This is a genomic window from Metapseudomonas otitidis (assembly GCF_011397855.1).
Lineage (GTDB): Bacteria > Pseudomonadota > Gammaproteobacteria > Pseudomonadales > Pseudomonadaceae > Metapseudomonas > Metapseudomonas otitidis.
Map to the genome: position 1 here is coordinate 1,282,494 of NZ_AP022642.1, position 54,394 is coordinate 1,336,887.

A 54,394-nucleotide genomic window follows, 5' to 3' on the forward strand; every position below is an offset into this window, starting at 1 on the left:
CGGTTTGAGGGCGCGCCCGATGCGCTCGGCGAGGTACACGGAGCGGTGGTGACCGCCGGTGCAGCCGATGGCAATGGTGACGTAGGCGCGGTTACTGGCGGCGAACCGGGGCAGCCATTTGTTCAGATAGCCGACGATGTCCTGGTACATCTCCTCGACATCGGGCTGGGCGGCCAGGTAGTCGGCCACGACGCTGTCGAGCCCGGAAAAGTCCCGCAGGTCGGGCTTCCAGTAGGGATTGGGCAGGCAGCGCACGTCGAATACCAGGTCGGCGTCCACCGGCATGCCGCGCTTGAAGCCGAAGGACTCCACCAGGAAGGCGGTGCCGGGTTCGGGCTTGTTGAGCAGGCGCAGCTTGATGGTGTCACGCAGCTGGTAGAGGTTCAGGTGCGTGGTGTCGATCTTGAGGTCGGCGAGGTCGGCAATCGGCGCGAGCAATTTGCTCTCGTCGTGGATGGCCTCGGCCAGGGATCGGTTCTCGGTGGTCAGCGGGTGGCGCCGGCGGGTCTCGGAGAAGCGCTTGAGCAGCGTCTCCTCGTCCGCGTCCAGATACAGCAGGTCGCAGAGGATGTGCTTGGCGCGGGCCTCGGCGAGCAGCTCCGGGAAGCGCTGGAGCTGGCTCGGCAGGTTGCGGGCGTCGATGGACACCGCAACCTGGGGGTGAAGCAGTTCGGTGTGCAGCAGGGCGCGCTCGGCAAGCTCGGGAAGAAGCCCGGCAGGGAGGTTGTCGATGCAGTAGAAGCCGTTGTCTTCGAGTACGTCGAGTGCCGTGCTCTTGCCGGATCCGGAACGACCACTGACGATGACCAGGCGCATGCCGGTGCCTTACTGTGCGTTCTGCACGTCGACTACCACCTGGTACAGGTTCTCGCTGTCCTGCGCGTGACGCAGTCGATCCCGTACGTCGCTGCGGTCGAGCATGCTGGCGATCTGGCGCAGCAGCTCCAGGTGCTCATCGGTCGCCGCTTCGGGGACCAGCAGCACGAACAGCAGGTCCACGGGTGCGCCGTCGATGGCGTCGAAATCAACGGCCGCATCCAGGCGCAGCACGGCACTCACCGGCGCAGCGCAGCCCTGAAGGCGACAGTGGGGAATGGCGATGCCGTTGCCGAAGCCGGTCGAGCCAAGCTTTTCGCGGGCAACGAGGCTTTCGAAGATGTCTTGCGAGTCGAGATCCACCAGGTCGCGTGCGACGAGGTTGGCGATCTGTTCCAGCACGCGTTTCTTGCTGCCGCCCGGCACGTTCACGAGTGAACGGCCGGGGGTCAGGATTTGCTCAAGTCGGATCATAGGGAAGGGGAGAGGTCAGCGGACGGTCGCGCCCTGCTGGCGGTTGAGCTGCTTTTCCTTGTGCTTGATCAGTTGGCGGTCGAGTTTGTCGGTCAGCAGGTCGATGGCGGCGTACATGTCTTCATGCTCGGCGTTGGCAACGACCTCGCCGCCTGCGATGTGCAGGGTGGCTTCGATCTTCTGCTTCAGCTTCTCGACCTGCATGATCACTTGCACGTTGGTTATCTTGTCGAAGTGGCGCTCCAGACGTTCGAACTTTTCGATCACGTAGTCGCGCAGGGCGTCGGTCACATCCAGTTGATGTCCACTGATGTTGACTTGCATACCGCTTTCTCCTTATTGCCCGTGTGTAAGAGACAGGCTAACGGGCCTGCCACCGGAACACTTTGGCGTGGATCAATCCGCTCACATCAGTCGCTTGCGTTCGCTGGAAGGTGCGATGCCAAGCGATTCCCTGTACTTGGCGACTGTGCGGCGGGCCACTTGGATACCCTGTGCTTCCAGTAAACCAGCGATCTTGCTGTCGCTCAACGGCTTTTTGGCATTTTCGGCGGCCACCAGTTTCTTGATGATCGCGCGGATCGCGGTGGACGAGCATTCGCCACCTTCGGAGGTGCTGACGTGGCTGGAGAAGAAGTATTTCAGCTCGTAAATGCCACGTGGGGTGTGCATGAATTTCTGGGTGGTGACGCGGGAAATCGTGGACTCGTGCATCCCGACCGCCTCGGCGATGTCGTGCAGGACCAGCGGCTTCATGGCTTCGTCGCCGTATTCGAGGAAGCCTCGCTGATGCTCCACGATCTGGGTCGCCACCTTCATGAGGGTTTCGTTGCGGCTTTGCAGGCTCTTGATGAACCAGCGTGCCTCTTGCAACTGGTTGCGCATGAAGGTGTTGTCCGCGCTGGAGTCGGCACGGCGCACGAAACCTGCGTAGTGCGGGTTGACGCGCAGGCGGGGCACGGCCTCCTGGTTCAACTCGACCAGCCAACGGTCGTTGTGCTTGCGAACGATGACGTCGGGCACGACGTATTCCGGTTCGCTGGCTTCGATCTGCGAGCCCGGGCGGGGATTGAGCGCCTGAATCAGTTCGATGACCTGGCGTAGCTCGTCTTCCTTGAGCTTCATGCGGCGCATGAGCTGGCTATAGTCGCGGCTGCCGAGCAGGTCGAGGTAGTCGCCTGTGAGGCGCTGGGCTTCACCCAGCCAGGGGGTATTGGTAGGCAGTTGGCGAAGTTGCAGCAGCAGGCATTCGCGCAGGTCGCGTGCGCCGACGCCGGCGGGCTCGAACTGCTGGACCCGATTGAGCACGACCTTGACCTCATCCACCTCGATACCCAGTTCGGGATCGAAGGACTCGGTGATCTCCTCGAGGGTTTCTTCGAGGTAGCCGTCGTTGTTGATGCAATCGATGATGGTGACGCCGATCAGGCGGTCGGTGTCCGACATCGGTGCGAGGTTCAGTTGCCACAGCAGGTGGCTTTGCAGGCTCTCCCCGGCGGAGGTGCGGGAGGTGAAGTCCCATTCGTCATCATCGGAGCTGGGCAGGCTGCTGGCGCTGGTCTGGTACACGTCTTCCCAGGCGGTATCGACGGGAAGTTCATTGGGTATGCGTTCGTGCCACTCGCCCTCGTCGATGCCCTCGCTGTCGCTGGTGGGCACGGTGGTTTCCTGGAAGCTTGCTTCCTGGCTACCGGAGTTGGGCTGCTGCTCGCTCTCCGCCATGGGGTCGGAGTTGTCGAAATCCTCCCCTTCCTCCTGGCGTTCGAGCATGGGGTTGGACTCCAGCGCTTCCTGGATCTCCTGCTGCAGGTCCAGGGTGGAGAGTTGGAGTAGGCGGATGGCCTGTTGCAGCTGCGGGGTCATCGTCAGCTGCTGGCCCATCTTCAGGACAAGCGATGGTTTCATGGCAGGGGGCTTTGCACCTTATTCGCCGGCGCGTGTGCGCCATCCACTACAGGACGCCGAGGCGCCACCAGGAAGCAAATTATATGCCTGACCTTGAATGATTTTTCCAGCAGGCGCAACGCCCTTGTGCGGCGCTGGGTGGCTCAGAGGCGGAATTCGTGCCCCAGGTAGACTTCCTTGACCAGCTGGTTGGCCAGGATTTCCTCGGCGGTGCCTTCTGCGATCAGTTGGCCGTCGTTGACGATGTAGGCCGTCTCACAGATATCCAGCGTCTCGCGAACGTTGTGGTCGGTGATGAGTACGCCGATGCCCTTGTTCTTGAGGTGGTGGATGATCTGCTTGATATCGCCCACGGAGATGGGGTCGACGCCGGCGAAGGGTTCGTCCAGCAGGATGAACTTCGGCGCGGTAGCCAGTGCACGGGCGATCTCGACGCGGCGACGTTCACCGCCGGAGAGGCTCATGCCGAGGCTGTCGCGGATGTGGCTGATGTGGAATTCCTGCAACAGGCTTTCCAGCTCACGATGGCGCCCGGCGCGATCCAGGTCCTTGCGGGTTTCCAGGATCGCCATGATGTTGTCCGCCACGCTCAGTTTGCGGAAGATCGAGGCTTCCTGCGGCAGGTAGCCGATACCTGCGCGCGCCCGGCCGTGCATGGGCTGGTGGGTGACATCCTGCTGGTCGATCAGGACACGACCCTGATCAGCCTTGACCAGGCCCACGATCATGTAGAAGCAGGTGGTCTTGCCTGCACCGTTGGGGCCGAGCAGGCCGACAATCTGGCCGCTCTCGATGGACAGGCTGACGTCACGGACCACCTGGCGGCTCTTGTAGCTCTTGGCCAGGTGCTGGGCTTTGAGGATCGCCATTACTGTGCTTGTCCCGCTTGCTTCTTGGGCTGGATGACCATGTCGATGCGCGGACGCGGCGTGCCGACGTTGGTGCCGGTGGCACGACCTGCGTTGACGATCTGGCGGCGGGTGTCGTAGACGATCTTCTCGCCTTCGAAGGTATTGCCTTCCTGGATCACCTTCGCCTGGTCGATCAGCACGATGCGCTCGTTGGAAGCGAAGTACTGGATGGTGCGTCCGTAGGCCTTGACGATCTGCTTGTCCGGAGCCGGCTTCTGCTCGTAGTACGCCGGCTTGCCCACCGAGGTGAACACATCCAGCTCGCCCTGGGCGTTCTGGGTGATGGTTACGGTGTCGCCGGTGATCTTCAGGGTGCCTTGGGTAATGACCACGTCACCGCGATAGACTGCTACGCCCTGCTTGTCATCGAGCTCGGCGCTGTCCGCCTGGACGCGGATGGGCTGGTCGCGGTCGCTGGGCAGTGCCCAGGCGCTGGCACTTCCGAGTGCGGCACCCAGGCTGAGCAGTAGGGGGAGGGTTTTAACGAACCTCATGCTGGCCTCTTACGTTGGACAGCAGGAGCATCCTGCCGTCATTCAAGTACGCTTTCATTCCTTGTGCCGTGGTGACCCCGTTGGCGGCGTCGATTTTAACGGCTTGCTCGGTCTGCGCATATTCCTGATCCGGGAATACGGTCAGTCGGCTGGTGGTCAGAATGGTCGGCCGTCCCTTGGGGTCGGTGCGGGCCACGCGGACCTGTTCGATCAGTTCGACCTGCTTGCCCTCCGGGCCCACCTCTCCGCGTTCGCTCTGAACATGCCAAGGGTAGTCGGTGCCGCGATAAAGCTGCAGGTCCGGCTTGGTCAGCATCGTCACATCGGTGGCCTTGATGTGCTCGAGCTTGTCCGCCGTCATTTCATAGTGGCGCTTGCCATCTTCCTGGAACTGCACGCTGGTGGCATTGATGACGTAGAAGTCGATGGCGTTTTCGTCCCCGGCGGGCTGGGCCTGGCGGTCCATGAAGCTCTCGGGGCGGATGTTCCAGTAGCCCAGTGCGATCAGCAGGGCGGCAAGGGGCGCAAGGATCAGGGCGAGGCGAACGTTCTTGGGCATGGCTGGACCTACAGGTAGGCGGCTTGCGCGGTGTCCAGGGTGTCCTGGGCGCGCATGATCAGTTCGCAGAACTCGCGTGCTGCACCTTCTCCGCCCTTGGCCACAGTGACGCCATGGGCATGCTGGCGCACGAAGGCGTCGGCGCTGGCAACGGCCATGCCCAGGCCAACGCGGCGGATCACGGGCAGGTCGGGCAGGTCGTCGCCCAGGTAGGCGACCTGGTTGTAGTCCAGCCCCAGTTCGCCCAGCAGTTCATCGAGAACGACCAGTTTGTCCTCGCGGCCCTGGTACAGGTGCTGGATACCGAGGTTGCGTGCACGGCGCTCCACCACCGGGGTGCTGCGCCCGGAGATGATGGCCGTGCGTACGCCGGAGTTGATCAGCATCTTGATGCCGTGGCCGTCCAGGGTATTGAAGGTCTTGAATTCGCTGCCGTCTGCCAGGAAGTAGAGCTTGCCATCGGTGAGCACGCCATCCACGTCGAAGACTGCCAGACGGATTGCCTGGGCACGCTGGTGCAGGTGTTCGCTCATCAGATCACTCCGGCGCGGGTCAGGTCGTGGATGTGCAGGGCGCCGACGGGGGTGTCGTTGTCATCCACCACCACCAGCACGTTGATCTTGTGGTCTTCCATGATCTTCAAGGCTTCGGCCGCCAGCATTTCGCCGCGTGCGGTCTTGCCGTGCACGGTCATGACCTCGTCGATGCTCGCCTGGTGCACATCGACGCCCTTGTCGAGGGTCCGGCGCAGGTCGCCGTCGGTGAAGATGCCGGCGAGACGGCCGTCATTCTCCAGCACGATGGTCATGCCGAGCCCCTTGCGGGTCATTTCCAGCAGGGCGTCGCGCAGCGAGGTGCCACGGGCGACCCGGGGCAGCGCGTCGCCACTGTGCATGACGTTTTCCACTTTCAGCAGCAGGCGACGGCCCAGCGCACCGCCCGGGTGCGAGAAGGCGAAGTCTTCTGCAGAGAAGCCGCGTGCTTCCATCAGGGCAATGGCCAGGGCATCGCCCAGCACCAGTGCCGCCGTGGTGGAGGAGGTGGGTGCCAGGTTGAGCGAGCAGGCTTCCTTGTCCACGCGGGCATCAAGGCGTGCCTCGGCCGCTTTCGCCAGCGCCGATTCCGGGTTGCCGGTCATGCTGATGAGCGGGATTCCCAGGCGCTTGATCAGCGGCAACAGGGTGACGATCTCCGCCGTCGAGCCGGAATTGGAGAGGGCCAGTACCACGTCGTCGCGCGTGATCATGCCCATGTCGCCGTGGCTTGCTTCCGCCGGGTGGACGAAGAAGGAAGGCGTGCCGGTGCTGGCCAGGGTTGCGGCGATCTTGCGGCCGACGTGGCCGGATTTGCCCATGCCGACCACCACGACACGCCCTTTGCAGGCAAGGGCGAGTTCGCAGGCTTTGATGAAATCGCCGTCGATTCGCTGGAGAAGGGCGTCAATGGCGTCGCGTTCCAGTCGGATGGTGCGTTGCGCGGATTGGATCAGATCGCTGGACTGGCTCATGTCTTGAGTGCAGTGGCCGAGGAAAAGGCGCGGATTATACCGGTAAAGCTTGAATCGCTCACGTTCGATCGTCGTCAATGATGCGTCGAACCTGTCACGCTCCTGAACGAAGCTGTCTGCGGCCTTGGGCGGCCCTGGGCGCAATGCTATGATCCGCCGCCTGTTCGGCCACCTCGCCGGGCCGTGTCCCGTCTGCGGGATACGACGTCCATTCAGGGATGGCCGCATCGCAAGGAGTACAGATGAGCGCCGATAACGCTTATGCCGTGGAGCTGAAGGGCCTGACCTTCAAGCGCGGCGAGCGCAGCATTTTTCGCGACGTTGACATACGCATACCCCGTGGCAAGGTCACCGGGATCATGGGGCCGTCCGGCTGCGGCAAGACCACGCTCCTTCGCCTGATCGCTGCTCAACTGAAGCCGGCGGCGGGAGAAGTCTGGGTCAATGGTCAGAACCTGCCCTCGCTTTCCCGTTCCGAACTCTTCGACATGCGCAAGCAGTTCGGCGTGCTGTTCCAGAGTGGCGCGCTGTTCACCGATCTGGATGTGTTCGAGAACGTGGCCTTCCCGCTGCGCGTCCATACCCAGCTCCCTGAGGAGATGATCCGCGACATCGTGCTGATGAAGCTCCAGGCCGTCGGGTTGCGTGGCGCCATCGACCTGATGCCCGATGAGCTCTCCGGCGGTATGAAACGGCGCGTTGCGCTGGCAAGGGCCATCGCCCTGGATCCGCAGATCCTGATGTATGACGAACCCTTCGTGGGCCAGGACCCGATCGCCATGGGCGTTCTGGTGCGCCTGATCCGCCTGTTGAACGACGCGCTGGGCATCACCAGCATCGTCGTCTCCCATGACCTGGCGGAGACCGCGAGCATCGCCGACTACATCTATGTAGTGGGGGATGCGCAGGTGCTTGGCCAGGGCACTCCGGCCGAGCTGATGGACTCGGACAATCCGCGGATCCGCCAATTCATGAAGGGCATCCCCGACGGGCCGGTGCCGTTCCACTTCCCGGCGCCCGATTACCGCAACGACTTGCTGGGAGAGCATTGATGCGCAAGAAGTCCCCGCTCGAGCGCATCCGCCTGCTCGGGCGCGCCGGCCTTGACGTGGTCGAGGCGCTCGGCCGTTCCACCCTGTTCCTGCTGCGCGCCCTGTTCGGCCGCACCGGGACCGGGTCCGGCTTCCAGTTGCTGGTCAAGCAGCTTTATTTCGTTGGCGTGCTGTCGCTGCCGATCATCGTCGTCTCCGGCATCTTCATCGGCATGGTGCTGGCATTGCAGGGCTACAACATCCTCGTTGGCTACGGGTCCGAGCAGGCTGTCGGGCAGATGGTCGCACTGACCCTGCTGCGCGAGCTCGGGCCGGTTGTCACGGCGCTGCTGTTCGCAGGGCGTGCCGGCTCCGCGCTGACCGCCGAGATCGGCAACATGAAATCCACCGAGCAGCTCTCCAGCCTGGAGATGATCGGTGTCGACCCGCTCAAATACATCATCGCGCCTCGCCTGTGGGCTGGCTTCATCTCGATGCCGGTGCTCGCGCTGATCTTCAATGTGGTCGGCATCTGGGGCGGCGCGATGGTGGCCATCGACTGGCTCGGCGTCTATGACGGCTCGTTCTGGTCGAACATGCAGAACAGCGTCGAATTCACAGAAGATGTACTCAATGGCGTGCTGAAAAGCCTGGCTTTCGCCTTCGTCGCCACCTGGATCGCCGTGTTCCAGGGTTACGACTGCGAGCCCACTTCCGAAGGGATCAGCCGCGCAACGACTAAAACCGTGGTCTATGCCTCGTTGGCCGTGCTGGGGCTCGACTTCATCCTGACCGCCCTGATGTTTGGAGATTTCTGATGCAAATCCGCACCCTGGAAATTGGTGTCGGCCTGTTCCTCCTGGCCGGGTTGCTTGCCCTGCTGCTGTTGGCGCTGCGTGTCAGCGGGCTGTCCGTCGGCAGTGCCGGCGAGACGTACAAGGTTTATGCACATTTCGACAATATCGCCGGTCTCACTGTCAGAGCGAAGGTGACCATGGCCGGCGTGACCATCGGCCGGGTCACGGCCATCGACCTCGATCGCGACAGCTACACCGGTCGCGTCACCATGGAGCTGGAGAAGAAGGTCGACAACCTGCCGACCGACTCCACCGCGTCCATCCTGACCGCCGGCCTGCTGGGCGAGAAGTACATCGGGATCAGCGTCGGCGGCGACGACCAGTTGCTGAAGGACGGCAGCACCATCCGCGATACCCAGTCCGCGCTGGTGCTGGAGGACCTGATCGGCAAGTTCCTGCTCAATACGGTCAACAAGGACACCAAGTGAGGACCTTCGAAATGATCAAAGCCCTGCGAAACGGCCTTCTGCTGCTGCTGGCGACGTTGCCCCTACTGGCCAATGCGGCACCGAGCGCCCGCGATGTGGTGCAGCAGACCACCGACAAGCTGCTCAGCGATCTCAAGGCCAACAAGGCCCAGTACCGCAGCAACCCGAGCGCCTTCTACGATGCGCTTAACGGCATCCTCGGCCCGGTTGTGGATGCTGACGGCATTTCCCGCAGCATCATGACCGTCAAGTACTCGCGCCAGGCCACCCCGGAGCAGATGACCCGCTTCCAGGAGAACTTCAAGCGCAGCCTGATCCAGTTCTACGGCAATGCACTGCTGGAGTACGACAACCAGGACATCCGCGTCCTGCCCGCCAAGCAGGAAGACCCTGAGCGCACCAGCGTCGGCATGGAAGTGAAGGACAGCAAGGGCACCGTCTACCCCGTCTCCTACACCATGGTGAACATCGACGGTCAGTGGATGCTGCGCAACGTGATCATCAACGGCATCAACATCGGCAAGCTGTTCCGCGATCAGTTCGCCGACGCCATGCAGAAGAACGGCAACGACCTCAACAAGACCATCGACGGCTGGGCCGAGATCGTGGCGAAGGCCAAGCAGTCCGAGGAAGGCCAGAAGGCTGCCGGTCATGAGTGAGGCGTCTCTGGTTGCGGGTAGCGGCGGGGAGCTCAAGCTCCTCGGCGTCCTCGACTACAGCAGCGGCCCCGCCTTGCGTGAAGCCGGTGCCAGGCTGATCCGCGAGCAGGCCGCCGCTGCCCTGGTGGTCGACTGTTCCGGCGTGGAGAAATCCAGCAGCGTCGGGCTTTCCCTGTTGCTGGCCTTCATGCGTGATGCCCGCAAGGCCGGCAAGACCCTAAGCATCCGCGCGTTGCCCGAGGACATGCGGCAGATTGCCGGTGTATCCGGGCTCGACGCGTTGCTGCCCCTCGAGCACTGATGCCCGAAAGCCCTCCGTCAGGCCCCGCATGCGCGGGGTTCGCAGGCGGGGGGCTTTTTTGTATCATTGCCGACCCGCGCGCACAGGGCGCCGATAGAGGTTGAGCATGCAGGCCGTAGAAGTGAAAAGCCTCCTGGAGGCGAAGTTGCCCGGTACCCAGGTCGAAGTGGAAGGCGAAGGTTGCAACTTCCAGCTGAACCTGATCAGCGACGAACTGGCCGCACTCAGCCCGGTCAAGCGCCAGCAGCAGGTCTATTCGCACCTGAATCCCTGGATCGCCGACGGCAGCATCCACGCTGTCACCATGAAATTCTTCAGCCGCGCCGGCTGGGCCGAGCGTTCCTGACCCCCCCGGCGACGAGACTCCCAATGGACAAACTGATTATCACCGGCGGCCAACGCCTCGATGGCGAAATCCGCGTTTCCGGCGCCAAGAACTCGGCCCTGCCGATCCTGGCTGCCACGCTGCTGGCCGATACCCCGGTCACCGTCTGCAACCTGCCGCACCTGCACGACATCACCACCATGATCGAGCTGTTCGGCCGCATGGGCGTACAGCCGGTCATTGATGAGAAGCTCAGCGTCGAAGTGGACGCCAGCACCATCAAGACCCTGGTCGCGCCCTATGAGCTGGTGAAGACCATGCGCGCCTCGATCCTGGTGCTCGGCCCCATGGTCGCGCGCTTCGGCCAGGCCGAAGTGGCACTGCCCGGTGGCTGCGCCATCGGCTCGCGCCCGGTCGACCTGCACATCCGCGGTCTCGAAGCCATGGGCGCGCTGATCGACGTCGACGGCGGCTACATCAAGGCCCGTGCTCCGGCCGGTGGCCTGCGTGGTGCGCACTTCTTCTTCGATACCGTCAGCGTGACCGGGACCGAGAACATCATGATGGCCGCCACCCTGGCCAACGGCCGTACCGTGCTGGAAAACGCCGCTCGCGAACCGGAAGTGGTCGACCTGGCCAACTGCCTCATCGCCATGGGTGCGCAGATCCAGGGCGCCGGCACCGACACCATCATCATCGACGGCGTGAAGCGCCTCGGTGGTGCGCGCTACAGCGTGATGCCCGACCGTATCGAGACCGGCACCTACCTGGTCGCCGCTGCCTCCACCGGCGGTCGTGTCAAGCTGAAGGACACCGATCCGACCATCCTCGAGTCCGTGCTGCTCAAGCTGGAAGAAGCAGGTGCCCACATCAGCACCGGCAACAACTGGATCGAGCTGGACATGAAGGGCAACCGTCCGAAAGCCGTCAACGTGCGCACCGCGCCGTACCCGGCATTCCCCACCGACATGCAGGCCCAATTCATCTCCATGAACGCCGTGGCCGAAGGCACCGGTGCGGTCATCGAGACGGTGTTCGAGAACCGCTTCATGCACGTCTACGAGATGAACCGCATGGGTGCCCAGATCCTGGTCGAGGGCAACACCGCCATCGTAACCGGCGTGCCGAAGCTCAAGGGCGCCCCGGTGATGGCCACCGACCTGCGTGCATCCGCCAGCCTGGTGATCGCCGGCCTGGTCGCCGAGGGCGACACGCTGATCGACCGCATCTACCACATCGACCGTGGCTACGAATGCATCGAGGAAAAACTCCAGCTGCTCGGCGCCAAGATCCGCCGCGTGCCGGGCTAACAAGGGAACCCCATGCTCACCATCGCGCTGTCCAAGGGCCGCATTCTCGATGACACCCTGCCGCTGCTGGCAGAGGCCGGCATCGTGCCCACCGAGAATCCGGACAAGAGCCGCAAGCTCATCATCCCGACCACCCAGGATGACGTTCGCCTGCTGATCGTCCGCGCCACCGACGTGCCGACCTATGTCGAACACGGCGCTGCCGACCTCGGCGTGGCGGGTAAGGACGTGCTGATGGAGTACGGCGGGCAGGGGCTCTACGAGCCCCTCGACCTGAAGATCGCCAACTGCAAGCTGATGACCGCCGGTGCGGTCGGCGCGCCGGAGCCCAAGGGGCGCCTGCGCGTGGCCACCAAGTTCGTCAACGTCGCCAAGCGCTACTACGCCGAACAGGGTCGCCAGGTCGACGTGATCAAGCTCTACGGCTCCATGGAGCTGGCCCCGCTGGTCGGTCTGGCCGACAAGATCATCGACGTGGTGGACACCGGCAACACCCTGCGTGCCAACGGCCTGGAGCCCCAGGAACTCATCGCCACCGTCAGCTCCCGCCTGGTGGTCAACAAGGCCTCGATGAAGATGCAGCACGCACGCATCCAGGCCCTCATCGACACGCTGCGCGAAGCGGTCGAGAAGCGACACCGTCACTGATACCCGTTGCCCTCCAGGCCTGTTTCCCGCTCGGGAGCCGGTCTGGCGTGCAGCTCCGGCCCTATCCGTGTCATAGCGAATTTTCTCGGGTGCCCGCACGGTGGGCTTGGTAGTCTAGCGGCGCCCGAGTTAACGCCATTCTTACAAGAGGCTCGCTATGACTGCTCCCATTGCTATCCGTCGTCTCAATGCCGCTGATCCGGACTTCGGTCGACACCTGGATCATCTGCTGAGCTGGGAAAGCGTTTCCGACGAGGCGGTCAACCAGCGCGTCCTCGACATCATCCAGGCCGTGCGAGAGCGTGGCGATGCTGCCGTGGTTGAGTTCACCCAGCGCTTCGATGGCGTGCAGGCCTCCACCATGGCGGAGCTGATCCTCCCTCGCGAGCGTCTGGAACTGGCCCTGACCCGCATCACCGCCGAACAGCGCCAGGCGCTGGAGAAGGCCGCCGAGCGGGTGCGCCTGTACCACGAGAAGCAGAAGCAGGACTCCTGGACCTACACCGAGGCCGACGGCACCGTGCTGGGCCAGCAGGTCACCCCGCTGGACCGTGCCGGCCTTTACGTCCCGGGCGGCAAGGCGTCCTACCCGTCTTCCGTGCTGATGAATGCCATCCCGGCCAAGGTCGCCGGCGTGGCCGAAGTGGTGATGGTGGTGCCGACCCCCCGTGGCGAGATCAACGAGATCGTCCTCGCCGCCGCCTGCGTGGCCGGCGTCGACCGCGTCTTTACCATTGGTGGCGCCCAGGCCGTGGCCGCGCTGGCCTACGGCACCGAGAGCGTGCCGCGTGTCGACAAGATCGTCGGCCCCGGCAACATCTACGTGGCCACCGCCAAGCGCCACGTCTTCGGCCAGGTGGGCATCGACATGATCGCCGGCCCCTCGGAGATCCTGGTGGTCTGCGACGGCGACACCGACCCGGACTGGATCGCCATGGACCTGTTCTCCCAGGCCGAGCACGACGAGGATGCCCAGGCCATCCTGGTCAGCCCCGACGCCGCGTTCCTCGACAAGGTGGCTGCCAGCATCGACAAGCTGCTGCCGACCATGGAGCGTGCCGAGATCATCCGCACCTCCCTCAGCAACCGCGGGGCGCTGATCCAGGTTGCCGACCAGGCCCAGGCCTGCGTGGTGGCCAACCGCATCGCCCCGGAACACCTGGAGCTGTCGGTGGCCGAGCCCGAGGCCTGGCTGCCGCACATCCGCCACGCTGGTGCCATCTTCATGGGCCGCTACACCGCCGAGGCCCTGGGCGACTACTGCGCCGGCCCGAACCACGTGCTACCGACGTCCGGCACCGCGCGTTTCTCCTCGCCGCTGGGCGTGTACGACTTCCAGAAACGTTCGTCGATCATCTACTGCTCCGCTGATGGCGCGTCCGAGCTGGGCAAGACGGCGTCCGTACTGGCCCGTGGCGAGTCGCTGACCGCCCACGCCCGCAGTGCCGAATACCGGATCAAGGGGGAGTGAGCATGAGCAAGTTCTGGAGTCCCTTCGTCAAGGAACTGGTGCCCTACGTACCGGGTGAACAGCCGAAGATCGCAAACCTGGTGAAGCTGAACACCAACGAGAACCCCTACGGCCCTTCGCCGAAGGCCATCGCCGCGATGCAGGCGGAGCTGGGCGATAGCCTGCGCCTCTACCCGGACCCGAACAGCGACCGCCTCAAGCAGTCCGTTGCCGACCACTACGGTGTGAGCACGGCCCAGGTGTTCGTCGGCAACGGCTCGGACGAGGTGCTCGCGCACATCTTCCACGGCCTGTTCCAGCACGGTCGCCCGCTGCTGTTCCCCGACGTGACCTACAGCTTCTACCCGGTCTACTGCGGCCTCTATGGCATTCCCTTCGAGGCGGTGCCGCTGGACGAGCAGTTCCAGATCCGTGTGGAGGACTACGCACGTCCCAACGGCGGCATCATCTTCCCCAACCCGAACGCGCCCACCGGCTGCCTGCTGACCCTGGACGCCGTGGAGGCCCTGCTGAACGGCAGCCCGGACTCGGTGGTGGTGGTCGATGAGGCCTACATCGACTTCGGTGGAGAGAGCGCCATCGCCTTGGTCGACCGCTACCCGAACCTGCTGGTGACCCAGACCCTGTCCAAGTCCCGCTCCCTGGCCGGCCTGCGTGTGGGCCTGGCGGTGGGGCACCCGGACCTGATTGAGGCCCTGGAGCGGATCAAGAACAGCTTCAACTCCTACCCGCTGGATCGCATGGCGATTGCCGGTGCGGCGGCGGCCTTCGATGACCGCGCCTGGTTCGATGAAACCCGCCAGCGCGTCATCCACAGCCGCGAGCAACTGGTGGCGGCGCTCGAAGCCCGTGGCTTCGAGGTGCTGCCGTCAGCAGCGAACTTCGTCTTCGCCCGTCACCCGGGCAAGGATGCCGCGGGCATCGCGGCGGGGCTGCGAGAAAAGGGCGTGATCGTGCGCCATTTCAAGCAGGCGCGCATCGCTCAGTTCCTGCGCATCACCATCGGCACGCCGGAGCAGAACCAGGCGCTGCTGGATGTCCTGGACGCGAGCTGATCGCGAAGCGGTAACGAAAAAGCCGAGGCATGTCCTCGGCTTTTTCATGGGTGGTCGCTGGTGGCCTCAGTCGTTCTCCGCCGGTGCCACCTGCTGGGGCGGGCGCAGGCCCACCTCCGCCACCAGTTCCAGCAACTTGCCGTTGCGCATCACCTGGATGCTGACCTTCTCGCCGGGCTTGGTGCGGGCCACCTGGTTCATCGAGCGGCGGCCATCGCCTGCCGGCTCACCGTCGATGGCGAGGATGATGTCCCCCGGCAGCAGGTTGGCGCGCTGGGCCGGGCTGTCTCGGTAGATGCCGGCAACCACGATGCCGGGGCGGCCGGTGAGGCCGAAGGACTCCGCCAGCTCCGGTGTCAGCGGCTGCACCTCGATGCCCAGCCAGCCACGGATCACCTGGCCGTGCTCGATGATGGCCTTCATCACTTCCAGGGCCAGCTTGGTGGGGATGGCGAAACCGATGCCCTGGGAGCCGCCGGTGCGGGAGAAGATCGCGGTGTTGATGCCCACCAGGTTGCCGGCGGCATCCACCAGCGCGCCCCCCGAGTTGCCCGGGTTGATGGCGGCGTCGGTCTGGATGAAGTCCTCGTAGGTGTTCAGGCCCAGCTGGTTGCGGCCCGTGGCGCTGATGATGCCCATGGTCACCGTCTGGCCGACCCCGAACGGGTTGCCGATGGCCAGGGCGACGTCGCCGATGCGGATGGCGTCGGAACGCCCGAGGGTGATGGCCGGCAGGTTGTCGAGGTCGATCTTGAGAACCGCCAGGTCCGTTTCCGGGTCGCTGCCCACCAGGCGGGCCAGGGTTTCGCGGCCATCCTTGAGGGCGACGACGATCTGCTCGGCACCGGCGGTGACGTGGTTGTTGGTCAGCAGATAGCCCTCGGGACTCATGATCACCGCCGAGCCCAGGCTGGACTCCATGCGGCGCTGGCGGGGCAGGTTGTCACCGAAGAAGCGGCGGAACTGCGGGTCGTCGAACAGCGGGTGCGCCGGCTTGCTCACCACTTTGGTGGTGTAGAGGTTGACTACGGCGGGCGATGCGCTGTCCACCGCCTCGGCGTAGGACTCGGGGCCGGGGCGCGAGACGCTGTAGCGGGGTGCTTCCTGAAGGTGGACTTCCTGGCGGGGCAGGCCCACCAGCTCGGGGTACTGCTGGATGATCAACAGGGCGACCAGTACGCCGACAAGCAGGGGCCAGCCGAAGAAACGCAGGGCCTTGGACATCGAGGGGAATCCTGAGGGTTGCGAGGGGGGAGAGGCCCCCTTAAGGTGGCGGCCATTATACGGGGCGGCGACGAAGAAAATAGCCGCGCGAAACAGCTTGTGAGGAGAGGCGGATGGCCATCGCACTGACCACCCTGGTGGAAGAAGCGGATCGTTACCTGGGCGCGTCGCGCATCAGCGACTACTGCCCCAACGGGCTGCAGGTGGAGGGGCGCCCCCAGGTACGGCGCATCGTCAGCGGCGTCACGGCCAGCCAGGCCCTGCTGGATGCGGCGGTGGAGGCCGATGCGGACGTGGTGCTGGTCCACCACGGCTATTTCTGGAAGGGCGAGAGCCCCTGTGTCACCGGCATCAAGCAGCGCCGGTTGAAGACGCTGCTCACCCACGACATCAGCCTGCTGGCCTATCACCTGCCGCTCGATGTCCACCCCGAGGTGGGCAACAACGTGCAACTGGCACGGCAGCTCGACATCACCGTGGAAGGCCCCCTCGACCCGAACGATGCCAAGGTGGTCGGCCTGGTCGGCTCGTTGTCCGAGCCGATGGCGGCGCTCGACTTCGCCCGGCGCGTGCGCGACGTGCTCGGCCGCGAACCGCTGCTGGTGGAGGGATCGCGGTCGATCCAGCGCATCGGCTGGTGCACCGGCGGCGGCCAGGGCTACATCGACACGGCCATCGCGGCAGGCGTCGATCTCTACCTCACCGGCGAGGCATCCGAGCAGACCTTCCACAGCGCACGGGAAAACGATGTCGGTTTCATCGCGGCCGGCCACCACGCCACCGAGCGCTACGGCGTGCAGGCGCTGGGCGAATACCTGGCTCGGCGCTTCGCCATCGAGCACCTGTTCATCGACTGTCCCAACCCGGTTTGAGGCGCTTTCGGCGCCCATTTCCGCGGCTATATAACTAGATCGTTTCGTTCTAACAGGGCGTCTCAATATAAGGAGGCGCTGTGCTAGAGTGCGCGCTCGTCCACGGCCCGAAGGCCGTCGTATAAGACCGAAATCCGTGAGTAGCCATGCTCGATAAACTGACGCACCTGAAACAGCTGGAGGCGGAAAGTATCCACATCATTCGTGAGGTGGCCGCCGAATTCGACAACCCGGTGATGCTCTACTCCATCGGCAAGGACTCTGCCGTGATGCTCCACCTGGCACGCAAGGCCTTCTTCCCGGGCAAGCTGCCGTTCCCGGTGATGCATGTGGACACCCAGTGGAAGTTCCAGGAGATGTACCGGTTCCGCGACAAGATGGTCAGCGAACTGGGGCTTGAGCTGATTACCCACGTGAACCCCGAGGGCAAGGCCCAGGGCGTCAACCCCTTCACCCACGGCAGTGCCAAGCACACCGACATCATGAAGACCGAGGGCCTCAAGCAGGCGCTCGACAAGTACGGCTTCGATGCCGCCTTCGGTGGTGCCCGCCGTGACGAGGAGAAGTCCCGCGCCAAGGAGCGCGTGTATTCCTTCCGCGACAGCAAGCACCGCTGGGACCCGAAGAACCAGCGCCCCGAGCTGTGGAACGTCTACAACGGCAAGGTGAAGAAGGGCGAGTCGATCCGCGTGTTCCCGCTGTCCAACTGGACCGAGCTGGACATCTGGCAATACATCTACCTCGAGCAGATCCCGATCGTCCCGCTGTACTTCGCCGCCGAGCGCGAAGTGATCGAGATGAACGGTGCGCTGATCATGATCGACGACGAGCGCATCCTCGAGCACCTGACGCCCGAGCAAAAGGCCAGCATCCAGAAGAAGATGGTGCGTTTCCGCACCCTGGGCTGCTACCCGCTCACCGGTGCGGTGGAGTCCACCGCCCAGTCGCTGCCGGAAATCATCCAGGAAATGCTCCTGACCCGTACCTCCGAACGCCAGGGCCGTGTCATCGACCATGACCAGGCCGGTTCGATGGAAGAGAAGAAACGTCAGGGCTACTTCTAAGGATTCCGCACCATGAGCCACCAATCCGATCTGATCAGCCAGGACATCCTCGCCTACCTGGCCCAGCACGAGCGCAAGGAACTGCTGCGCTTCCTCACCTGCGGCAACGTCGACGACGGCAAGAGCACCCTGATCGGGCGCCTGCTGCATGACTCCAAGATGATCTACGAGGACCACCTCGAAGCCATCACCCGTGATTCCAAGAAGGTCGGCACCACCGGTGACGACGTCGACCTCGCCCTGCTGGTGGATGGCCTCCAGGCCGAGCGCGAGCAGGGCATCACCATCGACGTGGCCTACCGCTACTTCAGCACCGCCAAGCGCAAGTTCATCATCGCCGACACCCCCGGCCACGAGCAGTACACCCGCAACATGGCCACCGGGGCCTCCACCTGCGACCTGGCGATCATCCTGGTGGATGCCCGCTACGGCGTGCAGACCCAGACCCGCCGCCACAGCTACATCGCGTCCCTGCTGGGCATCCGCCATATCGTCGTGGCGATCAACAAGATGGACCTCAAGGACTTCGACCAGGGTGTGTTCGAGTCGATCAAGGCGGACTACCTGCAGTTCGCCGAGCGCATCGGCCTCAAGCCCAGCTCCCTGCACTTCGTGCCGATGTCGGCGCTGAAGGGCGACAACGTGGTCAACCGCAGCGAACGTTCGCCCTGGTACACCGGCCAGCCGCTGATGGAGATCCTCGAGAGCGTCGAGATCAGCGGTGACCGCAACCTCGACGACATGCGCTTCCCCGTGCAGTACGTGAACCGCCCCAACCTGAACTTCCGTGGCTTCTCCGGCACTCTCGCCAGTGGCGTGGTGCACAAGGGCGACGAAGTGGTGGCGTTGCCGTCGGGCAAGGGCAGCCGCGTCAAGTCCATCGTCACCTTCGAAGGCGAGCTGGAGCAGGCCGGCCCGGGCCAGGCGATCACCCTGACCCTGGAAGACGAGATCGACGTGTCCCGTGGCGACATGCTGGTGCATGCCGACAATCGCCCGCTGGTCAGCGATGCGTTCGACGCGATGCTGGTGTGGATGTCCGAGGAGCCGATGCTCCCGGGCAAGAAGTATGACATCAAGCGCGCCACCAGCTACGTTCCGGGCTCCATCCCCAGCATCACCCACAAGGTGGACGTGAATACCCTGGAGCAGGCCGCTGCCAGTAGCCTGCAACTGAACGAGATCGCCCGGGTCAAGGTCAGCCTCGACGCTCCCATCGCCCTCGATGGCTACGAGCAGAACCGCACCACCGGTGCCTTCATCGTCATCGACCGCCTGACCAACGGCACCGTCGGCGCTGGCATGATCATCGCCGAGCCTCAGTCCGGCGCCGGTCATCGTGATCCCCTTGGTCACGTCAGCAGCGAGGAGCGCGCCGCGCGTTTCGGCCAGCAGCCGGCCACCGTGCTGTTCACCGGCCTTTCCGGCGCGGGCAAGAGCACCCTGGCCTATGCCGTGGAGCGCAAGCTGTTCGATGCGGGACGTGCCGTCTACGTGCTGGATGGCCAGAACCTGCGCCACGACCTGAACAAGGGGTTGCCGCAGGATCGTGCGGGCCGCACCGAGAACTGGCGTCGCGCCGCCCATGTGGCGCGCCAGTTCAACGAAGCCGGCCTGCTCACCCTGGCCGCCTTCGTCGCGCCGGATGCCGAAGGCCGCGAGCAGGCCAAGTCGCTCATCGGTCCCGAGCGGCTGATCACCGTCTACGTGCAGGCCTCGCCGCAGGCGTGCCGTGAGCGTGATCCCCAGGGACTCTACGCGGCCGGCCAGGACAACATCCCGGGCGAGTCCTTCCCCTACGACATCCCGCTGAATGCCGACCTGGTGGTCGACACCCAGAGCCTGTCGGTGGAGGAGGGGGCCAAGGCAGTCCTCGACCTGCTGCGCAGCCGCGGCCTGATCTAAGCGCCGCTCCACGAAAATGCCCCGCTCAGGCGGGGCATTTTCTTTGGAGCGGGCGTTGAGCTTTGCCCCATGAAGAAGGCCCCGCATGTGCGGGGCCTTCTGTTTGCTGCGCGTTGGCTCAGTACTTGCCCTTGAGGCCGAAGCTCTCGTCCAGCGTACCGGGTGAGTCCGGGGCTTTCGGGGCGTAGTCCTTGGGCGCTTCGTTGCTGCGCGGCGGTGTCAGGCGCTCGCGGGTGCCGGGGGCGTCGTCGGCGTGCAGGGCAGCCAGCAGGCGCTGGCGGGTCAGCTCGTCGAGGGCAAGGCGGTTGGCGCCTTCGGACAGGTGTTCCTGAACCTCCTGATAGCTCTGGGTGAGTTTCTTGACCAGGCTGGCGGTGGTGTTGAAGTGGGTGACCACTTCGCTCTGGTAGGTGTCGAAGCGGGCCTGCAGGTCGTCCAGCTGGCGCTGGGTGCGATTGGGGGAGGTGCCCGGCAGCACGCGGGCCACCAGGAAACCGATGCCGATGCCGGCGAGCAGGGCGAGGGCCGGTAACAACCAGGCCGTGAGCGACTGTTCCACGAGTCCTTCCTCTATAAGCGGCTTTGCTTTACGTTAACGGCTCGAATCTGCGCTGTATACCGCGACGCAAGCCCTATGTGGTGCCTAACCAAGACGAGTCGACCCGGCCTGGGGTCACGGAGTTCCCGTTGTCCAATCGTGAAAATCCCATCCTGCTCCAGGGGCCTTGCGGGTCGCTGGAGGCACTTCACCTCGACCTGCCCGACGCCCGTGGGCTGGCGCTGATCTGCCACCCGAACCCCGTGCAGGGCGGGACCATGCTCAACAAGGTGGTCTCCACCCTCCAGCGCACCGCGCGTGATGCAGGCTACGCCACGTTGCGCTTCAACTACCGGGGCGTAGGCGCCAGCGCCGGCAGCCACGACATGATCACCGGCGAGGTGGACGATGCCGAGGCGGCTGCCCGCTGGTTCATCGAGCAGCATCCCAGCCAGCCGTTGACGCTGCTGGGCTTCTCCTTCGGCGGTTTCGTGGCGGCGAGCCTGGCAGGGCGGCTGGAACGCGAGGGTGTCGAAGTACCTCGATTGGTGATGGTGGCCCCGGCGGTGATGCGCCTTGCCGATCCGGCCGAGCTGCCCGAGCGCGCGGCGCTGACGGTGATCCAGCCCAAGGCCGACGAGGTGGTTCCACCCCAGGCGGTGTATGACTGGTGCGCGAGCCTGACACGCCCCCACGAGTTGCTGAAAGTGGCAGAATGCGGCCACTTCTTCCACGGCAAGCTGACCGATCTGAAGGACCTGGTCCTGCCGCGTCTCTGATTCCGAACGAAGTCCGACAAGCGAAAACCATGACCACTCGTATCCTCACCGGTATCACCACCACCGGCACGCCCCACCTGGGCAACTACGCCGGCGCCATCCGTCCCGCCATCGTCGCCAGCCGCGCCAGCGATGTGGATTCGTTCTACTTCCTGGCCGACTACCATGCGCTGATCAAGTGCGACGACCCCGCGCGTATCCAGCGTTCGCGCCTGGAGATCGCCGCCACCTGGCTGGCCTGCGGGCTGGATACCGACAAGGCGACTTTTTACCGCCAGTCCGACATTCCCGAGATTCCCGAACTCACCTGGCTGCTGACCTGCGTCAGCGCCAAGGGCCTGCTGAATCGCGCCCATGCCTACAAGGCTTCGGTGGACAAGAACGTCGAGGCCGGCGAAGACCCGGACGCCGGCGTCACCATGGGCCTGTACAGCTACCCGGTGCTGATGGCGGCGGACATCCTCATGTTCAACGCTCACAAGGTGCCGGTCGGCCGCGACCAGATCCAGCACGTGGAGATGGCACGCGACATCGGCCAGCGCTTCAACCACCTGTTCGGCGCCGGTCGCGAGCTGTTCACCCTGCCCGAGGCGGTGATCGAGGAAGAGGTGGCCACGCTGCCCGGCCTCGATGGCCGCAAGATGTCCAAGAGCTACGACAATACCATCCCGTTGTTCGGCAGCGCCAAGCAGCTCAAGGACGCGATTGCCCGCATCGTCACCGACTCCCGCGCGCCGGGTGAGCCTAAGGACCCCGACAGCGCTCACCTGTTCACCCTCTACCAGGCCTTCGCCACGCCGGAGCAACTGGCCGCGTTCCGTGCCGAACTGCTCGACGGCCTGGCCTGGGGCGAGGCCAAGCAGCGCCTGTTCCAGTTGCTGGACAACGAGCTGGGCGAGGCCCGCGAGCGTTACCACGCACTGATCGAGCGCCCGGCGGATCTGGAGGACATCCTCCTGGCCGGTGCAGCCAAGGCCCGCAAGACCGCGACGCCCTTCCTCAACGAACTGCGTGAAGCGGTCGGCCTGCGTTCCTTCCGCAGCGCGGTGCAGGGCAATGAAGGCGGCAAGAAGAAGGCGACCAAGAGCGCGCGCTTCGTCAGCTTCCGCGAGGACGACGGCAGCTTCCGCTTCCGCCTGCTGGATGCCGCGGGCGAGCAACTGCTGCTCTCTAGCGCCTTTGCCGACGGCAAGGCAGCCGGCCAGGTGACCAAGCGCCTGCAGGCCGGCGAGGCCCTGGATATTCGCGTGGACGGCAATGCCTTCGCGGTGTGGCTGGACGGTGCGGCCGTGGCACAGAGCCCGGCCTTTGCCGACCTTCAGGTTTGCGAGCAGGCCATCGAGCGGCTGCGCGAGGCGCTTGCACCACAAGACTGAATGCCCGGCGCAAGCCCGCATTCCGGCTGATTGCCAATCAACGGGGCCGTCGCTAAAGTGACGGCCCCGTTTTTCCTTGCCTTGCTATCGATCATGACCCCCCTCGAGCGCTATCAGGCCGACCTCAAGCGGCCGGACTTCTTCCACGACGCGGCGCAGGAAAATGCCGTGCGTCATCTGCAGCGGCTCTACGACGATCTGATCGCCGATGAGCGAGCCAAGCCTGGGCTGTTCGGCGGCCTGTTCGGCAAGAAACGCCAGGGACCGGTGAAAGGCCTCTATTTCTGGGGTGGGGTCGGCCGCGGCAAGACCTACCTGGTGGACACCTTCTTCGATGCGCTGCCCTTCAAGCAGAAGATGCGCACGCACTTCCACCGCTTCATGAAGCGCGTCCACGAGGAAATGAAGACCCTCAAGGGCGAGAAGAACCCGCTGACCATCATCGGCAAACGCTTTGCCGATGAGGCCCGGGTCATCTGCTTCGATGAGTTCTTCGTCTCCGACATCACCGACGCGATGATCCTTGCCACGCTGCTGGAGGAGCTGTTCAAGAACGGCGTTTCGCTGGTGGCCACTTCCAACATCGTCCCGGACGGCCTCTACAAGGACGGCCTGCAGCGCGCGCGCTTCCTGCCGGCCATTGCGCTGCTCAAGGAGCACACCGAGATCGTCAACGTCGACAGCGGCGTGGACTACCGCCTGCGTGCCCTGGAGCAGGCGGAGCTCTACCACTGGCCGCTGGGCCCGGCCTCCGAGGCCAGCCTGAAAGCCAGCTTCAGGAGCCTGCTGCCGGACTGCACCCATGCCCAGGAGGGCGAGGTGCTGATGGTGGAGAACCGCGAGATCCGTGCCGTGCGCGTCTGCGAAGACGTCGCCTGGTTCGAGTTCCGCGAGCTGTGCGACGGCCCGCGCAGCCAGAACGACTACATCGAACTGGGCAAGATCTTCCACGCGATCATCCTGGCCAACGTCGAGCAGATGGGGGTGGCCAAGGACGACATGGCGCGTCGCTTCATCAACCTGGTGGACGAGTTCTACGACCGCAACGTGAAGCTGATCATTTCCGCCGAGGTGGAGCTGAAGGACCTCTACAGCGGTGGCCGCCTGAACTTCGAGTTCCAGCGTACCCTGAGCCGCCTGCTGGAAATGCAGTCCCACGAGTTCCTCTCCCGCCCGCACAAGCCCTGAGGCGTGCAGGCATGAAAAAGGGCAGGTTTCGGACCTGCCCTTTTTTCATTTCCGCCTTTCGCGCTCAGCGTTGGGCCACTTCCTTCTCGTATTGCTTGAGCAGTTGCTGCGCGTGGGCCACTTCGAGCGCCTCCATGGCGTTGATGGGCTTGATGGCCACCGCCTTGCGCAGGTGCTCCAGCACCTTTTCCTGCTCGTCTTCGCCGTACACGTAGACCAGGGCGTTGGCGTATTCGTAGTGGCCGATGGGCAGGTCGTCCTTGGCGGTGAAGGAGCGGGTGAAGTACTGCTCCATCTTGTCCGCGCTGACCCCGTAGGTCATCTTGCCCACCAGCTTGCCGACCTTGCGGATCACCCCGGCTTCATAGCCGCCGTAGAGGGCGAGGGCGAAGGGCTGGCGAGGCTGCTTCTTCAGCAGGGCGTCCAGTTCCTCGGGGATCTGGCTGGTGTAGCCGCGCTTGAGCACCACCGGCACCGACAGCTCCTCGCCCAGGCGTGCCTTGGCGTAGACGCGGCCGAACTGGGCCACGGTGTCGGCCTGGACCAGATCGCCGGCCTCGTCGGTGTACGTGATGACTTCCTCCAGCAGGCGGTGTTTCTCGGCCTGGTCGGGGGCGAGGAACATGGCGTAGATCACCTGGGCGAACATCGCCGGCACCTGGCCGCCCACGCCCAGTTCCAGGCCCTTCTTCTTCGCCTGTTCGAAATCGCCACGGAACATCAGTCGCCAGACGTCCTGCAGGCGCGCGGCGTAGGCCTCGGCTTCCTCGGGCTTGCCGGTGAAGCCGGTGTTGCCGGCTACTGTCATCTCCAGTGCCTTGGGGTTCTGGGTGGCCATGGTCACCACCCAGTCGGCATCGGGGAACGGATAGTCGGGGCCGAAGCCACGCGTCAGCTGGGGCCAGGCCTGGCGCAGCTTGTCGCCGGAATAATCGTAGGCGGACTGGTCGTAGGGGAAGGGTTTCCAGCTGTCGTCGGCAGTGGCATGAAGGCTGGCGGCGGCCAGCAGGGCGAGCAGGTAGCGGCGCATGGGAGAGTACCTTTCTTGTTGTTCTGCGCATCCGCCCTCGGGCGGCGAAGGGTCGAGAGCCCGCTAGGGCCTGGCGCGGATCATAAGATGCTCACCCCGGGGGCCAACCCATCCTTGGGATGGCCGCGTCAGTCGCCTTTGTGCTGGAACTGCCGGCGGTACTGGTTGGGCGACAGGGTCGTGTGCTGGCGGAACAGTCGGGCGAAGAAGCTGGCGTCGTCGTAGCCCACTTCGTAGCTGATGGTCTTGATGCTCTTGCGGGTGGCGGAGAGCAGGCCCTTGGCTGTTTCGATGCGTAACCGTTGCAGGTAGTGCAGCGGTTTGTCACCGGTGGCGGCCTGGAAGCGCCGCATGAAGTTGCGGATGCTCATGCCGTGATCCCGGGCCACGTCTTCGAAGCGGAACTTGTCGGCGTAGTGCTCCTCGAGCCAATGCTGGATCTGCAGGATGGTGACGTCCTGGTGCAGTTTCTGTCCGCCGAAGCCGATGCGCCCGGGCGAGTAGCTGCGCTGGACCTCGTAGAGGATGTCGCGGGAGACCGCCTGGGCGATGGAGGCGCCGCAGAAGCGCTCGATCATGTAGATGTACAGGTCGCAGGCGGAGGTGACGCCGCCGGCGCAATAGAGGTTGTCGGCGTCGGAGAGGTGCTTGTCCTGGTTGAGCTGGACCTTGGGGAAGCGCTCGGCGAACTCACGGAAGAAGCGCCAGTAGGTGGTCGCCTCCTTGCCGTCCAGCAGCCCGGCCTGGGCCATCCAGAACACGCCGGTCGCTTCGCCGCAGATCATGCTGCCGGCGCCGTGCCGCTCGCGCAGCCAGGGCAGTATCTGGGGGTAGCGCGCGCACTGGGCGTCGAAGTCGTCCCAGAACGCGGGGAGGATGATGACGTCGGCGGCATCCAGGGGGCCGTCCACCGGCATGGTCACTTCGCTGAAGCTGCGCACTGGCTGCCCGTCCGGGCTGACCAGGTTGATCTGGAACGCGGGCCTCAGCCCCTGGCCCTGCAGCTTGCTGTAGCGCAGGCTGGCCATGTGGAAGAAGTCCTTGGCCTGCATGAGGGTGGAGGCGAAGACGCCGTCGGTGGCGAGGATGCTCACCCGCCTTAGGGTGGGAGACTGCTGAATGGTCATGGTCTTGTTCTTATTAGGGGAAAGCGGTCATTAGGCGGCTGGATCGTCTTATTTTTTGTCGCAAGTGTCCAGTGTGTGCCAGCGCAGGCCTGTCCTACAGTCGGGGCCTTCTTCGACCGACTGCCCGTGAAGGTGACGCGATGATCCCCAGAACGCTCTTCAGCCCCGAACATGAACTCTTCCGTGACAGCGTGCGCCGCTTCCTCGAAGAGGAGGCCGTGCCCTTCCATCACCAGTGGGAGAAGGATGGGCACGTGGACCGGGCCTTGTGGAACAAGGCGGGGGAGGCGGGGCTGCTCTGCTCCCACATTCCCGAGGCCTATGGTGGCGTCGGGGCCGACTTCCTCTACAGCACGGTGGTGATCGAGGAGATCGGTCGCCTGGGTCTCACCGGCATCGGCTTCTCGTTGCATTCGGACATCGTGGCGCCCTACATCCTTCATTACGGCAGCGAGGCGCAGAAGGAGAAGTACCTGCCGCGCCTGGTCAGCGGCGAGCTGGTGACGGCCATCGCCATGACCGAGCCCGGGGCGGGGTCCGACCTGCAGGGGGTGAAGACCACGGCGGTGCTGGATGGCGACCACTACGTGATCAACGGCTCCAAGACCTTCATCACCAACGGGTTCCTGGCCGATCTGGTCATCGTGGTTGCCAAGACCGATCCCAAGGCGGGGGCCAAGGGCACCAGCCTGTTCCTGGTGGAGGCGGACACGCCCGGCTTTTCCAAGGGCAAGCGCCTGGAGAAGGTGGGGATGAAGGCCCAGGACACCTCCGAGCTGTTCTTCCAGGACGTCCGGGTGCCCAAGGAGAACCTGCTGGGCCAGGCAGGCATGGGCTTCGCCTACCTGATGCAGGAGCTGCCCCAGGAACGCCTGACGGTGGGCATCGGGGCGCTGGCTTCGGCGGAGGCGGCGCTGAAGTGGACCCTCGACTACACCCGCGACCGCAAGGCGTTCGGCAAGGCCATCGCGGAGTTCCAGAACACCCGCTTCAAGCTGGCGGAGATGGCCACCGAGATCCAGATCGGCCGGGTCTTCGTCGACCGCTGCCTGGAGCTGCATCTGCAGCGCAAGCTCGACGTTCCGACAGCCGCGATGCTCAAGTATTGGGGCACGGACCTGCAGTGCAAGGTGCTGGACGAGTGCGTGCAGCTGCACGGTGGCTATGGGTTCATGTGGGAGTACCCGGTAGCACGCGCCTGGGCGGATGCTCGCGTGCAGCGCATCTATGCGGGCACCAACGAGATCATGAAGGAGATCATTGCCCGTTCGCTGTAAGGCCCCGGGTCCGCCGCCGGGCAGTGCGGCGGGCCCTTCCCGCTGGCTCCGGGTCTACCCTGTGTCGATTTTCCGGAGCCCGTTCATGAGTACTTCCCCCTTCGATGACTGGGACGGCAGCGTTCGCCATGCCAAGCGCCTGCAGGGCGAACTGGCTGCGCGGGTGGTGCTGGTGGATGACTTCGCGCCGCTGAAGGTGGTGGCGGGCGTCGACGTCGGCTTCGAGGAGGGTGGACAGGTCACCCGGGCCGCCGCGGTGTTGCTGGATGCCGATGACTACCGCCTGCTGGGCCAGGTAGTGGCGCGGGTGCCGACGTCCATGCCCTACGTGCCCGGGCTGTTGTCCTTCCGTGAACTGCCGGCGCTGTTGAAGGCGCTCGCTGGATTGCCGCAGCGGCCGGACCTGGTGTTCTGCGACGGGCAGGGGATCGCCCATCCGCGCCGGCTCGGCATTGCGTCGCACCTTGGCGTGGTGACCGGGTTGCCGACCATCGGCGTGGCGAAGAAGGTGCTGGTGGGGCATCACGCTGAGCCAGGCCTTGCCCGTGGCGAGCATGTGCCGCTGGAGCACGAGGGCGAACAGATCGGCTGGATGCTGCGCAGTCGGGACCGCGTGGCGCCGCTGTTGGTGTCGCCCGGGCACCGGGTGTCGATGAACAGCGCGCTGGAGCTGGTCTTGCGTGGTTGTCGAGGCTATCGGCTGCCAGAGCCGACCCGGCTTGCGGATCGGCTGGCTTCCCGGCGGGGCGACATGCCCGCTGCTGGAGCGGACACGCTGCCGGGGTTGTTCGACTAGGTCAGGGGGCGGGGTCCGGCTGGTCGCGATGGATCTCGGCAATCCCCTCCAGTACGGCATCGGGCAGCTTCAGTTCGCTGCTGGCGAGGTTGCTTTCCAACTGTTCGAGGTCGGTCGCGCCGATGATGTTGCTGGTGACGAATGGCTGAGCGGTGACGAAGGCGAGGGCCATCTGCGCCGGGTCCAGCCCGTGCTCACGGGCCAGGGCGACATAGCGCGAGCAGGCCGCCTTCGCTTGCGGGTTGGTGTAGCGGGTGAAGCGGCTGAACCGGGTGATGCGCGCCTGGGGCGGTTGTGCGCCGTTCTCGTATTTGCCGGAGAGCATGCCGAACGCCAGCGGTGAATACGCCAGCAGGCCGCAGTGTTCGCGGATGGCGACCTCCGCCAGGCCCACCTCGAAGGTGCGATTCAGCAGGTTGTATGGATTCTGGATGGATACGGCGCGGGGGAGTCCGAGACGGTCGGCCAGTTGCAGGAAGGTCATGGTTCCCCAGGGCGTCTCGTTGGACAGGCCGACGTAGCGGATCTTGCCGGCCTTGACCTGCTCGGCGAGTGCTTCGAGGGTCTCCTGCAGGGGCGTGAAGTCTTCGTCCCGGTGGCGATAGCCCAGTTGGCCGAAGTAGTTGGTGCTGCGTTCGGGCCAGTGCAGCTGGTAGATGTCGATCCAGTCGGTCTGCAGGCGCTTGAGGCTGGCGTCGAGCGCAGCGGCGATGTGATGTCGGTTGTGCTTCAGGTTGCCGTCGCGGATGTGGGTGATGCCGTTGCCCGGCCCCGCGACCTTGCTCGCCAGGACCCAGTCAGCCCGATCCCGCCTGGCGGCGAACCAGTTGCCGATGATGGTTTCGGTGGCGCCGTAGGTCTCGGGGCGAGGAGGGACGGGGTACATCTCCGCCACATCCATGAAGTTGATGCCGTAGGCCTTGGCGCGTTCGATCTGTGCGAATGCCTCGGTCTGGGAGTTCTGCTCGCCCCAGGTCATGGTGCCGAGACAGAGGCTGCTGACCTTCACATCCGTGCGGCCGAGTTGACGGTATTGCATGGTGGCTCCTCGTCGGGCGAAAGATCGTTATCAAATCAGGTTGAAATTTTTCCTGCAATCGGCATAATTCCGCGGCTTTCTTTGCGGGGATGCCTAGCCTGCCGAGAAGGAAGGCGGGGATGCCTAGCCTGCCGAAAACCTTTTGCCGTAGCGGACGCGCTGACCCGAGCCCCCGATAGCGTCTGTTTCCGGCTGCCCTGTGTTGCCAGGGCGAGCACTATTCAGTAAGATCCGCCGTCTTATTTTCAGGGCGGCCCCTGAGGCTATAGCGAATGAAGACTTTTACTGCAAAACCGGAAACTGTTAAGCGCGACTGGTATGTCGTCGACGCTGCCGGTCAGACCCTGGGTCGTCTGGCCACCGAAATTGCAAGCCGTCTGCGCGGCAAGCACAAGCCGGAATACACTCCGCACGTTGACACCGGCGACTACATCGTCGTCATCAACGCCGAGCAGATTCGTGTCACTGGTTCCAAGACCACCGACAAGAAGTACTACTCGCACTCCGGTTTCCCGGGTGGCATCAAGGAGATCAACTTCGAGAAGCTGATCGCCAAGGCGCCTGAGCGCGTGATCGAGACCGCGGTCAAAGGCATGCTGCCGAAGAACCCGCTGGGTCGCGACATGTATCGCAAGCTGAAGGTGTACAAGGGTGCCGTCCACCCGCACACCGCTCAGCAGCCCCAAGAACTGAAGATTTAACGGGATAGATTCATTATGTCGGCGACTCAAAATTACGGCACTGGCCGTCGCAAGACTGCAACCGCGCGCGTCTTCCTGCGCCCGGGTACTGGCAAGATCTCCATCAACAATCGCAGCCTGGAGCAGTTCTTCGGCCGCGAAACCGCTCGCATGGTCGTGCGTCAGCCTCTGGAGCTGACCGAGACAGTCGAGAAGTTCGACATCTATGTCACCGTTCTCGGTGGCGGTGTCAGCGGTCAGGCCGGTGCCATCCGTCATGGCATCACCCGCGCCCTGATCAGCTACGACGAGTCCCTGCGCAGCCCGCTGCGCAAGGCCGGCTACGTGACTCGCGATGCCCGCGAAGTCGAGCGTAAGAAGGTCGGTCTGCGTAAAGCGCGTAAGCGTCCGCAGTACTCCAAGCGCTAATACGGCGCTGCAAGAAACGCCCAGGTTCCTTTTGGCCTGGGCGTTTTTTTATGCCTGTGGAAAAGTGGGCTGCGACAGCTTGTCGCACTCCCGAATCCCTAGTGGTTCAAGGCTTTCAGCTGTTTTGTATCCGGCTATTACCTTGTCATCAGAGGGGGTTTTCTTTACCATTTGGCGAATTTTTTGCGCGGCTCGATTTTTACTTAGTAGAGGCCTGAACAACAGGCCGCAAAGCTGATGGGAGACGACTGAATGAGCAATGACGGCGTGAATGCAGGCCGGCGTCGCTTCCTTGTGGCAGCCACATCCGTGGTGGGTGCTGCAGGAGCGGTGGGTGCTGCGATCCCGTTTGTGGGGTCATGGCAACCTAGTGCCAAGGCCAAGGCCGCAGGTGCACCTGTGAAGGTGAACATCGGCAAGATCGACGCGGGCCAGCAGATTGTCGCCGAATGGCGCGGTCAGCCCGTGTTCATCGTGCGCCGCACGGAGGAAATTCTCGGCAATCTGGCCAAGATCCATGACCGCATGGCTGACCCGGAGTCCAAGGCATCCGTGCAACCGACTTACGTCGATCCGCAGAAGCGTTCGATCAAGCCGGAAATCCTGGTGCTGGTCGGTCTGTGCACCCACCTGGGCTGCTCGCCCTCCTTCCGTCCCGAGGTCGCCCCGGCTGACCTGGGTGCCGAGTGGGTCGGTGGTTACTTCTGCCCGTGCCACGGTTCCCGCTACGACCTCGCTGGCCGCGTCTACAAAGCGCAGCCTGCCCCCTTGAACCTGCCGGTGCCACCCCACTCCTACGAGTCGGATGATGTCATCATCATCGGCGTGGACCAGGAGAAGGCATGATGAGCAAATTCATGGAATGGATCGATGCGCGCTTCCCCGCCACCAAGATGTGGGAAGACCATCTGAGCAAGTACTACGCTCCCAAGAACTTCAACTTCTTCTATTTCTTCGGCTCGCTGGCTCTGCTGGTTCTGGTCAACCAGATCCTGACCGGCGTCTGGCTGACCATGAGCTTCACTCCGTCTGCGGAAGAAGCCTTCGCCTCCGTCGAATACATCATGCGCGACGTGGAATACGGGGTGATCATCCGTTACCTCCACTCCACGGGTGCGTCCGCGTTCTTCATCGTGGTCTACCTGCACATGTTCCGCGGCCTGCTCTACGGCTCCTACCAGAAGCCCCGTGAGCTGGTGTGGATCTTCGGCATGCTGATCTACCTCGCCCTGATGGCCGAGGCCTTCATGGGCTACCTGCTGCCCTGGGGCCAGATGTCCTACTGGGGTGCACAGGTGATCATCTCGCTGTTCGGTGCGATCCCGGTCATCGGTGACGACCTCACCCAGTGGATCCGTGGTGACTACCTGATCTCTGGCATCACCTTGAACCGCTTCTTCGCCCTGCACGTGATCGCTCTGCCGATCGTGATCCTGGGGCTGGTGGTCCTGCACATCCTGGCGCTCCACGAAGTGGGCTCCAACAACCCGGATGGCGTGGACATCAAGAAGAAGAAGGACGAGAACGGCATTCCGCTGGATGGCATCGCCTTCCACCCCTACTACACCGTGAAGGACATTGTCGGTGTGGTGGTGTTCCTCTTCGTGTTCTGCTTCGTGGTGTTCTTCTTCCCGGAAATGGGTGGGTACTTCCTCGAGAAGCCGAACTTCGAACAAGCCAACCCGTTCAAGACGCCGGCACACATTGCTCCGGTCTGGTACTTCACCCCGTTCTACGCGATTCTGCGTGCGGTACCTGACAAGCTCATGGGCGTCATCGCCATGGGTGCAGCCATTGCGATTCTCTTCGTCCTGCCATGGCTGGACCGCAGCCCGGTGCGCTCCATGCGCTACAAGGGCTGGCTGAGCAAGATCTGGCTGCTGGTGTTCTGCGTTTCCTTCATCATCCTCGGCGTGCTGGGTGTTCTGGCGCCGACCCCGGGCCGTACGCTGGTATCGCAGGTGTGCACCATCCTGTACTTCGCGTACTTCATCCTGATGCCGTTCTACACCAGGATGGAAAAAACCAAACCGGTTCCGGAAAGGGTGACAGGCTGATGAAAAAGCTATTTGCTGCATTTGTTATCGCTCTCCTGCCGGTTGCCGTGTTCGCTTCCGGCGGTGAAGAGGTTGAACTGGATCATGTCGAAATCGACCTGACCGACAAGGCTGCCATGCAGGACGGTGCGCGTACCTTCGCCAACTACTGCATGGGCTGCCACGGTGCCAAGTTCCAGCGCTATGAGCGTGTAGCCAAGGACCTGGGCATTTCCGAAGAGCTGATGATGCAAAACCTGGTGTTCACCGGTGCGAAGATCGGTGATCACATGCAGAGCGCCATGAAGCCGAACGACGCCAAGGTGTGGTTCGGTGCAGCTCCGCCGGACCTGACCCTGGTGGCTCGCGTCCGTGGCACTGACTGGCTGTACAGCTACCTGCGTGCCTTCTACGAAGACCCGGCCCGTCCGTGGGGTGTCAACAACAAGGTCTTCCCGAACGTGGGTATGCCCAACGTGCTGGTTGGCCTGCAGGGGCGCCAGGTTGTTGGCTGCAAGCAGGTCCAGGTCGTCGAGCATGGCAAGAAGCAGTTCGACCCGCTGACCGGTGCGCCGATCACCCATGAAGCGTGTGACCAACTGACCATCGTTCCGAAGACCGGCAAGCTGACCGAGGCCGAGTTCGACCAGAAGATCCAGAACCTGGTGACCTTCCTGGCCTACTCCGCTGACCCGAACAAGCTGCACATGCAGCGCATCGGGACCTACGTTCTGCTGTACCTGGCCTTCTTCTTCGTGTTCGCCTACCTGCTCAAGCGTGAGTACTGGAAAGACGTTCACTGATCGAACGCTGATGCTGTAACGCGCGCGCCCTGATGGGCGCGCGCTTTTTTTGACCCCGCATAACTTCAAGCGAGGAGGGCGCCATGGCGGCTATCACCAAGCTGACCTGTTACTCCGACCCCGCGGACCACTACTCCCATCGTGTACGTATCGTCCTTGCCGAGAAAGGCGTTGCCGTGGACATCATCGATGTCCTCAACGGCCAGTGCCCGCCGAAGCTGATCGAGTCGAACCCCTACGGCACCGTGCCTACGCTTCTGGATCGTGATCTGGCGCTCTATGAGCCGACGGTGGTGATGGAGTACCTGGAAGAGCGCTATCCGCACCCGCCGCTGATGCCGGTCTATCCCGTTGCGCGGGGTAATACCCGGCTGCTCATGCACCGGGTTCAGCGCGATTGGTGTTCGCTGGTTGACCTTGTGCTGGATCCGAAGGCCAAGGACGCTGCCAAGGCGCAGGCCCGAAAGGAGCTTCGGGAAAGCCTTACCGGTGTGTCCCCGTTGTTTGCCGACAAGCCTTTCTTTCTCAGTGAAGAGATGAGTCTTGTAGACTGCTGCCTGTTGCCCATCCTCTGGCGTTTGCCGAAGTTGGGTATCGAACTGCCTCGTCCGGCCAAGCCGCTTCTCGAGTATATGGATCGCCATTTCTCGCGGCCGGCTTTCCAGGCGAGTCTTTCGGACGTTGAGCGCGATATGCGTTGAGGTGAATCGATGAAATCCAGTCGTCCCTATCTGGTTCGGGCCCTGTATGAGTGGATCGTCGACAACGATTGCACGCCCCACCTGCTCGTCAATGCGGAGCACGCAGGCGTTCGTGTGCCGCCGGGTTATGCGAGCGACGGCCAGATCGTGTTGAACGTGTCGCCCAGCGCTGTCCGTCATCTGCACATGGACAACGAGGCGGTCAGCTTCGAAGGTCGCTTCGGAGGCGTTGCCCACAGTCTCTATATTCCGAGCGCCGCGGTCATGGCCATCTATGCACGTGAGAACGGGCAGGGAATGGTCTTCGACCTGGAGTCGCCGGTAATGGATGAAGGTGATGGACCTGAAGATGACGGCCCCTCTGGTGACGGCGCGCCGTCTTCGGCAGGCGGTGGTCGACCGGCCGGGCGGCCCAGCCTGAAAGTGGTGAAATAAAAAAAGGCGATCCGATTGGATCGCCTTTTTTAATGGTTGGCGGGTTCAGTTGGTGTATTCGAAGAGCTTGATGATCTTCTGCACGCCGGAAACCCCCTGTACCACGCTGGTGGCCAACCCTGCTTCCTGGCGGCTGACCAGGCCTAGCAGGTAGACGATCCCATTCTCGGTCACCACCTTGATGTTGGAGCTGGGGATCTGGCTGTTGGCGAGCAGTTGGGTGGTGATCTTGGTAGTGATGGCGCTGTCGTTCATGCGCGCCAAGGCCGACGAGTTGGCTCCGACCTGCAGTTCGTTATGAACCTTCTTGACGCCCTGCGCGGTGCGAGCAGCCTGCTCGGCGAGTGCCTTCAGGTTCTGGTTGGGGGTCTGTCCGGCCAGCAGCACAACGCCGTTGAAGCTGGTGACCACGATGTGTGAGTTGGTCTTGAGATCGGGGCTTGCGGCGTCGATCTTGGCGCGCACCTTCGAGGGGGTGGATTGGTCATCGATGGTCTTGCCGATGGTTCGGCCACCGCAGCCGCCCAGCACGAGGGTGAAAGCCAGCAGGGCCAGAATCAGGGGGGAACGGGTCATTCTTCACTCCCAAACAATTGACGGTCGATCAGGTCGCAGAGGCAGTGGATGGCCAGGAGGTGCACCTCCTGGATGCGTGCGGTGACTTTGGAGGGCACGCGAATCTCGACATCTTCTGGCAGAAGCAGGGACGCCATACCGCCGCCGTCGCGGCCGGTCAGGGCCACGATGGTCATCTCGCGGTCGTGCGCAGCCTGGATGGCCTGGATCACGTTGGCCGAGTTGCCGCTGGTGGAGATGGCGAGCAGCACGTCGCCCGGCTGACCAAGTGCACGGATCTGCTTCGAGAAGACTTCGTTGTAGCTGTAGTCGTTGGCGATCGAGGTGATGGTGGAACTGTCCGTGGTCAGTGCCAGGGCTGGCAGGCTGGGGCGCTCCCGCTCGAAGCGGTTGAGCAGCTCGGAGGAGAAGTGCTGGGCATCGCCAGCGGAACCGCCGTTGCCGCAGGCGAGGATCTTGCCCTCGTTCAGCAGCGCATTGACCATCACCATGCTGGCATGCTCGATGTGGGGGGCCACGACTTCCATGGCGAGCAGCTTGGTGTCGATGCTGGCCTGGAACAGCTGGCGGATTCGGGGTTGCATGTCCATCGGTATGACCTTCAGTGGAAAGCGACTGTTCAGGTTTCGAAGGCGTTTTTCAGCCAGGTCAGTCGCACGGGTGAGTCGCCATCCATCGAGTCGATGGCGATCACGTCAAATCGGCAAGGGTGATTGGCCCAGCGGGATTCCTTCTGCAGGAAGTACTGCGCCGCACTGATGAGTTTTGCGCGCTTGCGCGCGTCCACGCTTTCCAGTGCTCCGCCCCAGGCTCTGTGTCGCCTGTAGCGGACTTCGGCGAATACTACTGTATCGCCGTCCAGCATGACCAGATCGAGCTCGCCACGAGGGCAGCGCCAGTTGCTGGCGAGCAATCGCAGGCCGTGCTTTTGAAGGTGTTGGCGGGCGGCGGCTTCCGCTTTTCGCCCGCTGTCTCCGCTCGCGGTCAAGAGTCGCTGTCGGGCAGGCGCTGGACCTGGCCGTCGCGGAATTCTGCCCACGGCAGCTGGCGCTCGACGCGCTGGGATGGCGTCAGGCTGAGTCGGCCGGAGAGGCCGTCGACGCGGCTTTCCGGCAGGGCCTTCAGCTCTGCGAGGCGGGGCGCCAGCCGGTAGGCGTCAACGCCCATGGCGTACAGCCGACCGAGACTGCCGCCGGCCTGTGGCCACTGGCGGTCGACCTGCTGGCGAAGTGGGTCGTCGCGGTTCAGCAGCCAGGGGGTTTCGCAGAAGCGGATGCCGCTCAGATCCTGGTACTGGGCCACGTCGTTGCCGCCGGAATAGAGGTGGGACGTGGCGTAGACCGGTACATCCCCGGCGTACTGGAAGGCCAGCGTGGGTTTGATCTGCTGGGCTTGTTGCGGTGTGGCAGCGAGGAAAATGAAGTCGACGTCCTGGCGGCGGGTCGGCTGGGTGGCGATGGAGGTGCCGAGGGTGCTTTGCAGGCGCTTGGCGCGTGCTTCGCTCTGGCGAAGCTGGAACAGATCAGCGATCTGCTGTGCCAGCTGGACCGGCTGGTCCACGTGCTCGGCCGCTATCAGGCTGCCGCCGGCCTCCTGCCAGCTCTGGCGGAACGCGGCCAGGACACGGTCACCCCATTCGCCCCGCGGCACCATCGCGACGGCACGGCGCATGCCGTCCGCCCAGGCGCGGCGCGCCACTTCGCGTGCTTCATCCTCGGCCGCGAGACCGAACTGGAAGAGCTGCGCCGGGCCTTCCTGTCCGGCATCGCTGTAGTTCAGGGCCAGGGTGGTGATAGGCAGCTGCTGACGCTCGTTCATCTGCTTGACCAGCGGCTTCTCCAGCGGGCCGACCACCAGTTGCACGCCATCGGCCTGGGCCTGGCGATAGAAGTCGTCGAGCGACGTCAGATGGGCGCTGTCGTAGATCTGGATGGCGGGCGGGTTCTGGCCCGCTTGCTGCGCCTGGTAGTGGGCGGCGAGGAAGCCATCGCGCAGCGCACGGGCTACCGAGGCCAGTGGCCCTTCCTTGGGCAACAGCAGGGCGACCTTGGTCAGGGGCTGGTTGGCGAGCTCCTTCAACTTGGCCAGCGGTGCCGGCAACTGTTCGGCTGCCGGGTGCTGCGGATGCTGGCTGCGCCAGGCTTCGATGGCCGCCTGCTGCTGGGAAAGAGTGCCGGCACTGCGAATCGCGCGGGCGAGCTCCATCCATCCTGCCAGGTCGGCATCGCCGGTCGACTGCAATTGCTCCATGGGCAGGCCGGAGATCAGTGCCCAGATGGCCTCATGGTTCTGCTTCTCAGCTTCGCCATTGAGCAGCGGAGCGATGAAGACGCGCTCGCGTGCGGCGGCAAGGTTCTGCCCGTCCGCTTCCAGGGCGCGCGCGCGTACGAGTTGGGTGCGTACCTGTTGATCGACCGGGAGCTCCGCCAGGCGATCGAGGCTGGGATGACTCAGTGCTTTCAGGGCGCTCTTGGGCTGGTTGCGAGCCATCGCCAATTCGGCTGCGAGCGTGCTGGCGAACACCTGTTGCGCGGGCTTCAGGCCGTCCATCGGGACTTGCTCGAGAATGCGGGCTGCACGACCGATGTCCTGCTGGCGATAAGCCAGGTCCGCAGCCGAAAGTCGCAGCAGGGCGGCTTGTTCGGGTTTGCTCTCTCCGGCCTTTTGCAGGAGCTGCTCGATACTGGCCTGGGGAGTGCGGGGCAGTTCGCCGAGACTGGACGTGGGCGAGCTGCCACAGGCGACAAGGAGGCCGGCGAGGCAGAGGGCGGAGAGCGGGCGCAGACGAGCGATCATTTAACGATCCCGGTACTAGATCAACGAAGCCCGCGATTGTACCGGAGGGGCGGGTGGGGTGCGATGTCGGTGGCTGGAAACGGGCTACAATGCGCGCCTTTCAGTTTATTCCGAGGTGACCTGTGACTCTTTCCACGTCTTCCGTTGCTGCCGCTCAGCCCGGCAAGCTCTACGTGGTCGCCACACCCATCGGTAACCTCGATGACATCAGCCCTAGAGCCTTGCGAACCCTGCGGGAAGTGGCCCTGATCGCAGCGGAGGATACGCGTCACTCGATCCGCCTCTTGCAGCATTTCGGAATCACCACGGCCCTCGCGGCCTGTCATGACCATAACGAACGTGAGCAGGGCGGCCGCTTCGTGGCTCGGTTGCTGGCGGGAGATGACGTCGCGCTGATTTCGGATGCGGGAACGCCCTTGATCTCCGATCCGGGCTACCACCTGGTACGGCAGGTTCGCGCGGCTGGTATCGAGGTGGTGCCGGTACCCGGACCCAGTGCGCTGATCGCAGCGCTATCGGCTGCCGGTCTGCCATCCGATCGTTTCATCTTCGAGGGTTTCCTGCCGGCGAAGGCGGCAGCGCGAAGGGGGCGGCTGGAACTACTAAAGGAAGAGCCGCGCACGCTCATCTTCTATGAGGCGCCTCATCGGGTTCTGGAGTCGGTCCAGGACATGGCGTCGCTGTTTGGCAGGGATCGCCATGCCGTACTTGCCCGTGAACTCACCAAGACGTTCGAGACGCTGAAGGGGGCACCGCTCGGTGAGTTGGCCGAATGGATCGCTGCCGACAGCAATCAGCAGCGAGGTGAATGCGTGCTGCTTGTAACCGGTTGGCAGGCTCCTGAGGGGGAGGATGCGATCAGTGGCGAGGCGTTGCGCGTACTGAATCTTCTGCTGGGCGAACTCCCGGTGAAGCGTGCGGCAGCCTTGGCCGCGGAGATCACCGGCGTGCGCAAGAACCTCCTTTATCAGGCCGCACTGGAGCGCCAGGCTGATTCCTGAGCTTGTTTCCTGGGCGGTCTGCCGCTAACCTTCGCGCCGGAGAGTCGATCGGACAGTCGCTGTCCCGTTTCGTTCGCGATTTCGGGAGGGAGGAAAGTCCGGGCTCCATAGGGCAGAGTGCCAGGTAACGCCTGGGAGGCGAGAGCCTACGGAAAGTGCCGCAGAAAATAACCGCCTAAGCGCGCAAGCGCCGGTAAGGGTGAAAAGGTGCGGTAAGAGCGCACCGCACGACTGGTAACAGTTCGTGGCTAGGTAAACCCCACTCGGAGCAAGACCAAATAGGAATCCTTGGCGTGGCCCGCGTCGGATTCGGGTAGGTTGCTAAAGGCTGTCAGTGATGGCAGCCGTAGATGAATGACTGTCCACGACAGAACCCGGCTTACAGATCGACTCTCCACTTTTCTCCACTTTCCCCTCAGAAATACCCCGCCTTGCCTCCTGTCTGAAATTTCAGAAACCCCAACTCTTAAGAAACTACTTTAAGTTTGCATATCAGGGTCATTGTTGGCGCTGATTTTTCATTCCGAAACGCACTGAAAAACTCCCTCCGCTTCGCCAAAAAGTTCTCTAAATCACCGTCCCATAAGGAATTTTCCGTTCTGGCGCGCCTTGACGGTGGGGCGGAGCCATTTCTATAGTGTGCGCGAGTGGTGGAAAGTGGGTAGAAGTGGGATTAATTGGTACGGATAGCCTAATTCAGGGGAAGCGCAGCCGTGTTTCGCGGAGCAAATGCCATCAGTCTCGATGCCAAGGGGCGCATCGCGATGCCGAGTCGGTATCGCGACGAGCTTCTTTCGCGTTGTGCTGGGCAGCTCATCGTGACTATCGATGCGGTTGATCGTTGCTTGACCCTCTACCCCCTGCCCGAGTGGGAAATCATTGAAGCCAAGCTTCGCGAGTTGCCTTCCCTGCGTGAGGAAACGCGCCGCCTGCAGCGTTTGCTGATCGGTAACGCGGTTGATCTCGAGCTGGATGGCAACGGCCGTTTCCTGGTTCCACCCCGTCTGCGTGAATACGCCGGGCTGGACAAGAAAGCGATGCTGGTGGGGCAACTGAACAAATTCCAGATCTGGGATGAAGACGCCTGGAACGCCGTTTCCGACGCTGATCTCCTGGCCATAAAACAACCCGGCGGCCTGCCGGACGAACTGCGTGACCTTATCCTGTGAGCACTGAAAGCAGCTTCCGCCACATCACTGTCCTGCTCGACGAGGCCGTTGAAAGCCTTGCCGTGCGTGCGGACGGCTGCTACCTCGATGGCACCTTCGGGCGTGGCGGGCACAGCCGGCTCATCCTTCGGCATCTCGGTAGCGAGGGGCGGCTTCTCGGATTCGACAAAGACCCCCAAGCCATCTCCACGGGGCAAGCGCTGGCGGCCGAAGACGGCCGCTTTGTCATTGTGCAGCGCAGCTTTGCCGAGCTTGGCGAGGAGCTCGCCGGGCGCGGGCTGGTCGGCCAGGTCGATGGTGTGCTGCTGGACCTCGGGGTCTCGTCTCCGCAGCTGGATGATGCCGAGCGCGGCTTCAGCTTCCTCAACGATGGCCCGCTGGACATGCGCATGGATCCCGAGCGTGGCCAGAGCGCAGCGCAGTGGATCGCCACGGCGAGCGAAGACGAGATCAGCCACGTGCTCAAGGAGTACGGTGAGGAGCGCTTCGCCCGCCGCATGGCCCGTGCCATCGTGCAGCGACGTGCCGAGCGCCCCTTCGAACGTACCGCCGACCTGGCGGCCGTGATCGCTGCTGCCAACCCGGCCTGGGAGAAGGGCAAGAACCCTGCGACCCGTGCCTTCCAGGGCATCCGAATCCACATCAACAATGAGTTGGGCGACCTCGAGCGCGGCCTGCAGGCTGCGCTGGACAGCCTTGCCATCGGCGGTCGCCTGGTGGTGATCAGCTTCCACTCGCTGGAAGACCGCATCGTCAAACAATTCATGCGCCGCCAGGTCAAGGGCGAGGCGGACAACCTGCCCCGCGACCTGCCCGTGCGCCAGGCCGTGTTCGAGCCGCGTCTGCGACTGCTCGGCAAGCCCCAGTACGCCTCCGAGGCGGAACTCAAGGCCAACCCCCGCTCCCGCAGCGCAGTGATGCGCGTGGCGGAGAAGCTGCGATGAGCCGTCTTTTCTCCAAGCCCCTGCCGCGTGGCAGCTTCATCATGTTGCTGCTGTTCGTTGGCGTGCTGCTGTCCGCCATTTCGGTGTCCTACAGCGCCTACTGGAACCGGCAACTGCTCAACAAGCTGTACGCCGAGCTCAGCGTCCGCGACAAGGCTCAGGCGGAGTGGGGGCGCTTGATCCTCGAACAGAGCACCTGGACGGCCCACAACCGCATCGAGTCCCTGGCCACCGAGCAGCTCAAGATGCGTATTCCCGAGCCGGCGGAAATCCGCATGGTGGCTCCATGATGAACCTGGAAGGCGCGCTCTATCCGTGGCGCTTCCGGATCGTCCTCGGGCTGCTTGGCCTCATGGTCGCTGCGATTTCCTGGCGCATCGTCGACCTGCATGTCATCGACCACGATTTCCTCAAGGAACAGGGCGATGCGCGCAGCGTCCGCCATATCCCGATCCCGGCCCACCGTGGTTTGATCACCGATCGCAATGGTGAGCCCCTGGCCGTCAGTACCCCGGTGACGACCCTGTGGACCAACCCCAAGGACCTCATGGCGTTCCGTGACCAGTGGCCGGTGATCGCCGGGGCGCTGGGGCAGGACCCACGCATCTTCGCCGAGCGCATCGAGCAGAATGCCAACCGCGAGTTCCTCTACCTGGCACGTGGCCTCACGCCCGAGCAGGGGCAGGTGATCCTCGATCGCAAACTCCCGGGCGTCTACGCCATCGAGGAGTTTCGTCGTTTCTACCCCGCCGGCGAAGTCACTGCCCATGTGGTCGGCTTCACCGACGTGGATGACCGCGGTCGCGAGGGCGTCGAGCTGTCCTTCGATCAGTGGCTGGCCGGTGTTCCCGGCAAGCGCCAGGTCCTCAAGGACCGCCGCGGACGCCTGATCAAGGACGTCCAGGTCACCCGTAACGCCAAGCCTGGCAAGACCCTCGCGCTGTCCATCGACCTTCGCCTGCAGTACCTCGCCCACCGTGAGCTGCGCAACGCGTTGGTGGAGAACGGCGCCAAGGCGGGCAGCCTGGTCATTGTCGACGTGAAGACCGGCGAAGTGCTGGCCATGGCCAACCAGCCCACCTACAACCCGAACAACCGCCGCAACCTGCTGCCAGCGGCCATGCGTAACCGCGCCATGATCGACGTGTTCGAGCCAGGCTCCACGGTCAAGCCGATCTCCATGGCCGCTGCCCTGCAGAGCGGCCGCTGGAAGCCGGAAGACAAGGTCGAGGTCTACCCCGGCTCCCTGCAGATCGGGCGCTACACCATCAAGGACGTGTCCAAGACAGAGGGCCCGATCCTCGACCTGACCGGCATCCTGATCAACTCCAGCAACGTCGGCATGAGCAAGATCGCCTTCGATATCGGCGGCGAGAACATCTACGACACCATGCGCCGGCTCGGGCTCGGCCAGGATACCGGCCTCGGCTTCCCCGGCGAGCGCGTCGGCAACCTGCCCAACCACCGCGAGTGGCGCAAGGCCGAGACCGCAACCCTGTCCTATGGCTACGGCCTGTCGGTCACTGCCGTGCAGATGGTCCATGCCTACGCCACCCTGGCCAACAACGGCCTGGCGGTCCCGTTGTCGATGACCCGCGTCGACAACCTGCCGAGCGGCTCCCAGGCCATCCCGCCCGAGGTCGCCAAGACCCTGCAGGGCATGCTGCAGCAAGTGGTCGAGGCGCCGCGCGGCGTGTTCCGCGCCCAGGTCCCCGGCTATCACGTCTCCGGCAAGAGCGGTACCGCGCGCAAGGCCAGCGTGGGCACCAAGGGCTACACCCAGAACGCCTACCGCTCGCTCTTCGCGGGCTTCGGGCCGTCCACCAACCCGCGCCTGGCGATGGTGGTGGTGATCGACGAGCCCAGCAAGGCCGGCTACTTCGGCGGCCTGGTATCGGCACCCGTATTCGGCAGGGTCATGGCCGGCGCGCTGCGTCTGATGAACATCGCCCCGGACAACCTGCCCACCGAGGAACAACAGACCGCCAACGCGGCCAGCGGCAAAGGAGGGCGCACCTGATGCCCATGCCATTGAATCAACTGCTTCCCCAGGCGCAGGGCGCTGCGCTGATCCGTGAACTCACCCTGGATAGCCGCAAGGTGCTCCCCGGTGACCTGTTCCTGGCCGTCCCCGGCGGCCAGCACGATGGCCGCCTGCACATCGCCGATGCCCTCGCCCGGGGCGCGGCGGCGGTCGCGTATGAAAGCGAGTCCGCCCCTGATCTGCCTGCGTCTGCCCAGGCCGAACTGATTCCCATCAAGGGGTTGGCTGGCCAGCTTTCGGCCATTGCCGGTCGCTTCTACGGCGAGCCCAGCCGTGCGCTGGACCTGGTCGGCGTGACCGGCACCAACGGCAAGACCAGCGTCAGCCAGCTCGTGGCTCAGGCCCTGGATCGACTGGGCGAGCGGTGTGGCATCGTCGGCACCCTCGGTACCGGCTTCCACGGTGAGCTGGAGAGCGGCCGTCACACCACGCCGGATCCCCTTGCCGTCCAGGCCACCCTGGCTCGCCTCAAACAGGCCGGTGCCCGTGCAGTGGCGATGGAAGTGTCTTCCCATGGCCTGGAGCAGGGGAGGGTGGCAGCGCTCGCGTTCGACGTGGCGGTGTTCACCAACCTGTCCCGCGACCATCTGGACTATCACGGCTCGATGGAAGCCTACGGCGCCGCCAAGGCCCGCCTGTTCGACTGGCCGGACCTGCGCTGCCGGGTGATCAACCTGGACGATGCGTTCGGCCGTGAGCTGTCAGGCCGCGAGCACGATGCTCGCCTCATCGGCTACAGCCAGATCGATCCGGAAGCCTTCCTTTATTGCCGCGAAGCCACATTCGACGACGATGGCGTCCGCGCCCACATCATCACGCCCCAGGGAGAAGGCCTGCTGCGCAGCCCGCTGCTGGGTCGCTTCAACCTGAGCAACCTGCTGGCCGTGGTCGGTGCCCTGCTGGGCATGGGCTACCCACTGGGTGATGTACTGGCCGTGCTGCCCGAACTGCAAGGGCCGGAAGGCCGGATGCAGCGCCTGGGCGGCGGTGAAAAACCACTGGTGGTGGTCGACTACGCCCACACCCCCGATGCCCTTGAGAAGGTGCTCGAAGCCCTGCGCCCCCACGCGCGCGGCCGCCTGCTCTGCCTGTTCGGCTGTGGCGGTGACCGGGACCGTGGCAAGCGCCCGCTGATGGCTGCGGTGGCCGAGCGCCTGGCCGATGCCGTGCTGGTTACCGACGACAACCCGCGCACAGAAGACCCGTCCCGCATCTTCGATGACATCCGCCCTGGCTTTGCCGAGCCGGCCAATGTCGAGTTCGTCCATGGCCGTGGCACTGCCATTGCGCAGTTGATCGCATCGGCCGGTGTCGACGATGTCGTCCTGCTGGCGGGCAAGGGGCATGAGGATTACCAGGAGATCCAGGGTGAGCGCCTGCCGTTCTCCGATCTCGTCGAAGCCGAACACGCCTTGTCCACCTGGGAGCGCCCATGATCGAAGCCTTCCGCCTCAGCAGCCTGCAGTCCCCCTTGGCGGGGCGGCTCGTTGGCGAAGACGCCACTTTCACCTCGGTGTCCACCGACAGCCGACGTGTCGAGGCAGGCCAGCTGTTCATCGCCCTGACCGGGCCGAAGTTCGACGGCCATGACTATCTGGCTGACGTGGCCGCCAAGGGCGCCGTCGCTGCGTTGGTGGAGCGTGTGGTCGACGGTGTCGGCCTGCCGCAGTTGGTGGTGGCCGATGCCCGCGAGGCCCTCGGGCGACTGGGTGCGCTCAATCGTGACGCCTTTACCGGCCGTGTCGCTGCGGTGACCGGCTCCAGCGGCAAGACCACCGTCAAGGAGATGCTCGCCAGCATCCTGCGTACCCAGGGGCCGGTACTGGCCACCCGGGGCAACCTGAACAATGACCTCGGCGCACCGCTGACCCTGCTGGAGCTCGCTCCCGAGCACCGCAGCGCCGTCATCGAGCTGGGCGCTTCCCGCGTGGGCGAGATCGCCTACACCGTTGGCCTCACCCGTCCGCACGTGGCGATCATCAACAACGCCGGTAACGCCCATGTTGGCGAATTCGGCGGGCCGGAAAAGATCGTCCTGGCCAAGGGGGAAATCCTCGAAGGCCTGGCGAGCGACGGCACCGCCGTGCTCAATCGTGACGACAAGGCCTTCGAGACCTGGCGCGAGCGTGCTGCCGGCCGCCCGGTACTGAGTTTTGCCCTGAGCGACGCCCGTGCCGACCTGCGGGCCGAGTCCATCGTGCGCGACGCCCGCGGCTGCATGGGCTTCCGCCTGGTGGGCGTGGCTGGCGAGGCGGACATCCAGCTCAACCTGCTGGGCCTGCACAACGTGGCCAACGCCCTGGCTGCCGCTGCCGCTGCCCACGCCCTGGGTGTGCCGCTGGTCGGCATCCGCGAGGGGCTGCAGAACCTGCAACCGGTCAAGGGCCGCACTGTAGCGCAGTTGGCGACGAGCGGCATGCGGGTGATCGACGACAGCTACAACGCCAACCCCGCGTCGATGATGGCCGCCGTTGATATACTCGCCGGCTTTTCCGGCCGCACCGTCCTGGTGCTGGGGGACATGGGTGAACTGGGCGAATGGGCCGAACAGGGTCACCGCGACGTGGGGCTCCATGCGCGGGGCAAGGTCAGCTCGCTCTACGCCGTTGGTCCCCTGATGCGCCACGCCGTCGAGGCGTTCGGCGCAGGCGGCCGTCATTTCGCCGACCAGGCCAGCCTGATCGAGGCGCTGTCCGGCGAGCAGGACGCAAACACCACCATTCTGATCAAAGGTTCCCGTAGCGCGGCGATGGACAAGGTCGTCGCGGCCTTCTGCGGGACGGGGGAGGCTCACTAATCATGCTGCTGCTGCTCGCTGAGTACCTGCAACAGTTCTACAAAGGGTTCGGCGTATTCCAGTACCTGACCCTGCGCGGGATTCTCGGCGTCCTGACGGCCCTGTCGCTGTCGCTCTGGCTCGGTCCCTGGATGATCCGCACCTTGCAGATCCGCCAGATCGGCCAATCCGTGCGCAATGACGGCCCGCAATCGCACCTGTCCAAGTCCGGTACCCCCACCATGGGCGGTGCGCTGATCCTCACGGCCATCGGCATCAGCACGCTGCTGTGGGCCGACCTGTCGAACCGCTACGTCTGGGTGGTGCTCGCCGTCACCCTACTGTTCGGTGCCATTGGCTGGGTGGATGACTACCGCAAGGTGATCGAGAAGAACTCCCGTGGCCTGCCGAGCCGCTGGAAGTACTTCTGGCAGTCGGTGTTCGGCATCGCTGCAGCCGTCTTCCTTTATATGACCGCCACCACGCCGGCCGAGACCACCCTGATCCTGCCGCTAGTGAAGGATGTGGGCATCCCGCTGGGTGTCGGCTTCATCGTGCTGACCTATTTCGTGATCGTCGGCTCCAGCAACGCGGTGAACCTCACCGACGGCCTGGATGGCCTGGCGATCATGCCGACCGTGATGGTCGGCGGTGCGCTGGGGATCTTCTGCTACCTCTCCGGCAACATCAAATTCGCCGAATACCTGCTGATCCCCTACGTACCGGGTGCGGGCGAGCTGATCGTGTTCTGTGCCGCCCTGGTGGGCGCAGGCCTCGGCTTCCTCTGGTTCAACACCTACCCGGCCCAGGTCTTCATGGGCGACGTCGGCGCCCTGGCGCTGGGTGCCGCTCTGGGCACCATCGCCGTGATCGTGCGCCAGGAAGTGGTGCTGTTCATCATGGGGGGCGTGTTCGTCATGGAAACCCTGTCCGTGATGATCCAGGTCGCCTCGTTCAAGCTCACCGGCCGCCGCGTGTTCCGCATGGCGCCCATTCACCACCATTTCGAACTCAAGGGCTGGCCCGAGCCCCGCGTGATCGTGCGCTTCTGGATCATCACCGTGATCCTCGTGCTGATCGGCCTGGCCACCCTGAAGCTGCGTTGAGGACAGCATGAGCCTGATCGCTTCCGACCACTTCCGCATCGTTGTCGGCCTCGGCAAGAGCGGCATGTCCCTGGTGCGCTTCCTGGCGCGCCAGGGCGTGCCGTTCGCGGTCGCCGACACCCGCGAGAACCCGCCGGAGCTGGCGACGCTGCGCCTCCAGTTCCCGCAGGTCGAAGTGCGTTGCGGCGAGCTGGACGTGGAGTTCCTCTGCCGCGCGCAGGAGCTGTACGTGAGCCCCGGACTGGCCCTCGCCACCCCGGCCCTGCAGGAAGCGGCCAAGCGCGGTGTGAAGTTGTCGGGCGACATCGAATTGTTCGCCCGCCACGCCAAGGCGCCCATCGTCGCGATCACCGGCTCCAACGCCAAGAGCACCGTCACCACCCTGGTTGGGGACATGGCGCGCGCGGCCGGCAAGCGGGTTGCGGTGGGAGGAAACCTCGGTACGCCGGCGCTGGACCTGTTGGCCGATGACATCGAGCTGTACGTGATGGAGCTGTCCAGCTTCCAGCTGGAAACCACCGAGCGGCTGAATGCCGAGGTGGCCACGGTGCTCAACGTCAGCGAAGACCATATGGACCGCTACGCCGACATGCAGGCCTATCACCTCGCCAAGCACCGCATCTTCCGTGGCGCCCGCCAGGTGGTGGTGAACCGTGGCGATGCGCTGTCCCGCCCGCTGGTGGCCGACCAGCTGCCGTGCTGGAGCTTCGGCCTGAACAAGCCGGATTTCAAAGCCTTCGGCCTCATTGAGGAAGACGGCGAGAAGTACCTGGCCTACCAGTTCGAGAAGCTCATGCCGGTGCGTGAGCTCAAGGTCCGTGGCGCCCATAACCAGGCCAACGCCCTGGCAGCCCTGGCGCTGGGCCATGCCGTCGGCCTGCCGTTCGAGCCGATGCTGGCTGCACTGCGGGAGTTCACCGGCCTCGCTCACCGTTGCCAGTGGGTTCGCGAGCTGCGTGGCGTGGCCTACTACGACGACTCCAAGGCCACCAATGTCGGTGCGGCCCTGGCTGCCATCGAAGGCCTGGGGGCCGACATCGACGGCAAGCTGGTGCTGATTGCCGGTGGGGATGGCAAGGGGGCCGATTTCTCCGGCCTGACCGCTCCGGTTGCACGCTACTGCCGCGCCGTGGTCCTGCTGGGGCGCGATGCCGAGTTGATCGCGGCCGCCCTGGGCGACGCAGTGCCGCTGGTCCGCGTGAAGACCCTCGATGAGGCCGTGCAGCGTTGCGCCGAGCTGGCCCAGGAAGGGGACGCGGTGCTGCTGTCGCCCGCCTGCGCCAGCCTCGACATGTTCAAGAACTTCGAAGAACGCGGGCGCCTCTTCGCCCAGGCCGCGGAGGGGCTGTCCTGATGTTGGCCCGCCTGCTCGCCCAGCAGTCGCCGCTGCGCAATAGTCGCGGCATCGATCTGGACTTCCCGCTCCTGGCGGGTTGTCTGGCGCTGCTCGGCCTCGGGTTGGTGATGGTCACCTCTGCTTCTTCGGAAGTGGCCTCGGCCCTGTCTGGCAACCCGCTCTACCACAGCATCCGTCACCTCATTTACCTGGCCATTGGCGGCGTGGCGTGCATCATCACGCTGCAGGTGCCCATGGCGTTCTGGCAGCGCCACGGTGCGCGCCTGATGTTGGTGGCGTTCGCGCTGCTGATCATGGTGCTGCTGCCGGGTATCGGTCGCGAGGTGAACGGTGCCAAGCGCTGGATCGGCTTCGGCCTGTTCAACCTGCAGCCCTCGGAGCTGGCCAAGCTGTTCACCGTGATGTTCATCGCCGGCTACCTGGTGCGCCGGCAGGACGAGGTGCGCTCCAAGCTCACCGGCTTCATCAAGCCCATGCTGGTGCTCGGCCCCATGGCCGTGTTGCTGCTGGCGGAGCCGGACTTCGGGGCCACCGTAGTGTTGGTCGGCTCCTGCATCGCCATGCTGTTCCTCGGTGGCATCAACCTGGTGCGCTTCATCCCCCTGGCTGCTGGTGTGCTGGGTGCCGGCGTGCTGGTGATGACCAGCCAGAGCTACCGGATGCAGCGCCTGACCAACTTCATCGACCCCTGGGCCGACCAGTACGGTGCTGGCTACCAGTTGAGCCAGGCGCTGATCGCCTTCGGTCGCGGCGAGTGGTTCGGTGTCGGCCTGGGCAACAGCATCCAGAAGCAGTTCTACCTGCCGGAAGCCCACACCGACTTCGTGTTCGCCGTGCTGGCCGAGGAGCTGGGCATGGTCGGCGCCCTGGCCACCGTCGCGCTGTTCGTGTTCGTCAGCGTACGCGCGCTGTACATCGGGCTCTGGGCGGAGAAGGCCCGGCAATATTTCTCGGCCTACGTGGCCTATGGCCTGGCGTTCCAGTGGATCGGCCAGGTGCTCATCAACATCGGTGTGAACGTTGGCCTGCTGCCCACCAAGGGCCTGACGCTGCCGTTCCTCAGCTACGGCGGCAGCTCCCTGGTGATCTGCTGCGTCTGCATGGGCCTGCTGCTCCGGATCGAGTGGGAGCGCAGGACCTACCTGGGTAACGAAGACGTGGAGTTCGACGAGAGCGACTTCGCGGAAGAGGAGGTGCGCACATGACCGGCAATGTGCTGATCATGGCCGGCGGCACCGGCGGACACGTCTTCCCGGCGCTGGCCTGTGCCCGCGAATTCCAGGCACGTGGCTACAGCGTGCACTGGCTGGGTACGCCCCGCGGCATCGAGAACGAACTGGTGCCCCAGGCCGGCCTGCCGCTGCACCTGATCCAGGTAAGCGGCCTTCGCGGCAAAGGTGTTAAGTCCCTGCTCAAGGCACCGTTCGAGTTGCTGCGTTCGCTGTTCCAGGCCCGCCGCGTGGTGCGTGAGCTCAAGCCCGTCTGCGTACTGGGCATGGGCGGCTATGTCACCGGTCCAGGTGGTCTGGCCGCGCGCCTGGCTGGCGTACCGCTGGTGATCCACGAGCAGAACGCGGTGGCCGGTACGGCCAACCGCAGTCTGGCGCCACTGGCGAAGCGCATCTGCGAGGCATTCCCTGACACCTTCGCGGCCAGCGACAAGCGCCGTACCACCGGTAACCCGGTGCGTGAGGAGCTGTTCCTGGAAACCCCGCGTGATGCACTTGAAGGTCGTCAGCCGCGCCTGTTGGTGCTGGGTGGGAGCCTGGGTGCCGAGCCGCTGAACAAGTTGTTGCCCGAGGCCCTGGCGCTTGTGCCGGCGGACATCCGCCCCCAGGTGTTCCACCAGGCCGGGAAGAATCACGATCAAGTCACTGCCGAGCGTTACCGCGCAGCAGGGGTAGAGGCCGAGGTCGGCCCCTTCATCAAGGACATGGCCCGGGCCTACGCCTGGGCGGACATGGTGGTGTGCCGCTCCGGTGCGCTGACGGTCAGCGAACTGGCCGCCGCCGGGCTGCCCTCGTTCCTGGTGCCGCTGCCCCATGCGATCGACGATCACCAGTCGCGCAATGCCGATTATCTGGCGAAGGAGGGCGCAGCCTTCCTTCTGCCGCAACATGCCACCGACGCGGCGACCCTGGCCGCGCGGTTGACCGAGGTACTGATGCAACCCGAACGACTCAAGGCCATGGGCGCCATTGCCCGCCGTCTGGCCAAGCCTGCCGCTACCCGCACCGTGGTCGATATCTGCCTGGAGGTGGTCCATGGTTGAGAGCCAGAAAGCCGCACCCCAGCCGGAAATGCGCCGCATCCGCCGCATCCACTTCGTGGGCATCGGTGGCGTGGGCATGTGCGGCATCGCTGAAGTGCTGCTGAACCTGGGCTACCAGGTGTCCGGTTCCGACCTGAAGGCCTCGGCTGTCACTGCTCGCCTGGAGAGCTTCGGTGCCCAGGTCTTCATCGGCCACCGTGCCGAGAATGCCGAGAACGCTGATGTGCTGGTGGTATCCAGCGCCGTGAACAAGGCCAACCCCGAGGTGGCCGTGGCGCTGGAGCGCCGCATTCCCGTGGTCCCGCGCGCCGAGATGCTCGCCGAGCTGATGCGCTATCGCCACGGCATCGCTGTCGCCGGCACCCATGGCAAGACCACCACTACCAGCCTGATCGCCTCGGTTTTCGCCGCGGGCGGCCTGGACCCGACCTTCGTCATCGGCGGGCGCTTGAACGCCGCCGGCACCAACGCGCAGCTGGGCACCAGCCGCTACCTGGTGGCCGAGGCCGACGAGAGCGATGCCAGCTTCCTGCACCTGCAGCCGATGGTGGCCGTGGTGACCAACATCGACGCCGACCACATGAGCACCTATGGCGGCGACTTCAACAAGCTGAAGAAGACCTTCGTCGAGTTCCTGCACAACCTGCCGTTCTATGGGCTGGCGGTGATGTGTGTGGACGACCCGGTAGTTCGCGAGATCCTGCCCCAGGTCGCGCGCCCGACCGTGACCTACGGCTTCTCCGAAGATGCCGACCTGCGCGCCATCAATGTGCGTCAGGAGGGTATGCGCACCTGGTTCACTGTGCTGCGCCGCGACCGCGAGCCGCTGGAGGTGTCGGTGAACATGCCCGGCAACCACAACGTGCTCAACGCGCTGGCCACCATCGCCATCGCCACCGACGAAGGCATCGACGATGCCGCCATCGTCCAGGGCCTCTCGGGCTTCCAGGGCGTCGGCCGCCGCTTCCAGGTCTACGGCGAGCTGCAGGTCGAGGGCGGCAGCGTGATGCTGGTGGATGACTACGGCCACCACCCCCGCGAGGTCGCGGCTGTGATCAAGGCCGTACGTGGAGGCTGGCCGGAGCGCCGCCTGGTGATGGTCTACCAGCCGCACCGCTACAGCCGTACCCGTGATCTCTACGACGACTTCGTGCAGGTGCTGGGCGAGTCCAACGTGCTGCTGCTGATGGAGGTCTACCCGGCAGGCGAAGAGCCGATCCCTGGTGCCGACAGCCGCCAGCTGTGCCACAGCATCCGCCAGCGCGGCCAGCTCGACCCGATTTACATCGAGCGCGGTGTCGACCTGGCGCCGCTGGTCAAGCCGCTGCTGCGACCCGGCGACATCCTGCTCTGCCAGGGTGCGGGCGATATCGGCGCACTGGCACCCCAATTGATCCAGAACCCGCTGTTCAGTGGCACCGGCGATGCGGGCGCCGCGAGGAAGGACGCATGACCGACCATCTGAAATCCACCGTTCCGCCGAGCGCGTTCGGCCGTGTGGCGGTGCTCTACGGGGGCCGCAGCGCGGAGCGCGAGGTGTCCCTGAAGTCCGGCTCCATGGTGCTGGAGGCCTTGCTGTCGGCAGGTGTCGATGCCTTCGGGATCGACGTCGGCGACGACTTCCTGCAACGCCTGTCGAGCGAGCGCATCGATCGTGCGTTCATCGTCCTACATGGGCGGGGCGGCGAGGATGGCAGTATGCAGGGCCTGTTGGAGTGCCTGGGTATTCCGTATACCGGCAGTGGCGTACTGGCGTCGGCACTGGCGATGGACAAGCTGCGCACCAAGCAGGTCTGGCACAGCCTTGGCCTGCCCACGCCGCGTCACGCCGTGCTGGCAAGCGTCGAGGATTGTGAGCGCGCTGCGAGGGAACTGGGCTTCCCGTTGATCGTCAAACCGGCCCATGAAGGTTCGAGTATCGGCATGGCCAAGGTGGAAGACGTCGACGCGCTGGTGAATGCCTGGCGTGACGCCAGCCGCTACGACCCCCAGGTGCTGGTGGAGCAATGGATCCACGGCCCCGAGTTCACCATCGCCGTGCTGCGTGGCGAGGTGCTGCCGCCCATCCGGCTGGGGACTCCGCACACTTTCTATGACTACGAGGCCAAGTACCTGGCCAGCGATACCCGCTACCAGATCCCCTGTGGGCTGGACGCCGAGAAGGAAGCCGAGCTGAAGTCCCTGACTGCCCTTGCCTGCGAAGCCGTGGGTACCCAGGGCTGGGCCCGTGCCGATGTGATGCAGGATGCCGAGGGGCGCTTCTGGCTGCTGGAGGTCAACACCGTGCCCGGCATGACCGACCACAGCCTGGTGCCGATGGCCGCGCGCGCCGTGGGCCTGGATTACCAGCAACTGGTGCTGGCCGTCCTTGCCGACAGCGTCGAGGCGCGGGGTTAAGACCATGCGTGGCGCCTCCCTCCGTCACCCGCAGCCCGGCCCCATCCGTGCGCCCCAGCGCAAGGATGTGCCGCGGGGTGCCAGCCGGTTGGTGGCCAAGGAACCGCTGAGCGTCCGGCTGCCCAAGCCGAGCTTCGGCTTCCTGCGTCGGCTGACCTGGCCGGTGATGCTGGTGGTGCTGGGTTTTGGTGCCTACGAGGGTGCACAACGGCTGTTGCCTTACGCGGACCGGCCGATTGCCAAGGTCAGCGTGCAGGGTGACCTCAGCTACATCAGCCAGCAGGCGGTGCAGCAGCGGATCGCGCCTTACATCGCGGCGAGCTTCTTCAGCATCGATCTCGCCGGCATGCGTCACGAGCTGGAGCAGATGCCCTGGATCGCCCACGCGGAGGTTCGTCGGGTGTGGCCGGACCAGGTGATGATCCGGCTCGACGAGCAACTGCCCATCGCCCGCTGGGGTGATGAGGCACTGCTGAACAACAAGGGTCAGGCGTTCACCCCGCGTGAGCTGGCCCATTACGAACAATTGCCTCAGCTGTGGGGGCCACAGCGGGCCCAGGAACAGGTGATGCAGCAATACCAGATGCTCAGCCAGATGCTTCGCCCGCTGGGTTTTTCCATCGCCCGGCTGGAGCTTCGCGAACGTGGGAGCTGGTTCCTGTCGACGGGGCAGGGCGTGGAGATACTGCTGGGTAGGGATCACCTTGTGGAAAAGATGCGTCGGTTCATCTCGATCTACGACAAGACGCTGAAAGATCAGATCGCCAACATCGAGCGTGTCGACCTGCGTTACCCCAACGGGCTGGCGGTAGCGTGGCGCACCCCGGTCGAGGCCCCCGCGGCGGCTGTGGCCAGCCGCGCGAATTGAGGAGAAGGTTAGGAACATGGCAAGCGTGCAGAGCGGCAAGATGATCGTCGGCCTGGATATCGGTACCTCCAAGGTGGTGGCGCTGGTGGGCGAGATCGCGGCCGACGGGCAGCTGGAAATCGTGGGCATCGGGACCCATCCGTCCCGCGGGCTGAAGAAAGGCGTGGTGGTGAACATCGAGTCCACCGTGCAATCGATCCAGCGCGCGGTCGAGGAAGCCCAGATGATGGCGGGCTGCCGCATCCACTCCGCCTTCGTCGGTGTGGCGGGCAACCATATCCGCAGCCTGAACTCCCACGGCATCGTCGCGATCCGTGATCGCGAAGTCAGCCCGGCGGACATCGAGCGCGTGCTGGACGCCGCCCAGGCCGTGGCCATCCCTGCCGACCAGCGGGTGCTACATACCCTGGCGCAGGACTACGTGATCGATAACCAGGAAGGCGTGCGCGAGCCCCTGGGCATGTCCGGTGTGCGCCTGGAAGCCAAGGTGCACGTGGTGACCTGTGCGGTGAATGCGGCGCAGAACATCGAGAAGTGCGTCCGTCGCTGCGGCCTCGAAGTGGACGACATCATCCTCGAGCAACTGGCGTCGGCCTATTCGGTGCTGACCGACGACGAGAAGGAACTGGGCGTGTGCCTGGTGGACATCGGCGGCGGCACCACCGACATCGCGATCTTCACCGAAGGCGCGATTCGCCATACGGCGGTGATCCCGATCGCCGGCGACCAGGTGACCAACGACATCGCCATGGCCCTGCGCACGCCGACCCAGTACGCCGAAGAGATCAAGATCCGCTACGCCTGCGCGCTGGCCAAGCTGGCCGGTGCCGGCGAGACCATCAAGGTTCCCAGCGTGGGTGATCGTCCTCCGCGCGAGCTGTCCCGCCAGGCCTTGGCCGAGGTGGTCGAGCCGCGTTACGACGAGCTGTTCACCCTGATCCAGGCCGAGCTGCGCCGCAGCGGCTACGAGGACCTGATCCCTGCCGGCATCGTGCTGACTGGCGGTACGGCGAAGATGGAAGGGGCGGTCGAGCTGGC

General features: G+C 64.4%; 58 protein-coding genes and 1 other RNA gene (2 of these 59 only partly in view). 41 read left to right on the forward strand and 18 right to left on the reverse strand.

The window, feature by feature from the left end; all coding sequences use genetic code 11:
• From rapZ to PotMrB4_RS06040, 9 genes are all read right to left on the reverse strand, one after another.
• Positions 1-816, reverse strand: partial view of an RNase adapter RapZ gene (gene rapZ / locus PotMrB4_RS06000; protein WP_142011891.1) — the 5' portion only. Its footprint begins 42 nt before the window's first position; only the first 816 of its 858 coding nucleotides appear in the window; it begins with the start codon at positions 814-816; the stop codon falls past the left edge of the window.
• A gap of 9 nt (positions 817-825) precedes the next feature.
• On the reverse strand, positions 826-1,290 hold the full coding sequence (ptsN, locus tag PotMrB4_RS06005; RefSeq protein ID WP_044409709.1) for a PTS IIA-like nitrogen regulatory protein PtsN: 465 nt from the start codon (positions 1,288-1,290) through the stop codon (positions 826-828).
• A gap of 15 nt (positions 1,291-1,305) precedes the next feature.
• The gene (gene hpf / locus PotMrB4_RS06010) at positions 1,306-1,614 is read right to left on the reverse strand and encodes a ribosome hibernation-promoting factor, HPF/YfiA family (RefSeq protein ID WP_044409703.1); all 309 of its coding nucleotides are present in this window, start codon (positions 1,612-1,614) and stop codon (positions 1,306-1,308) included.
• A gap of 81 nt (positions 1,615-1,695) precedes the next feature.
• Positions 1,696-3,195: an RNA polymerase factor sigma-54 gene (locus PotMrB4_RS06015; RefSeq protein ID WP_172432782.1), complete on the reverse strand. Its 1,500-nt coding sequence runs from the start codon at positions 3,193-3,195 to the stop codon at positions 1,696-1,698.
• A gap of 143 nt (positions 3,196-3,338) precedes the next feature.
• Positions 3,339-4,064 (reverse strand): LPS export ABC transporter ATP-binding protein, encoded by a 726-nt coding sequence (lptB, locus tag PotMrB4_RS06020; RefSeq protein ID WP_044409697.1) that lies wholly within the window; start codon positions 4,062-4,064, stop codon positions 3,339-3,341.
• Complete coding sequence (lptA, locus tag PotMrB4_RS06025) at positions 4,064-4,600, reverse strand: lipopolysaccharide transport periplasmic protein LptA (protein ID WP_044409694.1); 537 nt, start codon at positions 4,598-4,600, stop codon at positions 4,064-4,066. The genes lptB and lptA overlap by 1 nt, the downstream gene beginning before the upstream one ends.
• Entirely contained in the window at positions 4,587-5,159 is a 573-nt protein-coding gene (lptC, locus tag PotMrB4_RS06030; protein WP_044409691.1) for an LPS export ABC transporter periplasmic protein LptC, read from the reverse strand. Before lptC ends, lptA begins: the two co-directional genes overlap by 14 nt.
• 8 nt (positions 5,160-5,167) lie before the next feature.
• On the reverse strand, positions 5,168-5,692 hold the full coding sequence (locus tag PotMrB4_RS06035; RefSeq protein WP_172432783.1) for a KdsC family phosphatase: 525 nt from the start codon (positions 5,690-5,692) through the stop codon (positions 5,168-5,170).
• Positions 5,692-6,666 (reverse strand): KpsF/GutQ family sugar-phosphate isomerase, encoded by a 975-nt coding sequence (locus PotMrB4_RS06040; RefSeq protein WP_074971621.1) that lies wholly within the window; start codon positions 6,664-6,666, stop codon positions 5,692-5,694. Before PotMrB4_RS06040 ends, PotMrB4_RS06035 begins: the two co-directional genes overlap by 1 nt.
• A gap of 242 nt (positions 6,667-6,908) precedes the next feature.
• Between PotMrB4_RS06040 and PotMrB4_RS06045 the strand changes: the two genes are divergently transcribed.
• The 10 genes from PotMrB4_RS06045 to hisC all read left to right on the forward strand — a co-directional run bounded on the left by PotMrB4_RS06045 (position 6,909) and on the right by hisC (position 14,751).
• Positions 6,909-7,718 (forward strand): ATP-binding cassette domain-containing protein, encoded by an 810-nt coding sequence (locus tag PotMrB4_RS06045; RefSeq protein WP_107328702.1) that lies wholly within the window; start codon positions 6,909-6,911, stop codon positions 7,716-7,718.
• On the forward strand, positions 7,718-8,515 hold the full coding sequence (gene mlaE / locus PotMrB4_RS06050) for a lipid asymmetry maintenance ABC transporter permease subunit MlaE (RefSeq protein WP_044409679.1): 798 nt from the start codon (positions 7,718-7,720) through the stop codon (positions 8,513-8,515). The genes PotMrB4_RS06045 and mlaE overlap by 1 nt, the downstream gene beginning before the upstream one ends.
• Positions 8,515-8,982, forward strand: a complete 468-nt coding sequence (gene mlaD, locus PotMrB4_RS06055) for an outer membrane lipid asymmetry maintenance protein MlaD (RefSeq protein WP_044409676.1) — start codon at positions 8,515-8,517, stop codon at positions 8,980-8,982. The genes mlaE and mlaD overlap by 1 nt, the downstream gene beginning before the upstream one ends.
• A gap of 11 nt (positions 8,983-8,993) precedes the next feature.
• A complete protein-coding gene (locus tag PotMrB4_RS06060; RefSeq protein ID WP_172432784.1) occupies positions 8,994-9,641 on the forward strand; it encodes an MlaC/ttg2D family ABC transporter substrate-binding protein in 648 nt (215 codons plus the stop codon).
• A complete protein-coding gene (locus PotMrB4_RS06065) occupies positions 9,634-9,942 on the forward strand; it encodes an STAS domain-containing protein (RefSeq protein ID WP_107328704.1) in 309 nt (102 codons plus the stop codon). Before PotMrB4_RS06060 ends, PotMrB4_RS06065 begins: the two co-directional genes overlap by 8 nt.
• A 106-nt stretch (positions 9,943-10,048) precedes the next feature.
• Complete coding sequence (locus PotMrB4_RS06070; protein ID WP_044409669.1) at positions 10,049-10,288, forward strand: BolA family protein; 240 nt, start codon at positions 10,049-10,051, stop codon at positions 10,286-10,288.
• 23 nt (positions 10,289-10,311) lie between these two features.
• The gene (gene murA, locus PotMrB4_RS06075; protein ID WP_074971620.1) at positions 10,312-11,577 is read left to right on the forward strand and encodes a UDP-N-acetylglucosamine 1-carboxyvinyltransferase; all 1,266 of its coding nucleotides are present in this window, start codon (positions 10,312-10,314) and stop codon (positions 11,575-11,577) included.
• 12 nt (positions 11,578-11,589) lie between these two features.
• Positions 11,590-12,225, forward strand: coding sequence for an ATP phosphoribosyltransferase (hisG, locus tag PotMrB4_RS06080; RefSeq protein ID WP_044409663.1), 636 nt, complete (start codon positions 11,590-11,592; stop codon positions 12,223-12,225).
• Positions 12,226-12,382: 157 nt separating this feature from the next.
• On the forward strand, positions 12,383-13,696 hold the full coding sequence (hisD, locus tag PotMrB4_RS06085; protein ID WP_172432785.1) for a histidinol dehydrogenase: 1,314 nt from the start codon (positions 12,383-12,385) through the stop codon (positions 13,694-13,696).
• Between the two features lie 2 nt (positions 13,697-13,698).
• Positions 13,699-14,751, forward strand: a complete 1,053-nt coding sequence (hisC, locus tag PotMrB4_RS06090) for a histidinol-phosphate transaminase (RefSeq protein WP_172432786.1) — start codon at positions 13,699-13,701, stop codon at positions 14,749-14,751.
• Between the two features lie 66 nt (positions 14,752-14,817).
• Here hisC and algW read toward each other — a convergent pair whose 3' ends face one another.
• The gene (gene algW, locus PotMrB4_RS06095) at positions 14,818-15,975 is read right to left on the reverse strand and encodes a Do family serine endopeptidase AlgW (RefSeq protein ID WP_074971617.1); all 1,158 of its coding nucleotides are present in this window, start codon (positions 15,973-15,975) and stop codon (positions 14,818-14,820) included.
• Positions 15,976-16,088: 113 nt separating this feature from the next.
• Here algW and PotMrB4_RS06100 point away from each other — a divergent pair, with 113 nt between their 5' ends.
• The 3 genes from PotMrB4_RS06100 (at position 16,089) to cysN (ending at position 19,816) form a co-directional block, all read left to right on the forward strand.
• Positions 16,089-16,847 carry a Nif3-like dinuclear metal center hexameric protein gene (locus PotMrB4_RS06100; RefSeq protein WP_044409652.1) on the forward strand — a complete coding sequence of 253 codons (759 nt, stop codon included), beginning with the start codon at positions 16,089-16,091 and terminating at the stop codon, positions 16,845-16,847.
• Between the two features lie 146 nt (positions 16,848-16,993).
• Positions 16,994-17,911: a sulfate adenylyltransferase subunit CysD gene (gene cysD / locus PotMrB4_RS06105; RefSeq protein WP_172432787.1), complete on the forward strand. Its 918-nt coding sequence runs from the start codon at positions 16,994-16,996 to the stop codon at positions 17,909-17,911.
• 12 nt (positions 17,912-17,923) lie between these two features.
• A complete protein-coding gene (gene cysN / locus PotMrB4_RS06110; protein ID WP_074971615.1) occupies positions 17,924-19,816 on the forward strand; it encodes a sulfate adenylyltransferase subunit CysN in 1,893 nt (630 codons plus the stop codon).
• A 118-nt stretch (positions 19,817-19,934) separates the two neighbouring features.
• On the opposite strand, the gene PotMrB4_RS06115 is transcribed toward cysN, so the two are convergent.
• Entirely contained in the window at positions 19,935-20,375 is a 441-nt protein-coding gene (locus PotMrB4_RS06115; RefSeq protein WP_044409644.1) for a YhcB family protein, read from the reverse strand.
• A 128-nt stretch (positions 20,376-20,503) separates the two neighbouring features.
• Between PotMrB4_RS06115 and PotMrB4_RS06120 the strand changes: the two genes are divergently transcribed.
• The 3 genes from PotMrB4_RS06120 (at position 20,504) to zapE (ending at position 23,697) form a co-directional block, all read left to right on the forward strand.
• The gene (locus tag PotMrB4_RS06120) at positions 20,504-21,133 is read left to right on the forward strand and encodes an alpha/beta hydrolase (protein WP_172432788.1); all 630 of its coding nucleotides are present in this window, start codon (positions 20,504-20,506) and stop codon (positions 21,131-21,133) included.
• A 29-nt stretch (positions 21,134-21,162) separates the two neighbouring features.
• Positions 21,163-22,509 carry a tryptophan--tRNA ligase gene (locus PotMrB4_RS06125; RefSeq protein WP_172432789.1) on the forward strand — a complete coding sequence of 449 codons (1,347 nt, stop codon included), beginning with the start codon at positions 21,163-21,165 and terminating at the stop codon, positions 22,507-22,509.
• 93 nt (positions 22,510-22,602) lie between these two features.
• Positions 22,603-23,697, forward strand: a complete 1,095-nt coding sequence (gene zapE / locus PotMrB4_RS06130; RefSeq protein ID WP_172432790.1) for a cell division protein ZapE — start codon at positions 22,603-22,605, stop codon at positions 23,695-23,697.
• 64 nt (positions 23,698-23,761) lie between these two features.
• Here zapE and PotMrB4_RS06135 read toward each other — a convergent pair whose 3' ends face one another.
• Together PotMrB4_RS06135 and PotMrB4_RS06140 are read right to left on the reverse strand one after the other, a co-directional pair.
• Positions 23,762-24,727: a hypothetical protein gene (locus tag PotMrB4_RS06135; RefSeq protein WP_044409632.1), complete on the reverse strand. Its 966-nt coding sequence runs from the start codon at positions 24,725-24,727 to the stop codon at positions 23,762-23,764.
• 128 nt (positions 24,728-24,855) lie between these two features.
• A complete protein-coding gene (locus tag PotMrB4_RS06140; protein WP_044409628.1) occupies positions 24,856-25,854 on the reverse strand; it encodes a GlxA family transcriptional regulator in 999 nt (332 codons plus the stop codon).
• Between the two features lie 140 nt (positions 25,855-25,994).
• Here PotMrB4_RS06140 and PotMrB4_RS06145 point away from each other — a divergent pair, with 140 nt between their 5' ends.
• The gene (locus tag PotMrB4_RS06145) at positions 25,995-27,131 is read left to right on the forward strand and encodes an acyl-CoA dehydrogenase family protein (RefSeq protein ID WP_044409625.1); all 1,137 of its coding nucleotides are present in this window, start codon (positions 25,995-25,997) and stop codon (positions 27,129-27,131) included.
• An 85-nt stretch (positions 27,132-27,216) separates the two neighbouring features.
• Complete coding sequence (gene nfi / locus PotMrB4_RS06150) at positions 27,217-27,927, forward strand: deoxyribonuclease V (RefSeq protein ID WP_172432791.1); 711 nt, start codon at positions 27,217-27,219, stop codon at positions 27,925-27,927.
• Position 27,928: 1 nt separating this feature from the next.
• Here nfi and PotMrB4_RS06155 read toward each other — a convergent pair whose 3' ends face one another.
• Entirely contained in the window at positions 27,929-28,966 is a 1,038-nt protein-coding gene (locus PotMrB4_RS06155) for an NADP(H)-dependent aldo-keto reductase (protein ID WP_172432792.1), read from the reverse strand.
• A 272-nt stretch (positions 28,967-29,238) separates the two neighbouring features.
• Between PotMrB4_RS06155 and rplM the strand changes: the two genes are divergently transcribed.
• The 7 genes from rplM to PotMrB4_RS06190 all read left to right on the forward strand — a co-directional run bounded on the left by rplM (position 29,239) and on the right by PotMrB4_RS06190 (position 34,050).
• Positions 29,239-29,667, forward strand: coding sequence for a 50S ribosomal protein L13 (gene rplM / locus PotMrB4_RS06160; protein ID WP_074971608.1), 429 nt, complete (start codon positions 29,239-29,241; stop codon positions 29,665-29,667).
• A 15-nt stretch (positions 29,668-29,682) separates the two neighbouring features.
• Positions 29,683-30,075, forward strand: coding sequence for a 30S ribosomal protein S9 (gene rpsI, locus PotMrB4_RS06165; protein ID WP_044409613.1), 393 nt, complete (start codon positions 29,683-29,685; stop codon positions 30,073-30,075).
• A gap of 252 nt (positions 30,076-30,327) precedes the next feature.
• Positions 30,328-30,921 carry a ubiquinol-cytochrome c reductase iron-sulfur subunit gene (gene petA / locus PotMrB4_RS06170; RefSeq protein ID WP_044409610.1) on the forward strand — a complete coding sequence of 198 codons (594 nt, stop codon included), beginning with the start codon at positions 30,328-30,330 and terminating at the stop codon, positions 30,919-30,921.
• Positions 30,921-32,132, forward strand: a complete 1,212-nt coding sequence (locus tag PotMrB4_RS06175) for a cytochrome b (protein ID WP_044409607.1) — start codon at positions 30,921-30,923, stop codon at positions 32,130-32,132. The genes petA and PotMrB4_RS06175 overlap by 1 nt, the downstream gene beginning before the upstream one ends.
• Complete coding sequence (locus tag PotMrB4_RS06180; protein WP_044409604.1) at positions 32,132-32,914, forward strand: cytochrome c1; 783 nt, start codon at positions 32,132-32,134, stop codon at positions 32,912-32,914. Before PotMrB4_RS06175 ends, PotMrB4_RS06180 begins: the two co-directional genes overlap by 1 nt.
• Positions 32,915-32,997: 83 nt before the next feature.
• The gene (locus PotMrB4_RS06185; protein ID WP_044409601.1) at positions 32,998-33,615 is read left to right on the forward strand and encodes a glutathione S-transferase N-terminal domain-containing protein; all 618 of its coding nucleotides are present in this window, start codon (positions 32,998-33,000) and stop codon (positions 33,613-33,615) included.
• Positions 33,616-33,624: 9 nt separating this feature from the next.
• Positions 33,625-34,050, forward strand: coding sequence for a ClpXP protease specificity-enhancing factor (locus PotMrB4_RS06190; RefSeq protein ID WP_172432793.1), 426 nt, complete (start codon positions 33,625-33,627; stop codon positions 34,048-34,050).
• A gap of 45 nt (positions 34,051-34,095) precedes the next feature.
• On the opposite strand, the gene PotMrB4_RS06195 is transcribed toward PotMrB4_RS06190, so the two are convergent.
• Genes PotMrB4_RS06195 through PotMrB4_RS06210 form a run of 4 tightly spaced genes read right to left on the reverse strand, consistent with a single transcriptional unit; the run spans position 34,096 to position 37,422 of the window.
• Entirely contained in the window at positions 34,096-34,626 is a 531-nt protein-coding gene (locus PotMrB4_RS06195) for a BON domain-containing protein (RefSeq protein ID WP_172432794.1), read from the reverse strand.
• A complete protein-coding gene (locus tag PotMrB4_RS06200; RefSeq protein WP_107328713.1) occupies positions 34,623-35,216 on the reverse strand; it encodes a phosphoheptose isomerase in 594 nt (197 codons plus the stop codon). The genes PotMrB4_RS06195 and PotMrB4_RS06200 overlap by 4 nt, the downstream gene beginning before the upstream one ends.
• Positions 35,217-35,245: 29 nt before the next feature.
• The gene (locus PotMrB4_RS06205; RefSeq protein WP_044409589.1) at positions 35,246-35,614 is read right to left on the reverse strand and encodes a YraN family protein; all 369 of its coding nucleotides are present in this window, start codon (positions 35,612-35,614) and stop codon (positions 35,246-35,248) included.
• On the reverse strand, positions 35,611-37,422 hold the full coding sequence (locus PotMrB4_RS06210) for a penicillin-binding protein activator (protein WP_172432795.1): 1,812 nt from the start codon (positions 37,420-37,422) through the stop codon (positions 35,611-35,613). The genes PotMrB4_RS06205 and PotMrB4_RS06210 overlap by 4 nt, the downstream gene beginning before the upstream one ends.
• Before the next feature lie 122 nt (positions 37,423-37,544).
• On the opposite strand from PotMrB4_RS06210, the gene rsmI reads away from it, so the two are divergent.
• The 16 genes from rsmI to ftsA form a co-directional block, all read left to right on the forward strand.
• A complete protein-coding gene (rsmI, locus tag PotMrB4_RS06215; protein WP_172432796.1) occupies positions 37,545-38,423 on the forward strand; it encodes a 16S rRNA (cytidine(1402)-2'-O)-methyltransferase in 879 nt (292 codons plus the stop codon).
• Between the two features lie 40 nt (positions 38,424-38,463).
• An RNA gene (gene rnpB, locus PotMrB4_RS06220) (RNase P RNA component class A) lies at positions 38,464-38,821 on the forward strand.
• Positions 38,822-39,136: 315 nt separating this feature from the next.
• Positions 39,137-39,592 carry a division/cell wall cluster transcriptional repressor MraZ gene (gene mraZ, locus PotMrB4_RS06225; protein WP_044409580.1) on the forward strand — a complete coding sequence of 152 codons (456 nt, stop codon included), beginning with the start codon at positions 39,137-39,139 and terminating at the stop codon, positions 39,590-39,592.
• Complete coding sequence (gene rsmH, locus PotMrB4_RS06230) at positions 39,589-40,536, forward strand: 16S rRNA (cytosine(1402)-N(4))-methyltransferase RsmH (RefSeq protein ID WP_172432797.1); 948 nt, start codon at positions 39,589-39,591, stop codon at positions 40,534-40,536. Before mraZ ends, rsmH begins: the two co-directional genes overlap by 4 nt.
• Positions 40,533-40,826 (forward strand): cell division protein FtsL, encoded by a 294-nt coding sequence (gene ftsL / locus PotMrB4_RS06235; protein ID WP_044409576.1) that lies wholly within the window; start codon positions 40,533-40,535, stop codon positions 40,824-40,826. The genes rsmH and ftsL overlap by 4 nt, the downstream gene beginning before the upstream one ends.
• Positions 40,823-42,556, forward strand: coding sequence for a peptidoglycan D,D-transpeptidase FtsI family protein (locus PotMrB4_RS06240; RefSeq protein WP_044409573.1), 1,734 nt, complete (start codon positions 40,823-40,825; stop codon positions 42,554-42,556). The genes ftsL and PotMrB4_RS06240 overlap by 4 nt, the downstream gene beginning before the upstream one ends.
• On the forward strand, positions 42,556-44,016 hold the full coding sequence (locus tag PotMrB4_RS06245; protein WP_172432798.1) for a UDP-N-acetylmuramoyl-L-alanyl-D-glutamate--2,6-diaminopimelate ligase: 1,461 nt from the start codon (positions 42,556-42,558) through the stop codon (positions 44,014-44,016). Before PotMrB4_RS06240 ends, PotMrB4_RS06245 begins: the two co-directional genes overlap by 1 nt.
• Positions 44,013-45,377, forward strand: a complete 1,365-nt coding sequence (locus PotMrB4_RS06250) for a UDP-N-acetylmuramoyl-tripeptide--D-alanyl-D-alanine ligase (RefSeq protein ID WP_160480082.1) — start codon at positions 44,013-44,015, stop codon at positions 45,375-45,377. The genes PotMrB4_RS06245 and PotMrB4_RS06250 overlap by 4 nt, the downstream gene beginning before the upstream one ends.
• A 2-nt stretch (positions 45,378-45,379) precedes the next feature.
• Entirely contained in the window at positions 45,380-46,462 is a 1,083-nt protein-coding gene (gene mraY / locus PotMrB4_RS06255; RefSeq protein WP_044409566.1) for a phospho-N-acetylmuramoyl-pentapeptide-transferase, read from the forward strand.
• A gap of 7 nt (positions 46,463-46,469) precedes the next feature.
• Positions 46,470-47,816: a UDP-N-acetylmuramoyl-L-alanine--D-glutamate ligase gene (murD, locus tag PotMrB4_RS06260; protein ID WP_172432799.1), complete on the forward strand. Its 1,347-nt coding sequence runs from the start codon at positions 46,470-46,472 to the stop codon at positions 47,814-47,816.
• Complete coding sequence (gene ftsW / locus PotMrB4_RS06265; protein WP_172432800.1) at positions 47,816-49,024, forward strand: putative lipid II flippase FtsW; 1,209 nt, start codon at positions 47,816-47,818, stop codon at positions 49,022-49,024. The genes murD and ftsW overlap by 1 nt, the downstream gene beginning before the upstream one ends.
• Entirely contained in the window at positions 49,021-50,091 is a 1,071-nt protein-coding gene (murG, locus tag PotMrB4_RS06270; RefSeq protein ID WP_172432801.1) for an undecaprenyldiphospho-muramoylpentapeptide beta-N-acetylglucosaminyltransferase, read from the forward strand. The genes ftsW and murG overlap by 4 nt, the downstream gene beginning before the upstream one ends.
• Positions 50,084-51,544 (forward strand): UDP-N-acetylmuramate--L-alanine ligase, encoded by a 1,461-nt coding sequence (gene murC, locus PotMrB4_RS06275; RefSeq protein WP_044409553.1) that lies wholly within the window; start codon positions 50,084-50,086, stop codon positions 51,542-51,544. The genes murG and murC overlap by 8 nt, the downstream gene beginning before the upstream one ends.
• Positions 51,541-52,488 carry a D-alanine--D-alanine ligase gene (locus PotMrB4_RS06280; protein ID WP_172432802.1) on the forward strand — a complete coding sequence of 316 codons (948 nt, stop codon included), beginning with the start codon at positions 51,541-51,543 and terminating at the stop codon, positions 52,486-52,488. Before murC ends, PotMrB4_RS06280 begins: the two co-directional genes overlap by 4 nt.
• Positions 52,489-52,492: 4 nt before the next feature.
• Positions 52,493-53,356: a cell division protein FtsQ/DivIB gene (locus PotMrB4_RS06285; protein WP_044409547.1), complete on the forward strand. Its 864-nt coding sequence runs from the start codon at positions 52,493-52,495 to the stop codon at positions 53,354-53,356.
• Positions 53,357-53,372: 16 nt separating this feature from the next.
• Positions 53,373-54,394, forward strand: partial view of a cell division protein FtsA gene (ftsA, locus tag PotMrB4_RS06290; protein WP_044409544.1) — the 5' portion only. Its footprint extends 226 nt past the window's final position; only the first 1,022 of its 1,248 coding nucleotides appear in the window; the start codon lies at positions 53,373-53,375; its stop codon lies beyond the right edge, outside the window.

Coding starts and splice junctions, on each gene's coding strand:
- nfi (WP_172432791.1), top strand. CDS start 27,217: ATGAGTACTTCCCCCTTCGATGACTGGGACGGCAGCGTTCGCCATGCC.
- PotMrB4_RS06040 (WP_074971621.1), bottom strand. CDS start 6,666: ATGAGCCAGTCCAGCGATCTGATCCAATCCGCGCAACGCACCATCCGA.
- PotMrB4_RS06045 (WP_107328702.1), top strand. CDS start 6,909: ATGAGCGCCGATAACGCTTATGCCGTGGAGCTGAAGGGCCTGACCTTC.
- PotMrB4_RS06195 (WP_172432794.1), bottom strand. CDS start 34,626: ATGACCCGTTCCCCCCTGATTCTGGCCCTGCTGGCTTTCACCCTCGTG.
- zapE (WP_172432790.1), top strand. CDS start 22,603: ATGACCCCCCTCGAGCGCTATCAGGCCGACCTCAAGCGGCCGGACTTC.
- PotMrB4_RS06175 (WP_044409607.1), top strand. CDS start 30,921: ATGAGCAAATTCATGGAATGGATCGATGCGCGCTTCCCCGCCACCAAG.
- PotMrB4_RS06155 (WP_172432792.1), bottom strand. CDS start 28,966: ATGCAATACCGTCAACTCGGCCGCACGGATGTGAAGGTCAGCAGCCTC.
- mlaD (WP_044409676.1), top strand. CDS start 8,515: ATGCAAATCCGCACCCTGGAAATTGGTGTCGGCCTGTTCCTCCTGGCC.
- ptsN (WP_044409709.1), bottom strand. CDS start 1,290: ATGATCCGACTTGAGCAAATCCTGACCCCCGGCCGTTCACTCGTGAAC.
- lptC (WP_044409691.1), bottom strand. CDS start 5,159: ATGCCCAAGAACGTTCGCCTCGCCCTGATCCTTGCGCCCCTTGCCGCC.
- murA (WP_074971620.1), top strand. CDS start 10,312: ATGGACAAACTGATTATCACCGGCGGCCAACGCCTCGATGGCGAAATC.
- PotMrB4_RS06145 (WP_044409625.1), top strand. CDS start 25,995: ATGATCCCCAGAACGCTCTTCAGCCCCGAACATGAACTCTTCCGTGAC.
- PotMrB4_RS06180 (WP_044409604.1), top strand. CDS start 32,132: ATGAAAAAGCTATTTGCTGCATTTGTTATCGCTCTCCTGCCGGTTGCC.
- PotMrB4_RS06060 (WP_172432784.1), top strand. CDS start 8,994: ATGATCAAAGCCCTGCGAAACGGCCTTCTGCTGCTGCTGGCGACGTTG.
- hisC (WP_172432786.1), top strand. CDS start 13,699: ATGAGCAAGTTCTGGAGTCCCTTCGTCAAGGAACTGGTGCCCTACGTA.
- lptB (WP_044409697.1), bottom strand. CDS start 4,064: ATGGCGATCCTCAAAGCCCAGCACCTGGCCAAGAGCTACAAGAGCCGC.
- PotMrB4_RS06035 (WP_172432783.1), bottom strand. CDS start 5,692: ATGAGCGAACACCTGCACCAGCGTGCCCAGGCAATCCGTCTGGCAGTC.
- ftsL (WP_044409576.1), top strand. CDS start 40,533: ATGAGCCGTCTTTTCTCCAAGCCCCTGCCGCGTGGCAGCTTCATCATG.
- lptA (WP_044409694.1), bottom strand. CDS start 4,600: ATGAGGTTCGTTAAAACCCTCCCCCTACTGCTCAGCCTGGGTGCCGCA.
- rplM (WP_074971608.1), top strand. CDS start 29,239: ATGAAGACTTTTACTGCAAAACCGGAAACTGTTAAGCGCGACTGGTAT.
- PotMrB4_RS06190 (WP_172432793.1), top strand. CDS start 33,625: ATGAAATCCAGTCGTCCCTATCTGGTTCGGGCCCTGTATGAGTGGATC.
- murD (WP_172432799.1), top strand. CDS start 46,470: ATGAGCCTGATCGCTTCCGACCACTTCCGCATCGTTGTCGGCCTCGGC.
- murG (WP_172432801.1), top strand. CDS start 49,021: ATGACCGGCAATGTGCTGATCATGGCCGGCGGCACCGGCGGACACGTC.
- hisG (WP_044409663.1), top strand. CDS start 11,590: ATGCTCACCATCGCGCTGTCCAAGGGCCGCATTCTCGATGACACCCTG.
- PotMrB4_RS06240 (WP_044409573.1), top strand. CDS start 40,823: ATGATGAACCTGGAAGGCGCGCTCTATCCGTGGCGCTTCCGGATCGTC.
- hisD (WP_172432785.1), top strand. CDS start 12,383: ATGACTGCTCCCATTGCTATCCGTCGTCTCAATGCCGCTGATCCGGAC.
- rpsI (WP_044409613.1), top strand. CDS start 29,683: ATGTCGGCGACTCAAAATTACGGCACTGGCCGTCGCAAGACTGCAACC.
- hpf (WP_044409703.1), bottom strand. CDS start 1,614: ATGCAAGTCAACATCAGTGGACATCAACTGGATGTGACCGACGCCCTG.
- mraY (WP_044409566.1), top strand. CDS start 45,380: ATGCTGCTGCTGCTCGCTGAGTACCTGCAACAGTTCTACAAAGGGTTC.
- PotMrB4_RS06280 (WP_172432802.1), top strand. CDS start 51,541: ATGACCGACCATCTGAAATCCACCGTTCCGCCGAGCGCGTTCGGCCGT.
- PotMrB4_RS06015 (WP_172432782.1), bottom strand. CDS start 3,195: ATGAAACCATCGCTTGTCCTGAAGATGGGCCAGCAGCTGACGATGACC.
- PotMrB4_RS06100 (WP_044409652.1), top strand. CDS start 16,089: ATGGCCATCGCACTGACCACCCTGGTGGAAGAAGCGGATCGTTACCTG.
- PotMrB4_RS06065 (WP_107328704.1), top strand. CDS start 9,634: ATGAGTGAGGCGTCTCTGGTTGCGGGTAGCGGCGGGGAGCTCAAGCTC.
- mlaE (WP_044409679.1), top strand. CDS start 7,718: ATGCGCAAGAAGTCCCCGCTCGAGCGCATCCGCCTGCTCGGGCGCGCC.
- ftsW (WP_172432800.1), top strand. CDS start 47,816: ATGTTGGCCCGCCTGCTCGCCCAGCAGTCGCCGCTGCGCAATAGTCGC.
- PotMrB4_RS06245 (WP_172432798.1), top strand. CDS start 42,556: ATGCCCATGCCATTGAATCAACTGCTTCCCCAGGCGCAGGGCGCTGCG.
- PotMrB4_RS06140 (WP_044409628.1), bottom strand. CDS start 25,854: ATGACCATTCAGCAGTCTCCCACCCTAAGGCGGGTGAGCATCCTCGCC.
- petA (WP_044409610.1), top strand. CDS start 30,328: ATGAGCAATGACGGCGTGAATGCAGGCCGGCGTCGCTTCCTTGTGGCA.
- PotMrB4_RS06125 (WP_172432789.1), top strand. CDS start 21,163: ATGACCACTCGTATCCTCACCGGTATCACCACCACCGGCACGCCCCAC.
- PotMrB4_RS06070 (WP_044409669.1), top strand. CDS start 10,049: ATGCAGGCCGTAGAAGTGAAAAGCCTCCTGGAGGCGAAGTTGCCCGGT.
- PotMrB4_RS06285 (WP_044409547.1), top strand. CDS start 52,493: ATGCGTGGCGCCTCCCTCCGTCACCCGCAGCCCGGCCCCATCCGTGCG.
- murC (WP_044409553.1), top strand. CDS start 50,084: ATGGTTGAGAGCCAGAAAGCCGCACCCCAGCCGGAAATGCGCCGCATC.
- PotMrB4_RS06200 (WP_107328713.1), bottom strand. CDS start 35,216: ATGGACATGCAACCCCGAATCCGCCAGCTGTTCCAGGCCAGCATCGAC.
- algW (WP_074971617.1), bottom strand. CDS start 15,975: ATGTCCAAGGCCCTGCGTTTCTTCGGCTGGCCCCTGCTTGTCGGCGTA.
- PotMrB4_RS06135 (WP_044409632.1), bottom strand. CDS start 24,727: ATGCGCCGCTACCTGCTCGCCCTGCTGGCCGCCGCCAGCCTTCATGCC.
- cysN (WP_074971615.1), top strand. CDS start 17,924: ATGAGCCACCAATCCGATCTGATCAGCCAGGACATCCTCGCCTACCTG.
- cysD (WP_172432787.1), top strand. CDS start 16,994: ATGCTCGATAAACTGACGCACCTGAAACAGCTGGAGGCGGAAAGTATC.
- PotMrB4_RS06250 (WP_160480082.1), top strand. CDS start 44,013: ATGATCGAAGCCTTCCGCCTCAGCAGCCTGCAGTCCCCCTTGGCGGGG.
- PotMrB4_RS06185 (WP_044409601.1), top strand. CDS start 32,998: ATGGCGGCTATCACCAAGCTGACCTGTTACTCCGACCCCGCGGACCAC.
- PotMrB4_RS06210 (WP_172432795.1), bottom strand. CDS start 37,422: ATGATCGCTCGTCTGCGCCCGCTCTCCGCCCTCTGCCTCGCCGGCCTC.